General features: G+C 41.8%; 41 protein-coding genes and 2 pseudogenes (1 of these 43 running past the window's edge). 14 read left to right on the forward strand and 29 right to left on the reverse strand.

The window, feature by feature from the left end:
• The 3 genes and pseudogenes from ACKPQ5_RS00390 to ACKPQ5_RS00400 form a co-directional block, all read right to left on the reverse strand.
• Nucleotides 1-531, reverse strand: a pseudogene (locus ACKPQ5_RS00390) (hypothetical protein); the annotation flags it as partial.
• A 660-nt stretch (nt 532-1,191) separates the two neighbouring features.
• Entirely contained in the window at nt 1,192-1,953 is a 762-nt protein-coding gene (locus tag ACKPQ5_RS00395; RefSeq protein WP_407677105.1) for a M14 family metallopeptidase, read from the reverse strand.
• Nucleotides 1,954-2,222: 269 nt separating this feature from the next.
• A complete protein-coding gene (locus ACKPQ5_RS00400; RefSeq protein WP_407677106.1) occupies nt 2,223-3,008 on the reverse strand; it encodes a toxin-antitoxin system YwqK family antitoxin in 786 nt (261 codons plus the stop codon).
• A gap of 158 nt (nt 3,009-3,166) precedes the next feature.
• Between ACKPQ5_RS00400 and ACKPQ5_RS00405 the strand changes: the two genes are divergently transcribed.
• Nucleotides 3,167-3,700, forward strand: a complete 534-nt coding sequence (locus ACKPQ5_RS00405) for a hypothetical protein (protein ID WP_407677107.1) — start codon at nt 3,167-3,169, stop codon at nt 3,698-3,700.
• Between the two features lie 424 nt (nt 3,701-4,124).
• Here the strand turns inward: ACKPQ5_RS00405 and ACKPQ5_RS00410 are convergent, their stop codons facing one another.
• A complete protein-coding gene (locus tag ACKPQ5_RS00410) occupies nt 4,125-4,367 on the reverse strand; it encodes a hypothetical protein (protein WP_407677108.1) in 243 nt (80 codons plus the stop codon).
• Nucleotides 4,368-4,569: 202 nt separating this feature from the next.
• On the opposite strand from ACKPQ5_RS00410, the gene ACKPQ5_RS00415 reads away from it, so the two are divergent.
• Genes ACKPQ5_RS00415 through ACKPQ5_RS00430 form a run of 4 tightly spaced genes read left to right on the forward strand, consistent with a single transcriptional unit; the run spans nt 4,570 to nt 7,014 of the window.
• Nucleotides 4,570-5,352: a tetratricopeptide repeat protein gene (locus ACKPQ5_RS00415; RefSeq protein ID WP_407677109.1), complete on the forward strand. Its 783-nt coding sequence runs from the start codon at nt 4,570-4,572 to the stop codon at nt 5,350-5,352.
• A 30-nt stretch (nt 5,353-5,382) separates the two neighbouring features.
• The gene (locus tag ACKPQ5_RS00420) at nt 5,383-5,877 is read left to right on the forward strand and encodes a GNAT family N-acetyltransferase (protein ID WP_407677110.1); all 495 of its coding nucleotides are present in this window, start codon (nt 5,383-5,385) and stop codon (nt 5,875-5,877) included.
• A gap of 5 nt (nt 5,878-5,882) precedes the next feature.
• Nucleotides 5,883-6,371 (forward strand): NUDIX domain-containing protein, encoded by a 489-nt coding sequence (locus tag ACKPQ5_RS00425; RefSeq protein WP_407677111.1) that lies wholly within the window; start codon nt 5,883-5,885, stop codon nt 6,369-6,371.
• A gap of 31 nt (nt 6,372-6,402) precedes the next feature.
• Nucleotides 6,403-7,014: a DUF6580 family putative transport protein gene (locus tag ACKPQ5_RS00430; protein WP_407677112.1), complete on the forward strand. Its 612-nt coding sequence runs from the start codon at nt 6,403-6,405 to the stop codon at nt 7,012-7,014.
• Between the two features lie 14 nt (nt 7,015-7,028).
• Here ACKPQ5_RS00430 and rlmB read toward each other — a convergent pair whose 3' ends face one another.
• From rlmB to ACKPQ5_RS00450, 4 genes are all read right to left on the reverse strand, one after another.
• Nucleotides 7,029-7,598 (reverse strand): 23S rRNA (guanosine(2251)-2'-O)-methyltransferase RlmB, encoded by a 570-nt coding sequence (gene rlmB, locus ACKPQ5_RS00435; RefSeq protein ID WP_407677113.1) that lies wholly within the window; start codon nt 7,596-7,598, stop codon nt 7,029-7,031.
• Nucleotides 7,599-7,628: 30 nt separating this feature from the next.
• Entirely contained in the window at nt 7,629-9,326 is a 1,698-nt protein-coding gene (locus ACKPQ5_RS00440) for an NADPH-dependent assimilatory sulfite reductase hemoprotein subunit (RefSeq protein ID WP_407677114.1), read from the reverse strand.
• Between the two features lie 65 nt (nt 9,327-9,391).
• Nucleotides 9,392-10,432: a tRNA (adenosine(37)-N6)-threonylcarbamoyltransferase complex transferase subunit TsaD gene (gene tsaD / locus ACKPQ5_RS00445; RefSeq protein WP_407677115.1), complete on the reverse strand. Its 1,041-nt coding sequence runs from the start codon at nt 10,430-10,432 to the stop codon at nt 9,392-9,394.
• Entirely contained in the window at nt 10,429-11,697 is a 1,269-nt protein-coding gene (locus ACKPQ5_RS00450) for a S41 family peptidase (RefSeq protein ID WP_407677116.1), read from the reverse strand. Before ACKPQ5_RS00450 ends, tsaD begins: the two co-directional genes overlap by 4 nt.
• 35 nt (nt 11,698-11,732) lie before the next feature.
• Here ACKPQ5_RS00450 and ACKPQ5_RS00455 point away from each other — a divergent pair, with 35 nt between their 5' ends.
• On the forward strand, nt 11,733-12,710 hold the full coding sequence (locus ACKPQ5_RS00455; protein WP_407677117.1) for an SAM-dependent methyltransferase: 978 nt from the start codon (nt 11,733-11,735) through the stop codon (nt 12,708-12,710).
• A gap of 28 nt (nt 12,711-12,738) precedes the next feature.
• Here ACKPQ5_RS00455 and ACKPQ5_RS00460 read toward each other — a convergent pair whose 3' ends face one another.
• The 5 genes from ACKPQ5_RS00460 to ACKPQ5_RS00480 all read right to left on the reverse strand — a co-directional run bounded on the left by ACKPQ5_RS00460 (nt 12,739) and on the right by ACKPQ5_RS00480 (nt 17,803).
• Nucleotides 12,739-14,409, reverse strand: coding sequence for a LamG-like jellyroll fold domain-containing protein (locus ACKPQ5_RS00460; RefSeq protein WP_407677118.1), 1,671 nt, complete (start codon nt 14,407-14,409; stop codon nt 12,739-12,741).
• Nucleotides 14,406-14,936 (reverse strand): sigma-70 family RNA polymerase sigma factor, encoded by a 531-nt coding sequence (locus tag ACKPQ5_RS00465; RefSeq protein WP_407677119.1) that lies wholly within the window; start codon nt 14,934-14,936, stop codon nt 14,406-14,408. The genes ACKPQ5_RS00460 and ACKPQ5_RS00465 overlap by 4 nt, the downstream gene beginning before the upstream one ends.
• 9 nt (nt 14,937-14,945) lie before the next feature.
• Nucleotides 14,946-15,623, reverse strand: a complete 678-nt coding sequence (locus ACKPQ5_RS00470; RefSeq protein ID WP_407677120.1) for a hypothetical protein — start codon at nt 15,621-15,623, stop codon at nt 14,946-14,948.
• 165 nt (nt 15,624-15,788) lie between these two features.
• Entirely contained in the window at nt 15,789-17,255 is a 1,467-nt protein-coding gene (locus tag ACKPQ5_RS00475) for a TlpA family protein disulfide reductase (protein ID WP_407677121.1), read from the reverse strand.
• A 116-nt stretch (nt 17,256-17,371) separates the two neighbouring features.
• Nucleotides 17,372-17,803: a GNAT family N-acetyltransferase gene (locus ACKPQ5_RS00480; RefSeq protein WP_407677122.1), complete on the reverse strand. Its 432-nt coding sequence runs from the start codon at nt 17,801-17,803 to the stop codon at nt 17,372-17,374.
• Between the two features lie 274 nt (nt 17,804-18,077).
• Between ACKPQ5_RS00480 and ACKPQ5_RS00485 the strand changes: the two genes are divergently transcribed.
• On the forward strand, nt 18,078-20,933 hold the full coding sequence (locus ACKPQ5_RS00485; RefSeq protein ID WP_407677123.1) for an amidohydrolase family protein: 2,856 nt from the start codon (nt 18,078-18,080) through the stop codon (nt 20,931-20,933).
• Complete coding sequence (locus ACKPQ5_RS00490) at nt 20,930-22,222, forward strand: amidohydrolase family protein (protein WP_407677124.1); 1,293 nt, start codon at nt 20,930-20,932, stop codon at nt 22,220-22,222. Before ACKPQ5_RS00485 ends, ACKPQ5_RS00490 begins: the two co-directional genes overlap by 4 nt.
• Nucleotides 22,223-22,429: 207 nt before the next feature.
• On the opposite strand, the gene ACKPQ5_RS00495 is transcribed toward ACKPQ5_RS00490, so the two are convergent.
• The 4 genes from ACKPQ5_RS00495 to ACKPQ5_RS00510 form a co-directional block, all read right to left on the reverse strand.
• Nucleotides 22,430-24,259: a sulfatase family protein gene (locus ACKPQ5_RS00495; RefSeq protein WP_407677125.1), complete on the reverse strand. Its 1,830-nt coding sequence runs from the start codon at nt 24,257-24,259 to the stop codon at nt 22,430-22,432.
• Nucleotides 24,260-24,310: 51 nt separating this feature from the next.
• Complete coding sequence (locus ACKPQ5_RS00500; RefSeq protein ID WP_407677144.1) at nt 24,311-25,801, reverse strand: DUF1501 domain-containing protein; 1,491 nt, start codon at nt 25,799-25,801, stop codon at nt 24,311-24,313.
• A gap of 7 nt (nt 25,802-25,808) precedes the next feature.
• Nucleotides 25,809-28,619 carry a DUF1553 domain-containing protein gene (locus tag ACKPQ5_RS00505; protein ID WP_407677126.1) on the reverse strand — a complete coding sequence of 937 codons (2,811 nt, stop codon included), beginning with the start codon at nt 28,617-28,619 and terminating at the stop codon, nt 25,809-25,811.
• A gap of 80 nt (nt 28,620-28,699) precedes the next feature.
• The gene (locus ACKPQ5_RS00510; RefSeq protein WP_407677127.1) at nt 28,700-30,157 is read right to left on the reverse strand and encodes a sulfatase; all 1,458 of its coding nucleotides are present in this window, start codon (nt 30,155-30,157) and stop codon (nt 28,700-28,702) included.
• A gap of 189 nt (nt 30,158-30,346) precedes the next feature.
• Between ACKPQ5_RS00510 and ACKPQ5_RS00515 the strand changes: the two genes are divergently transcribed.
• The 4 genes from ACKPQ5_RS00515 (at nt 30,347) to ACKPQ5_RS00530 (ending at nt 34,890) form a co-directional block, all read left to right on the forward strand.
• Entirely contained in the window at nt 30,347-30,619 is a 273-nt protein-coding gene (locus ACKPQ5_RS00515) for an RNA recognition motif domain-containing protein (protein ID WP_407677128.1), read from the forward strand.
• A gap of 96 nt (nt 30,620-30,715) precedes the next feature.
• Nucleotides 30,716-31,984: a flagellin N-terminal helical domain-containing protein gene (locus ACKPQ5_RS00520; RefSeq protein WP_407677129.1), complete on the forward strand. Its 1,269-nt coding sequence runs from the start codon at nt 30,716-30,718 to the stop codon at nt 31,982-31,984.
• A gap of 81 nt (nt 31,985-32,065) precedes the next feature.
• Complete coding sequence (locus ACKPQ5_RS00525) at nt 32,066-33,481, forward strand: Glu/Leu/Phe/Val family dehydrogenase (protein ID WP_407677130.1); 1,416 nt, start codon at nt 32,066-32,068, stop codon at nt 33,479-33,481.
• A 5-nt stretch (nt 33,482-33,486) separates the two neighbouring features.
• Nucleotides 33,487-34,890, forward strand: coding sequence for an aldehyde dehydrogenase family protein (locus tag ACKPQ5_RS00530; RefSeq protein ID WP_407677131.1), 1,404 nt, complete (start codon nt 33,487-33,489; stop codon nt 34,888-34,890).
• A gap of 4 nt (nt 34,891-34,894) precedes the next feature.
• Here ACKPQ5_RS00530 and ACKPQ5_RS00535 read toward each other — a convergent pair whose 3' ends face one another.
• From ACKPQ5_RS00535 to ACKPQ5_RS00590, 12 genes and pseudogenes are all read right to left on the reverse strand, one after another.
• The gene (locus ACKPQ5_RS00535; RefSeq protein WP_407677145.1) at nt 34,895-36,322 is read right to left on the reverse strand and encodes an ABC transporter permease; all 1,428 of its coding nucleotides are present in this window, start codon (nt 36,320-36,322) and stop codon (nt 34,895-34,897) included.
• 189 nt (nt 36,323-36,511) lie between these two features.
• A pseudogene (locus tag ACKPQ5_RS00540) lies at nt 36,512-36,964 on the reverse strand (ABC transporter ATP-binding protein); the annotation flags it as partial.
• Nucleotides 36,965-36,990: 26 nt separating this feature from the next.
• Nucleotides 36,991-38,412: an efflux RND transporter periplasmic adaptor subunit gene (locus tag ACKPQ5_RS00545; protein ID WP_407677132.1), complete on the reverse strand. Its 1,422-nt coding sequence runs from the start codon at nt 38,410-38,412 to the stop codon at nt 36,991-36,993.
• Between the two features lie 78 nt (nt 38,413-38,490).
• Nucleotides 38,491-40,809, reverse strand: coding sequence for a hypothetical protein (locus ACKPQ5_RS00550; RefSeq protein WP_407677133.1), 2,319 nt, complete (start codon nt 40,807-40,809; stop codon nt 38,491-38,493).
• Nucleotides 40,810-40,843: 34 nt separating this feature from the next.
• Entirely contained in the window at nt 40,844-42,310 is a 1,467-nt protein-coding gene (locus ACKPQ5_RS00555) for a DUF1501 domain-containing protein (protein ID WP_407677134.1), read from the reverse strand.
• A 52-nt stretch (nt 42,311-42,362) separates the two neighbouring features.
• Complete coding sequence (locus ACKPQ5_RS00560; RefSeq protein WP_407677135.1) at nt 42,363-48,236, reverse strand: DUF1549 domain-containing protein; 5,874 nt, start codon at nt 48,234-48,236, stop codon at nt 42,363-42,365.
• Between the two features lie 214 nt (nt 48,237-48,450).
• The gene (locus ACKPQ5_RS00565) at nt 48,451-49,248 is read right to left on the reverse strand and encodes a PhzF family phenazine biosynthesis protein (RefSeq protein ID WP_407677136.1); all 798 of its coding nucleotides are present in this window, start codon (nt 49,246-49,248) and stop codon (nt 48,451-48,453) included.
• 230 nt (nt 49,249-49,478) lie between these two features.
• Complete coding sequence (locus ACKPQ5_RS00570) at nt 49,479-50,879, reverse strand: Gfo/Idh/MocA family protein (protein ID WP_407677137.1); 1,401 nt, start codon at nt 50,877-50,879, stop codon at nt 49,479-49,481.
• Between the two features lie 142 nt (nt 50,880-51,021).
• On the reverse strand, nt 51,022-51,522 hold the full coding sequence (locus ACKPQ5_RS00575; protein ID WP_407677138.1) for a hypothetical protein: 501 nt from the start codon (nt 51,520-51,522) through the stop codon (nt 51,022-51,024).
• A 13-nt stretch (nt 51,523-51,535) separates the two neighbouring features.
• Nucleotides 51,536-51,934 carry a hypothetical protein gene (locus ACKPQ5_RS00580; RefSeq protein ID WP_407677139.1) on the reverse strand — a complete coding sequence of 133 codons (399 nt, stop codon included), beginning with the start codon at nt 51,932-51,934 and terminating at the stop codon, nt 51,536-51,538.
• 1 nt (nt 51,935) lies between these two features.
• Nucleotides 51,936-52,550: an RNA polymerase sigma factor gene (locus ACKPQ5_RS00585; RefSeq protein ID WP_407677140.1), complete on the reverse strand. Its 615-nt coding sequence runs from the start codon at nt 52,548-52,550 to the stop codon at nt 51,936-51,938.
• 66 nt (nt 52,551-52,616) lie between these two features.
• A complete protein-coding gene (locus ACKPQ5_RS00590; RefSeq protein ID WP_407677141.1) occupies nt 52,617-54,722 on the reverse strand; it encodes an FAD-dependent oxidoreductase in 2,106 nt (701 codons plus the stop codon).
• Between the two features lie 202 nt (nt 54,723-54,924).
• Between ACKPQ5_RS00590 and ACKPQ5_RS00595 the strand changes: the two genes are divergently transcribed.
• Nucleotides 54,925-56,175 (forward strand): vanadium-dependent haloperoxidase, encoded by a 1,251-nt coding sequence (locus ACKPQ5_RS00595; RefSeq protein ID WP_407677142.1) that lies wholly within the window; start codon nt 54,925-54,927, stop codon nt 56,173-56,175.
• Nucleotides 56,176-56,192: 17 nt separating this feature from the next.
• Nucleotides 56,193-57,671, forward strand: part of the annotated coding region (locus tag ACKPQ5_RS00600; protein ID WP_407677143.1) for a dockerin type I domain-containing protein (this coding region is incomplete at its 3' end). The annotated region continues 2,060 nt past the right edge of the window; 1,479 of its 3,539 annotated nt are in view.

Below are 57,671 nucleotides of genomic sequence, written 5' to 3' on the forward strand. Positions count from 1 at the left end.
CAAAGCCCCGGCAATGCTCGTAGCATTGTAATCATACCTCAGCTTCAAGGTCTTCCCAGAAGCCGGCACCCCGCTCAGGTAGACGGCGGAAACTACACCGCTCGAGTGGGTTATATTTCCGGTTAGCGTGGCGTTGGAAGCACCCTCCGTCCAAGTTGCATTTCCATCGCTTATGGAAGCACTGCCGGTCAGCATCGGCGTATTGGATGCCGTATGGTTGAAGACTTGAGCCACACCATCCGTAGGCCCGAAGGTTTCTGTGGCATTTCGAGTCGAGGATCCGGAACTCCCGAATTGAAACGAGTAGGTTCCGTTCTTTACCTCTACAGTTCCGACATTTTCGGAATAGGTCAACTGGCCCGTCGTCTCCGCATCGTAAATCCTGAGTGTTATGGTTACATTCGCATCCGTCGGTTGGCCGTTCGAGTCGGTTAATCTGCCTTGGTAATTAATGAGCTTGGGAACGGTCGCGTATCCTACAGCCCCCAATAATTGAATCAGGACTGTAAGCAAATATAGCTTAATCTTCATGACTTAATTATAGTTGCATTAAAATATATGATCAATAAAATAATAAGTTTTATCGAACTAAATTACTTTATAATCTATCTTCAAATGCCATTCAACTGGTACTTCAGTAACAAATCCAAAGTATTCATTTATATATTTCCTATCACCAATCCATTTCCCACGAATATTGACCTCACATTCGCCTTTTCCGTTTTTTCACTCTTAGAGCAACCTAGAAAAAGGAAAGATGATATTATAATTAAATAAAGATTGAATTTCATCATCCAATTATATCCTAACAATTAGCTTCATTCCCATTATAAGATTTAACTAATTTTATATCCTCCAAGATGAGTATCGACTCATCAAACATGCCCAGCTGACGGTAGCCATTCGAGCGGGAGAGGCGGGTGCGGAGGTTCATTCCTGGATAAAAATTTCCACCATAACAACCTCCTTTTATCCTGATGAAATATCCAGTAGCATAGATCGGATTAGCAGATTTGAATCTTACGATTAAATTTCCATTTTCAGTGACTTCCCATGCTCTTGCTTCTCCTTGAATATGATTCGTAGTTTAAACCCAAAGCTTATAGACATCAATTTTGATGCTGTGAGCTTCACTCTCCATCGCTCAATGATTGGGAATCAGGACTCCTTTCGAAACGGTTTGCTTATGTCCTATTTCAAATCCGAGAAAAGCACATGTTCAATCATGGCAGACTGTGCTTGAACACGAAGCGAAAGGTCTAATTCAGATGCTGTTTCAAAGGTAAATGTACGGCATTTATGGGTAAGATAAAAATAGAGTGCTTCCGGAATTCCGTCTTTGGGTGGATTGGTGGGGCGAGGGCGAATAATTCCATTCTTTGCTTTTCTGCCATCAATCTTTCGTCTTGGATCTGCCCCAATAAAAGGGGAAGCTGCACTAATAATTGCATCCGCTCTTCCATCAGATATTCCATTTCGACTCGGCTCGTAGAGATAAACTCCTTGGCCGTCAAAATCTTCATGTAAAGTTATTACCAGTTGTAAGTTTATCTTCTTTGTCCGCGACATGATATATTCAATGAAGGGATTGCGAGGATTCTTCCAAATGCGGTTTAAGTCGATACCTTTGGCATCCCAACGTGAATTATTGATTAACCCCCAAGGGTTAAGGCATGGGTAAATTAAAAGAGGTAGTGAACTCAATCGATCCACATTTGATTCTGCCCACGCGAGTAATCCCTCGGTAGATCCACTTTCGTCACCATGAATTCCTGCAGACAGATAGAGAACGTTTTGTTCTTTAATAACTCGAGAAGTAATTTCGAAGCAGGGAAAACCGTCAATCTCGGCCACTTTTTTTATCTTAAGACCTGCGATACGGCATACAGTACGCCACCGTCGAACTAAAAATTTATAATCGTGACTACGATAATTGTTTTTATTGAAAGACATTTGTTTTATGAAAAAAATTTAAGTATTTCATACTATTATGTATTTTAACCTAGAAGCGCTACTTTGGTATGCAATACTCATTGATTGCATCGGAGCGTGTATCGTCACGCTCTTCTTTTTAGATTGGTATCATGAGAATTTCCCAAAACTTCAAAAAATATTCCCTCTGAGCAAGGGTTGGTGCATTGCCTACTTTCTTGGAGTTTTTTGGATAGGTTGCCTGCTTTACAGGATGAATATTCTCCCTTGGTAAACAATACTGGAAGGTGCTATTCCTCGGAATCGTCTTCTCCGTATTTCGTGGAAATTGATTTTCCATCCCTGAATGTTTTTCGGTAAAGAATTGAGCCATCCTCCTTGTAATATGTCCATTCTCCAAACCTCTGACCTCCTTTGTAATTTCCTTCCTGGCGCTTTTGACCATTTTCAAACCACCAAATAAGGGGGCCATCCCGCTTGTCATTCCAATGGGTATAAGTCATCCATTTTTTCCCGTTTTCAAACCACGATCTTGCATTTCCATCCTTCAGTCCGGCTTTATAATTTTCTTCCACTTTAAGATTACCATTTTCATACCAGGAACGTGCGATTCCATCCTTCTTCCCATAAGAGTATTTCGCCTCTAGCATGCTTTGGCCTGTGGGGTACCAAAAACGGGTGATTCCGTGAAATGTTCGAACATCGAGTTGTTCGCTACTTTCGGGAATGGATTCATGCGAAATACTGGTGGGGAGGACTTCGACAGAATACAATGGCATACCATTTTCTTTCCACCTACTTACTTGATTGATCTGCCCTTCGGATAAACGAAGTAAGATTTCAACCTGTGTATTTTCATATAGTTTTTTGATAAAACCATTGAGGGATTGCTCCGCATTTGGTGCGTATAAAATTCCGTTTCGAACTTGTAAATTACCCCAACTGAGGGCCTTATCAAAAATTTCTTTCTGTACTTGTGTGTTATTAAAATCTACCGCATTTGATTGATGCAAAAACCCGACAAACAGGAGGGAGGGAATTAGGTAGAATCTAATCTTTTCTTTCAATCGATTCATATCTCCAATGGAAAAGTATAGCACCCAATTGTCAATCTTTAGAAAATCCATCCTGTTCTATCCCCAATGATTGAAAGTTTGTATTTTATTATTCGCAAAGAGGTAAATTAGTTGTTAGTGTATCTATGTAAGTAAACCCGAGGCCTGACTAAAAAAACATGAATAAAAAAAAAGATACTCCCCTTGAGATTGGTGAAAAGATTATAGAACGAATTCCAAATAGAAAAAAGAAACGAATCGGGGAGGTTATATTTGTCCAGGAGGGGAAAACTAGAAAACTCGAACTCGTACAACTCAACTCCCATGACTTGTCGCCATTGAGAAAGGGAAACTTAGAGTTGAAATTCTTTCGACTTCCAGAAGACAGATGCAAAAGGTTAAATGAATGGAAGTATCTGAAAAAACGAACATTTCAAATTGGGGACATCATTAAACATTCAAGAAATGGACATGTCCGATATGGCAAAATAATCTGTTTTGTACACCCCGATGAATTATATACTGATTCAAATGAAAAAGGATATAATGGAAAAGACTTACTCGAATGTGTTTCAGTTACAGCGAGGAATGGCCTTCCACGAAAGATTGATTCCACCGGCGAAGTAAAAAGGTTCTTGGTGGGTCCTGAACGCTCTACTATATGTGAAGTTTTACCAATGGATGAAAAGGGAGGAATCCGTATCAAAGACTAGACAAAAAAAGAGAGGAACTACCGAGTGCTAGAGCAGCAAGGCAGAATCTATCTTCTTTTCATCTCCCTACAGGTAATGAACGATCAAAATTACCGGTTTACATTTTCGCACTATTCATTCCCCCATTCACTGGTACTACTGAATAAATAGATTGAATTTCGACTGCTAGTTCCACTTTTATTCTCTTACGCATTGTAATGCCCAATGAAAGATACTAAGTGCCTTTCCGATCAGAAATGAATTTAAGCAATGGGGGCGAGGTCAAAATCAGCCTGTAAACACTATTGAGGAAGGTATAATTCCAAGAAGTGGAATTGTGCAAATGCGGAAATAAAACTTACTATTAGCGGACTTGTGTCCTATTGTCCCTCGTTTCAATGCACAGAAAACGGGGTAAGACTGAGTCTAATTAATTAGGAAATATTTACCATTTACGAAGCAGTTCTTCCCAATAACTGTCCAAGCTTTCAGAATCCGGAAAGGACTTGGTAACAGATGCCTCAGCACTTTTGGCGTCATGATAGTAGAACACTATCTTATTACCTGTCTGCTCTTTCTTGAACAAATAAACTTGGCTCTTATTCACGCAAAGAGGATTCCCCTTATCATCAACGCCAGCTTTAATCACACTCAATGAGGCTTCTGACTTGTTGATTAACGCCCCCATGAAGAACGAAGCAGATAACATCACAATAATTCCCATTAACACTTTATTATTTTTGCACATAAGATTTTTCTCCTACAATTTGTATTTGATAAAACTCAATGAAAAAGAATCTTCAAAGAATGGCAAAAGAATTTCTTCTTATATGTATTCTTACTTGCACAACAGTTGATTTACGCCCTTCCTAATTACCAATCATTGGATCATGAAAATACTTACACTCACTCTAGTCCTCACTTTCACCTCTTTCCACTCACATGCGGAAAGGAAAACACTTGGCGACTGGGCACAGTTTCATCGCGAAGCAGATAACCTCAGTAAAAGTTGTAATTATGAAGATGCGGCCAAGTTGTACCAGCAGGTGGTGAAGGGCCGACTACCCTACCAAGGAAACAGGCACCGGGATGTCGGGGTAACATGGAATAACTTGGGAGTCGCACTTTATTTCCTGGGTGAGAATGAACAGGCGGGTGAAGCCTACCAAAAAGCGATCAATGTCTTATTACCTGCAATAGGAGCGAAACATCCCGATATTTTAACCGTTCAAACGAATCAGGCGTTTATAGAAGAATCGAATAATAATTTCAAGAAAGCAGAAAGAAGTTTTCGGGAATTATTACAAAAGAAACTTCCTCATGTCGGTGCAAGTCATACTGACTTGGCGGACTGCAAAGAAGGATTGGCATTGGCATTGGAGGGACAGGAAAAACATGAAGAAGCTTTAGAACAACTTCAAGACGCACTGAAAATAAGGATCGATCGATGGGGAGAGAACCATACCGATGTGGGAGCTACCTATGCTGCGATGTCTATAATTCACCTCAATGAGGGGGAATTTGAAAAAGCCAATAAATGGGACGAAAAAGCTCGGGCAATCCTTGGGAAAACAAAAGGAGCCTATCCCCCGAACCGAAATACAGTCTCCCGTTTAAAGCCACAACCTGCAGAACTAATGAAGGCAAGGAGTAAAGATTTACGGATACCCTAACCTCCTTCAATTACGAACTTAATTCCCTCTTTGAAACTAATTAATTTCCCTCCCAGTAGGACCCATGATTTGCTATCATGGATTCAGAGCGAAGAGGATCAACAATTTTGGTCTGGAAATACTTTTCAAGAAGGCTTGAATACAGAAGTTTTTTCAATTCATTTACAAAGAAAAGATTTACATTCCTTTGCATTTATTGATGAAAATGGATTGCTTAACTGCTACGGAGAAATTGTCCACTCCGTTGATAATAAGGCAGTTCTTTGCCGAGTAATAGTAAATCCAACAATCCGAAGAAGGGGGATAGGAAGAAAGTTCGTTCACAAAATAGTTGACTGGTGCGTGGCTCAAAAAAAATTCATGAGAATTACTTTAAATACTTTTGGCCATAACAAACCGGCACGAAATTGTTATCGCTCACTTGGTTTCAATGAAATCGCACTGAAGGAGAAATATCGGAGAGTCGGCCCGCATTGGAGAGATTTAGTAGTAATGGAAAAAAGCCTCAATATTGAAAGAATCTAATGACCATGCCTAACAAGATAAGCGGCGGACTGGTCTTATATGAAAAAGAGAACCAAACGACACAATTTTTAATCGCTCATCCTGGTGGTCCATTATTCAAGAATCGAGATGATGGATGGTGGAGTATTCCAAAAGGAGAACCCAATAAAGGAGAAGAAGTTTTTGATGCAGCAATACGAGAATTTGAAGAGGAAACCGGTTTAATTCCTCGTGGACCATACCTCGACCTGGGTTCCATTCTTCAAAAAAATGGCAAGCGAGTTTATGCATGGGGATTCTCAGGTAAATGGATTAAAGGAACCATTCCAAAATGTAATAAAATTACCCTAGAATTCCCCAAAGGGAGTGGGAAAAACTGGACTTTCCCGGAAATTGATCAAGCTGTTATGATGACAGAAAGGGAAGCAAAGACAAAATTATGCCCCGAACAATGCTCTTTTATCGATCGATTAATTGATGTTTTGGAAATAAAAGAAAGAGGAAGCAAGAGTTGAACCCCAAAAATAAATCGTGTAGTGTATTTAAATGACAAAACATTTACAGTCAGATTCTACCTTATTAAAGTCACCTCAATTATGGCTTGTCATTCTGATTATTGCAGTGGGATGGTCTCGATATTTACCCTTGTCCCATCCCGAGTTGTTTAACTTTACTCCAGTAATAGCTCTTTTTTTTATTTCGGGAGCGTTTTTAAAAGGGTTTTGGTCTTGGTTGGGTCCAATCACTGCGGTTTTTATTTCTGATTTGCTATTAAATCCATTTTACGGAGCGAATCTTTTTGAAACATTTACCCTGGTTACAATCATTGCCTACATAGGAATTTTTGCCTTGGGTAAATCAATTCGAAAATCACCACGGGTACTACCGCTTTTTGCGGGTGCAATCTCAAGTGCATTACTTTTTCATGGTTTAACCTGTGGGTTTGCATGGCTGATTAATCCAGCCTATGCAAAAACAGTCGCCGGTTTTTGGCAGGCTCAATTCTTTGGTGAACCTGGATATGCTCCTGCATACCTTTTCCTGCGCAACTCACTAGTTAGCACCGTACTTTTTTCCGCTGTTTTCTCTTGGCTTTTTATTAAAACTGGAGAGAAAAAAGGAAGTACCGAAGGGGCATTAAAGACCTCCAATATTTAGGTTTTTTAGGGGAACTAACTTCTTCTCTGACGAAACGCCTCAAATAAACAAACTCCGGTTGCAACAGAAACATTGAGGCATTCCACTGTGCCTCCCATTGGAATGTTAATTAAAACATCGCAGTTATCTGCCGTTAACCGTCGAATACCCGTCCCCTCTGCACCCACCACTAATGCGAGTGGGCCTTTTAGATTGGACTCAAATATTGTTATTTTCGCCTGGTCACTTGTACCCACCATTTTGATCGCTCGTTGATTAAGCTCCTTCATAAAGCGGGCCAAGTTTCGTACTCGAGCAAGAGGAAGAGCCTCAGCTGCACCCGATGCTACATGTCGAACCACATCAGTTAATCCAGCCGATCGGTCACTTGGAATTACAACGAGATTAATTCCCGCACCATCTGCTGAACGCAAACATGCACCCAAGTTCCTAGGATCTTGCACTTGATCCAAAATAAGTATGAATGGATCGTCATTTAAATTATCCAACAACTCGAGTGCTTCCTCCTCATTTAAAGTGGAAATATTCGCCTGTGGATTACCGTGTGTCTTCCTACCTAATGTCTTGGAAAACCTTCTGCCCATACGAAAATAAGATTAAGTGCAAAAAAAGTATTACTCGTGAAAGTCGGCCCCTTGGTCAGTTTCTTTCACATAACTTTTACGAATACAGAAATTCCCAAACCGTTCACCCTCTACTCGATTCTCGGCATAGTCCTCCAGTAATGGTCTCAGTTCAGCGACAATTTCTTCATGTGTAATCGCAGGCTTATACAACTTATTTAAACGAGTGCCATCCAACCCGGCTCCTAAGTAAAGATTGTACTTACCAGGTGCTTTACCAACCAGTCCGATCTCGCCAAGATAAGGACGGCCGCACCCATTGGGACAACCAGTTGAACGAATGGCAATTGATTCATCCCGAAGACCAAGACCGTCAATTATCGCATCCAATTCATCAATCAATTGGGGGAGATATCGCTCGCTTTCTGCCAATGCCAAGCTACAGGTTGGAAGTGCAGTACAGGCAATCGAATTGAGCCTTAAACCGCTTAAATCAGATGGTAAAAGAACACCATGTTTTGCTAAAATTTCATCGATCTTACCCTTCTCCTCGTTTCCAACACGGGCAATCACAAGATTTTGATTGGCAGTGAGTCTAAACTCACAGGGAATGGAAGATGCAATTTCACGAATCGCTAACTTGGGTTTGTCTCGTAGTCGACCTCCCTCAAAAAATAATCCATAAGTCCATGAACCATCAGCATCCTGATTCCATCCGTAACGATCGGTGGTAGATTCAAATAAAAAGTCTCGAGCAGGTTGTAAATCCCATCCCAGTCTTTGGTTGAGTTCTTCCTTAAACCATTCAACGCCACGATCTTCGATAGTATATTTTAAACGGGCGTGCCTTCGATCCGATCGGTCCCCAAAATCCCTTTGGATTTTAACCACCTCTTCCGCGACTTGAACTGCTTGTTCTGGGGTACAAAATCCAATTACATCTGCCAAGCGGGGAAAGGTGGTGGTTTTGCCATGAGTCATTCCCAAACCTCCCCCAACCAAGACATTGTAACCCACAATTTTACTATTCTCTGAGATGCCTACATAGCCTAAACAATTAGAAAAAACATCGACATCATTTCGAGGTGGTAACGCGACTGCTATTTTAAACTTTCGTGGAAGGTATGTTTTTCCATAAATAGGTTCCTCCACTTCTTCTCCTATCGCTGCAGTTTTTTCTCCGTCGAGCCAAATTTCGGCATACGCAGAAGTACTCGGCGTCAAATGATCGTGAATTTGCTGAGCTAAATTCAAAGCTTGCCCATGAAGTGCGGACTCAAAAGGGTTGGAGGGTGACATCACATTCCGATTCACATCACCACAGGCTGCCAATGTGTCAAGGAGGGTGTCATTAATCTCCTTCATTGTTTGCTTGAGGTTTTTCTTCACCACTCCGTATAACTGAAAAGCCTGCCTGGTCGTAATCTTGAGCGATTGATCACCAAACTTGTTACACAACTCATCAATTCCGAGCCATTGCTTGGGCGTACAAACTCCTCCGGGTACTCGGACTCTTATCATAAAAGAAAACGCCTTTTCTTTCTTTTCCTTAAGCAAAGCCGCCCTCTCGTCACGGTTATCCTGTAGATAGGTTCCGTGGAACTTGGTCAGTTGTGCATCATCCGCAGAAATGGAACCGGTGGAAGTATCTGACAAACCGTCCAATATAGTACCTCGTAAAAAATTACTTTTTTCCTTAATACCCTCGTTTTTAGAAAGCTTTTTACTTTTTTCAGGATCTGAAATCATGGATAATCAAAATAGCTTTTTTCAAGGAATAGGCAAGTGTTCTCAATTCCATTTATGTCATACAATCAAAGTGAACAGGGAAATTCATCAAGCATAAGAGCTGAATTGAAACTTAATTCTTGATTTTGATTGGGCCAAGTATTTGTAGAATCGACATTGGCTGCAAAGCAAATCATCCCCGCGTTGTCTCCAGTATGTTGAGGTGCAGCACATAGTAGTTCGGTGTCATTCTTTTTCGCCATCTTATTCATCTCGTCTCTCAAAACTTGATTATTGGCTACCCCTCCAGAAAGCCCAATACTACGAAAATTACCGCACTCCAATGCATGTCCTACCTTCCTTACTAACTGCATAATCGCTGCAGTCTGATAGGAAGCAGCAAGATCGGAATAACGTTCATGCACTTCTGATTCTGTCATCTTTTTAAGAGTGTAAAGCAAACTTGTCTTTAGACCGGAGAAACTAAATTTCATCTCATTTTTGGAGGAAAATGCTCGAGGAAAATCGTATGCCTTGATATTTCCTCCCCTTGCTTGTCTTTCCAGTTCAGCACCCCCTGGATAAGGAATTCCTAATAATTTAGCTCCCTTGTCTAGTGCTTCACCCACAGCATCATCCACCGTTTTTGCAATAATAGAAATCTCCTTATTTTCATTCAGTATAAAAAGAATAGTATTTCCTCCGGAAACCAGTAATCCCAAATGAGGCAGGTAAGGAGCAAGAGTACCCTCCCCGCTTAAACCTAAAGGTAAAAACGGAGAAAATGCATGCCCCCTTAAGTGATTAACTCCAACAACTGGAACATCCCAAAGAAGTCCCAACGATTTTGCCACGCTCATTCCAATGCCCAGGCAACCCACTAGACCGGGACCACAAGTAACCGCTATTTTCGAAACAATTGAATCTAGTTGGTGTTTTTCTTTCGCTAAGGACAACAGGGGAATAAAATTATTTAAGTGCTCTGAAACTGCAATATCTGGCACTACCCCACCGTACTCGGAATGTTGTGTAATTTGGCTATGAATCCATTCTCCTAGAATACCCTCGCTAGGTGAATACAAAGCTAACGCAGATTCATCACAAGAACTTTCGATTCCTAAAATCATTGTTTTAAAGGAGTGCCCTCGTCTCCATTTAATAGGAGGACTTCTTCTGCTTTACCCAACTGAACATCAACAATAGGAGTAAAACCAAATTGTTTTTCGAATGTTTCCCGAGTCATAATATCCTGACTATACCTTTGAATTCTAAGTTTGGTTTCATTTTCGTCAGAACAGTCGACCTTGAACTGAGGTTCAATCCCTTCCTCGTGAATAGTAGATCCGTCGGGTAGAAAATACATTGCAGTGGTTAATCGCAAACCAGATTCATCTTCCATTGGAAAGATAGTCTGCACGGAACCTTTTCCAAAAGATTGCTCTCCAATAATTGGTGCCCGGCCCAAAACTGATAAGGCACCACCAACAATTTCCGAAGCACTCGCACTTCCTTCATTCATTAACACTACCATCGGAATATCAGGGAGATTTTCTTCTGTATTTGAATGGTAGTCACGCACCTCATTTTTCTTCCTCCCCTTGATCGAAACAATTAACTGCCCTTTCGAAAGAAAACATTCTGTAATTTCGATTGCGGCAGATAAAAGCCCACCAGAATTATCTCTTAAATCTAGAATTAACCGTTTCATTCCTTTTTCCTTCAAATCTGAAATTGCTTCTTTAAATTCCGCTCCAGATCGTGAGGTAAACTGGACTAATCTGATATAGGCCGTTCCATTCTGATCAACATTCATTCCTTCGACACTAGAAATATTAATTTTTTTTCGAAGAACGGTAATTCCCCTCATCTCACCCAGTCTTGAACGAACGGTTATTCGAACCGACGTATTCTCCTCTCCCTTGATTCGCTTACTTACTTCTGCTAGTTCCCAACCTGCTAAAACTTCTTCTTCCACCTTCGTAATATATTCCCCAACAGATAATCCCGATTCTTCAGCTGGACCACCAGGAAAGACACGGGTTACAAGAACTCCCTCTTCCACCTTTCTGATCATTACCCCAATACCAACATATCGCCGGTGGGTATCATCCTTAAACGCTGTGTATTGTTTTGGTGTGTAATAACTAGAGTGACGATCTAATTCGGTAACCATTCCAGAAATTGCAATGTCTGTAAGTTGACTATAATCGGACTTATTCTTATCAACATATAATGCATTGGTTATCCGTAAAGACTCTCCAAATCGAAATAAAGCATTCCAATATTCAGAATCGAAAAATGATTGTTTCGAAGGGTCTAGCCAAACTTTGCACAATAAAAACGAAAGAACAAATGATGGAATCCCCCAAATAAAAAATTTCTTTAATCTCACTTCTATTCATTTATCCAAGCAATCATGTAAAGCCAATGACAAAGGAACAAATTACCATTTACGATATCCTGCAAGAAAAACTTAAAGATCGTATCGCCCTACCCATGGACGAATTTATTAACATTGTACTGTATGATCCTTCTTTCGGTTATTATTCTCAGATTCGTGAACGTGTGGGAAAAAGTACTAATACAGATTTTTATACTTCCAATACATTTGGAACTCTTTGGGGAGAGATGATTGTTGATGCCTGTGAAAATATTCTTCATGGCCAAGAGATTGAGAATTATACATTTGTTGAAATCGCTGCAGAGCCAAACTGCTCAATATTGAAAAACATAGAGCATCCTTTTTTATCTTCAATCACCTACAGATTGGGTGATTCTATAGAAATCCCAAGCCCTGCAATAGTATTTTCTAATGAATGGCTAGACGCTCAACCCTTCAAAAGATATCGTTATTACTCTGCAGAAAAAAGATGGAGAGAGGTTGGTGTTCAATTACTGAATGGGGAACTTAGTGAATTTATTTTGCCTGAAATTATAGATCCACCATTTCCTGATGCTAGCCCAAATGAATATACAATCGATTGGCCAACCGGGGCTGATCACTCGCTTAAACAAGTAGTTTCCGAACCGTGGAATGGACTTTTCCTCACCTTTGATTATGGATTGTCAAAAGAAAGCATTCTGTACGAAAGACCGGAAGGAACTGCGCGTGCATACTATAAGCATAAGATGAATTGTGATCTATTTTCCCGCCCCGGAGAACAAGATCTAACCTGTCATTTATGCTGGGATGAACTAATCAAATTATTAAAACAAGGTAATTTTGAAAAGGTAAGTCTTGAAAGCCAGGAATCGTTTTTCATGCATTACTCACAAAACAAGATCAAAAGCTTAATTGAGAAAACTGATAATTCCATGAATAAACAGGTCCAAAAACTAAAGGAGCTCATTCATCCCCAACACTTTGGAAGCAAGTTTCAAGCCCTGTGGGGAATTAGGAATTAAACCAAGTGTTGACTAAAGAATTACAAATCTAGGGAATTCGCGTACCCAGTGCGTTGGGCACCTCGAAAGGTCGTCCAACCTCATAGATTCTTCTGATTTGGTCTTCGTCATATACTCCCTCAAAAACACCAAATTCGTCAATACTGCCATTAAGTGCAACTCCGCCGTTCGCACCCTTTGTGGAGCTTGAATGCCCAAGCATTGCCTTGGGGAAGGTCAGGATGACTGGGTCAATTAGTTTTTCTCGACTGAATGATCTTCCATTAACATAATGAGTAATCATTTTGGCGTCGGCATTGTAAGTTGTGGCAACATGAGCCCATCGTCCTAACTTGTCTGAACGAAATGCTACAGCGGATTCATAAAAAGTGTTTCCGCCACTGTTTCGTGTGCGCAAGACAATTTTCCCATCGCCATTGACACTCCAACATACTGAACCAAGCGATTTAGGTTCACTGCATATAATTGGGGAAATGGACTGGTCAAGAGAATCAATTTTTAACCATGCCGAAAAAGTGGCCGATTTCAAATGACTGGGGAGTTGTAAACGAACACGGTCGTTTTTTCTCTTAAAAGAAAGTGCACCCTTACCCGACCAACGCCCCTCACTCCAATTACAACCCACAATTGCTCCATTTTGAACAGATGAGTTAGAAACGCTTTCATTCCTAAGAATTCGAGACCATGGGCTATGATTATCGAAAGAAAAGTAAAGTACTGTCTTCGGGTCGGAAGAAATATCATTGCTCAAATCGACCCAGGCCGAATGTCTGCGCTGGGATTCCTCCATCGAGCGAAAGGCAAGATCAGCAGCACTGATGAATGGCTCCGATGGCATTTCGACCCAGTTTGCATTCCCATAAGGATCGATAAAGATTGATTCTCCTCCGGATACTTCCCTGGTTATGTTTTCACCCGAGTCAGTCTGGCCTTCGTAAATCACATTACCTTGATAAACAAATAATTCTGTCGAGCCACCGGCATGTACGTGAAGACCAAAATCAGTTCCCAAATCGATCACTCTTCCCTTCGGCACAACTACAGTAAATCCAGTTGCAACCTGTGGTACAATAGCCCGTAATTTCCCCCTCGCCAACGAGCCTTCGTTCGGATTTTCTAAAGAAAATTCAACCGGTCCTTCCAACACAACTGTAGCCCCCTGTAAGAATTCAACCTGGGCCAATCCATTCGCTAATTTAAGGGTACTCGGTTCTAATGTATCTCCCAAGTCAGCACGAAATTGGGTCGGGTCTTCCCATCTAACTCCAACCGATTTAGTTAATACAGCAACAGTATCAACAATTACCGGTGCTCTTTCTAAGGGTGCAGCAGGGTCATCTCCCTTGCTGTTTACCAACTTAGGGGCGTCAGTAGAAAAGGAAAAGTTTTGTATTTCCTGATTAAAAAAGATTCCAAAAACAACCAAGGCAGCAATTGCAAAAAGAGGCTTCCAAAAAGAAACAATATTGGCGGGAGACTCTTCGACGGTGTCTTCAGTATCGTCACTTATTAACTCCTCTGCATAATGCCGCAAACTGGAGGACATATCCATGAATTCAATGTAATACTGCCGTACCTCCTCATTATCAGAAATCCAGTTTTCTAATCGAACAAGTTTATGCTTGGGCAAATTATTCTCGACTAGTGCATCAAGAAGGTCGTGCAATTCCAATATTTCCTTATCGCTTAAACTTGTCATGCTCTTTCTGTAGATATCTCGAATGAGACACAATCAAACAGTGTTTTACGGATACGATTAAGTGCCTTGTACGCTCCCTGTATTGTACGTCCAGATGCCTGTGCCGCAGCAGTCACATTTTTACCTGATTCATAACGAGTAAGCACCATCCTACGATCCCGATCATTCAACTTTTTTAAACAGCGAGATAATGCACCATGTCGGGTATCTAATTCTTCTTCCAATTCAAATCTGGTTTCTGAAATTACATCCAATACTTCTTGATTAAAAACAACTTTAGATGTCGCAAATTTTTTTCGAGCTGCACGAACTTTCCAATAGGCAATCTGGCAAGCCCAGGAATAAAAATTCGTTCCCGTTTCAAAACCAGAGAATTTCTCGCAAATAGTAAGGCTTGCTTCCTGCAATATATCTTCTGCATCGCTTCTAGAGGGTACCAGAGTATGAATATATGCAAATATTCGACGCTGATACTTCATCATTAATTGTACCAACTCAGATGAGCGGTCCTGCACATTATTGCTCATCGTAGAGAATTAAGCTGCTTGCTTCACCTTTCCTTTGGAAACTCGTAAAGACTTTGTTTTAGAGTCAAATTTTTCAAATTTATCCAATCCCCTGCGCTCCACTTCACGAACTGCTTTTTCGAGACTTTTAGAGGATAATTTAACCATTTTAACTTTAGGACGAGCGTTTTTAACTTTATCAGCAATGTCTATCATCTTGTAATAAATTGTGCCTCCTGGCGATTGCGAAAGTCGAGAAGTTAACTGAACATTTTGCTTTCTCCTCCGTCTTGTTCTCTTCACACTGTTCGGGGGGTGTTTTTCACTTCCTTCACTTTCATCTCGGGCAAGGTCACCGTTAGAATCTTCAATTAATCGGGAAAGAGTTGATTCATCGAGGTATTTATTACCCAAGTCATTACAAGCAAAATTTTCATCATAACCCACTTCATCGTAGGGATCAGTAATTGTCATTATTTTGTACGCAGAGCCTAAAATCCCCTTGAAATCTTTCCAGAACCATTGCACCGCTTGCTGAACCGCTTTCTTTCTACTGTTACCGTAAACGGCTTTTGTCGCAATAAAAGTTCGATTCGGTCCTAGGCGAGCCTCGATCAAATATTTTGTATCGTAAATCAGGCGGAAGTAATCGTCGTAATCAATTTTGAGCTTGATGTCATATCTTAGGAAGTCGTTGACTTTCATCATAGTATTTAATCTCCTTTTAGGCGTTAAGAATAGGGTTATTGCGATGCGTCTAGTGAATCGAACGCAATACCTAATAGGATGTTCTATGACAATTTAGACAAAAAAAGTTACTTTATTTCATAAATAAAACTAAGGCATTGAATACCAACGACATAAGTCATCAGGTTATTCTTTAGATAAAAGTTCTTTAATTTCTTTTCTTAATTGCTCACCCGTATTGGCACCGAATCCAACATGGACAAATCGTACCAATCCCTTTTGGTCAATTACCACAGTTTGAGGAATTCCCCCCACCATGTATGATTTGCCCACGGTATTTGATTTATCTAATGCAACCGTAAGTTGATTCAATTTTTTGGACTTGATAAATTGGTTTATGGTTTTCTTATTTTCTCCCTGATTCATAGCGACAAAGCGAACTTTACTTGAATCAAAAGAAGAGGTTACTTTTTGCAATATCGGCAATCCCCGAACACAAGGACCACACCAAGTTGCCCAAAAATCGAGCACAACCACTTTACCCTGATGATCTGAAAGACGAAATTTTGTTCCGTCCAGTAAAGAGGCTTCAAATGGGGGTGCGGATTCTCCAATTAATTGCTTTGGACCATCACTCTTCGCTTGTTCGAGGGGAGAATCAGATGAAGGGGGGAGAATCTGTTCTGCAAACTGATCAAGGTCACTCGGTAATACCTCCACCCGAACGAAAACATTTTTATCAACCGCTTGCGTCTTGACTCGGTTTAAAATGGGAGGTGCCTGCCCTCCCTGCTTGGCCATTGCCAACTGAGCCATTCCCAATCCTCCTTGTGCAACTGTCCAAAGTCCAAGTGCGGATTGAGTATCCTTGCAACTTACACAAATTTCCAACCCCAAAGATTTCTCCAAAAAGCTGATTGAGAATCCCAATTCCCTAATTCCTTTTACAGAATTGGCGAGACCGGCAAACAAAGGATTTTGTTGATTAGCCGCAAATTCTGGTCTCTCCCATAAGGCAGGATCAACATTGACCGCAAATGTGACCTGTCGTTTGTCAGACATTGCATCCAAACTGACAAGCGATTCATGACCGAACTTTCCCACGAGTGCTCGATTAACATTATCGGGAATGCCCACCATCAATTCCGAATAATTCTTTTCTTTTCTTATCGCTAATAACAGATCAGATGAACTCGCTTCTTCATCCATAACTTCAACAGGAATAGTCATGTATGTGGTATTTCCATTAGTCCGCTTCGTTTTCTCCACCCGATCGCGAGCTTCCTTGCCATCTTCATTCTCTAACTCTCCAAGCATGAATGCAAAAAGTTTATCCTGATTAATTTCCCCCTTAACTTTTGCTTGAAACAAAATATCTAATTCAGAACCAATCTTGGGAGAACGCCCTAATTCTTTCATCTTTGATATGCCCTCTAATCCCTCCACAGTGACTCTGAAACTCTCTAAATCATCAATTTTGAGTCCAGTCAGCTTGAGGACTTCCTGTACTTCTTTATCCGATTGGATTTCATTGATTTCTTCGGTAATCTGAGGGTATTTTTCCTCGATCAATTGGTAAAATCCACTTTGTCGTATCGAATCGATCTGCACTTGAAAGAACATCAGGAAAGAAAATAAAAATTCTGAACTCATATTGTATTAGGTTTTGGGGGGGATAAAAAAATATGCTACTGTTAATAAAGTTGATTGTTTAATAAAATACTTAAAGGCGACCTCAAAAAATATTAGTTTTGTAAAGAATATTGCAATTAGGAAGTTTTGTACCGGTAAACATTTGTTTCCCGTCCCTCAAATCCAATTGCTTGGTATAATTTGTTAGCAACTTCTCGGCTAGGACGGGAAGTTAAATCAGCACTTTTTGCACCCAGTTCTTTTGCTACATTCAAGGCATGGTTCATCAATTCTTTCCCGACTCCCTTACCCCGTGCCCTTTCATCTACAACCACATCTTCAATCCATGCTTTTGTCCCGGTAGGGATAGAAAAAACAACTAGGCTAAGCATTCCAAAAATAGTATCGCCTTCTTTTGCTACATAAAGCCGAGTACACTCCGAATTGGTAAGCTTTTGCAGAGTGCTCCCATTAATTATCTTTGCGGACTTGGAAAGTTGAGGTAAAAGACGATTCACGGCATCTAATGTCGCATCGTCAGCTTCAGTGATTTCAAATATCTTAATCATTTAATTTTTTTAAAATGTGTGTCTGTTATAAAAAAAGTATCTCTTTCCAATTGTCGATTAGTTTAACCATTCTTCAATATGAAATTTCCATTTTGTAAATGAATCAAAATTTGTTTCAATTCAGTCAATGTCTTGTGTGTGCGTTTGGCACGTTTTTTTCGTGACAACTTTTTCCAATGCTCACAGGGTAAGGATTGGTTATATTTTAATGTTCAAAAAATTCCATTTCATAATCAAATACCCAGTACCAAAATCTTACTACCAATATTTCATTATGATTTCTAGTACTCGAGCTTTCCTCTTTATCGGGTTATGTTTTTGTTTACTCAAACCGTTATATCCAAAGACCGAATACCCCTACCCTGGTGATCGTCCTAGTGGGATTACCCTGCATGCATTCGTAGGGGGAAATATTCAGGTGACCCCCGAAAAAAAAATCAAGGGAGGCACACTAATCATTCGTGATGGAAAAATCGAGGCAGTCGGAAAAAATCTAAAGATTCCCGATGGATGCAGAGAGTGGAACTGTACGAATCAAACAATCTATGCTGGTTTTATTGATCCCTACTTGCTCTCAGGCACCGAGAACCCAAAATTTCTTGAACTCAATCATGATGAGCATGTTCACGCAACCGCAGACCTTTCCTTTCATGGACTACCCTCCACCGGACAAGATCCTGGGGAAAAAGGCCCAGGTTTTGAAGTATCTGGTGTTCACCCACAAAGAAAGCTTATGGACGGACTTCAAGCAGAAGAAAAGAAATGGGGGGAATTGAGGAAATTCGGTTTCACATCCGCTCATCTTGTACCATCAGAAGGAATTTTTCGCGGAACCGGGCCATTTGTACTTCTATCAGATCAAGAACCAAATGAATTAATTCTAAAAAACGAAGTCTCTCAAATTATTGCCTTTGATCCAGTGGGGAAAAATAGTTCTCCTCCAGTTTATCCTGTTTCATTGATGGGGGTATTGTCAGTTATCCGGCAAAGTATACTGGAAACAAAATATGCAAATGAGCGGGTTCGATTCGAGATTAAAAATCAAGTGAATCTACGATTTATGCCTCATATTGGAATCCAAGCACTTTCTCGTAGTCTGGGAGAGAGAAAAAGTATGCCCATTTGGATTGAACCGGGAAGTTGCCTCATGAATGCAAAAGCAATGGAGATCGCTCAGGAATTTGAATTAAACAATCCAGTAATTATTGCAACTGGTGATGAGTGGCGAAATCCTGAAATCTCCCTTTCTCCACACCACGATTACATCCTCCCCATGATCTTTCCAACAATCCCTGACTTGCCCAATCCCGAGGATTGGGAGCAAGTTTCCCTGGATCAGTTAAGGGCATGGGATCACGCACCCAGTATGGCCCGACTTCTGAATGAAATGACTCGTACTATTTCTTTCACTACTTCGGAAACTGAACCCGGAGAATTTCATAAAAATCTTTTACAATCAATCGCCAGGGGATTGCCGGAAAACTCGGCCTTGGCCAGCCTGACCACGAACCCAGCACAAATTTGCGGAGTCGATAAAATCTGCGGAACATTGGAAGCAACAAAACTTGCCAATTTTTTTATTGTCGCAGGAGAGACCTACTTCACGGAAAATCCCAGAATTGAATCCACTTGGATTCAAGGCCGCCCTTTTTTCCATTATCCCGATAACGGGGTTACGGATTCAAATTCTACTCAAAAAATAAAAGAGCAAACGAGCAAATTAGCGCAGCATCCTTCCCAATTGAACAAACCGGTACTTCGTCCCACCTCTGTTCTTTTTTCCGGTTTTAAGCTATGGACCTGCGAAAACGAAAGTATTTTATTGGATCATGATATTTTAATTGAAAACGGAAAAATCTCGAAAATAGGACCAAAGCTGAAGAATGACATGCCCAAGGGGTGTCAAGTTATTTTGGGGAAAGGCAGGCACCTGACTCCCGGCATTATTGATTGCCACAGTCACGCCATGATCCTCGGCCGGGTCAACGAGTCTACCCTACCCTCCACCGCAATGGTTCGCATTGCAGATGTCGTCAATTCGGAGAGTGTAAATATTGAAAGACAGTTAGCAGGCGGCGTTACCATTTGTAATCTTTTGCACGGTTCGTCCAATCCAATAGGAGGGCAAAATGCAGTCATCAAGCTCAGGCTCGGCGAGTCTCCTAATAAGTTGATTTTCAAAAAAGCACCCAAGGGAATTAAATTCGCCCTCGGGGAAAATGTGAAACAAGCCAATTGGGGTGATAAGTACACCACTCGTTTTCCGCAGTCAAGAATGGGCGTGAAAATGTTTTTTCAAAACCGCTTCGGCGCCGCTATTGTTTATGAGAAAAAACTTAAAAATGCAGCCGTTAAGGGATTACCATTCAGGAGAAACCTTGAACTAGATGCGATCCTTGAAATCATTAGAGGGAAAAGGTTTATTCACTGCCATTCCTACCGTCAGGATGAAATACTCGTTTTCCTGCGTACGATGGAAGGCTTTGGCGTACGGGTGGGCAGTCTGCAGCATGTACTGGAGGGATATAAAGTCGCAGATGAAATTTCCCGCCATGGAGCGGGAGCCTCCACCTTTTCCGATTGGTGGGCTTATAAATTCGAAGTCTATGACGCGATCCCTTACGCTGGCGCAATTATGCATGAAAGGGGTTGTGTCGTCAGCTTCAATTCGGATTCTCCGGACCATGCTAGACGGCTCAATCTTGAAGCAGCGAAGGCGGTAAAATACGGCGGTCTTTCCGAAATGGAGGCACTCAAGTTCGTGACTCTCAATCCAGCAAAGCAGCTCGGTATCGATCCGTGGGTTGGCTCGCTCCAAGTGGGCAAGGACGCGGATATCGCCATCTGGTCAGGTAACCCACTCGACTACCGAAGCCGTTGCGTACAGACTTGGGTGGACGGAGTACTTTTTCATGAAATTGAAGCCTTAGCCAAACGCGATAAAAATAGAGCAGATGAAAGATTATCACTGGTTACCAAAGCTCAAAAATCACTGAAAAAGGATAATTCCATTGAGCCCTCGGAAAAAGCGAAGAGCAAGTTTTTCCATTATTCCCTTGAAAGTGCATGCGATCTATACCCCCATTCCTGCAGGTCCAATGAAAACCACGCCCACTGTCTTCATCAATGAAATCAATCGTTCTGCATCTCCACCTTTGGGCTATCCCGTTCTTTTTAATGGGAGAAACCACAACGCTTTATCGGGCAAAAAAGATTCAAGCTACCCCGTCCCAATTCTATCAACCCGGTGAAATCTTAATTGAAAATGGGAAAATCAGGGCAATTGGAAATTCAGTTAAAATCCCCAATGATTGCAAAATTATCGAATGGAGAAACTCGGAAATCTACCCCGGATTAATAAGTCCCGGTTCTTCACTTGGTCTCGCCGAGATCAACGCGCTTCGTGCTACAAGGGATCTATCTGAAGTGGGCACTCATACTCCTGCGATTGAGGGCTGGGTTGCAGTCAATCCCGATTCTGAACTAATTCCTGTTGCCCGAGCCAATGGAATCACCCACTCATTAATTATACCGATGGGAGGAATGATTTCCGGAACCTCAGGTTTACTTCAATTACACGGGTGGGGGATAGAAGAAATGGTGATTAAAAAACAGGTTGCACTTCACCTTTGGTGGCCGGGTCATGGATTATCCATCCCCCAACCAAGCCTAAAAAGTAAAACCAAGCCTAAATCAATTGCCGAGCAGGACAAAGAGAGAATAAAGAGAATTACCGAAATCAATGAGTATTTTGACCAAGCAATTGCCTATCAAAAGCTCAAACGATCCGGCGATCAAAGCTTTGTACTAATTCCTTCCTGGGAAGCAATGATTCCTATTGTGGAAGGAAAAGTACCGATCATGATTCATGCCGACGAATCAAGGCAAATCAAGGCGGCCGTTCAATGGGCACAAAAAAGAGGATATCAAATTGTTTTATCAGGAGCGCGCGATTCATGGAAACATGCTGATTGGTTAGCCGAAAACAAAATCCCGGTCATTTTTAGGCATATTTTTTCTGCCCCCCCTCATAGAAGCTCCCCGCATGATTATTATTTTAAAGCCCCTGGTATTCTTGCACGCGCCGGAGTTCCACTATCAATCGGTCTGCCATTAGGAGGATGGGCAACAGCCAACCAAAGAAACCTGCCCTACCATGCCGCTCACGGAGTAGCCCATGGTTTCAGTCGGGAAAAAGCATTAGCTTCGATTACTATCGAACCGGCAAAAGCATGCGGAATCGACCAGCGTTTGGGAACTCTTGAGAAAGGAAAAGAAGCCACTTTCATACGGACCTCTGGAGACTTACTCGATATGCGAATTTCTGTACTTGGCATGGTCATGCAGGGAGATGAAGTAAGTCTTGAAAGTCGGCATACTCGGCTCAACTTACGCTACCTAAATAGACCCAAACTTTAAATAATTATTCATTACAAAAAAAGGCATGTGGTTTGCCCAAACCACATGCCTATATTTGACATTGAAATTATGATAAGTTAATTGCCTGTAACTTTTTTCGAATGACAAATACTCATAAGCTGAGCTTAGAATGTAAGATATTTATTCTTATTTCCTTCCCTTTATTAGTAACATTCTTGCATTATTTAAAATTAATATAAAAGAAATTTAATTTTGAGAAAAATATTCTATCCTTCTATCATATTCTCCCTTAGGCGCGATAATCTTCAATAATTTTGGATTAAGTTCAAATCCATGATGATCGCGAAAGAATGTCACTGTGTTTAAAATTAACAATACTTCCACCGAAGACTCAGATACATTTGCTGTATCAATTAGACTTGGCATTGGATCAATTTTTTCAGTCAGTGCAAGAGCTTCAATCGCTCGCATCCTGAGCATTAAATTCTTGGAACTAAGCATTTTTTTTAAATGAGAAGAAAGAGGCTTCGCCTTTTGACCAAATTGTGAACACACCATAGACGCCCAGTATTTTTCCCATTCCGTTCCATTTTGAAAAATTTTAACAAGCTTGGGCATTGCTTTTTGAAATGAAAGCAGAGCAAGGTCAGCAACATCCACAAGTTTAGTAATTTCTTCGGAATGGTCCTGACCAAAAGCTAGCGGATTCTTCAAAGCACGATCAATCATGTGGCTTTCCGGATAAAAACTAAGGTCGTTGATCGCCTTTACCTTTCTTTGCAATTTCTCTCTTAATTCGGAAAGAATATCCTGCTTATCAGAATGACCGGATACATCATTCACTTCATGCGGATCTTCAGATAAGTCAAAAAGTTGCTCGGCCGGCCGGGCCTTAAAAAACTGGCTTTGTTCATCCGATAACTTCCCCCTCTTGAATAATTCACGCCATTCCTGAAAAGCAAGCATGCGATACCGATAATTATTTTGTAATCCATCAGGGTAGAAGCCCTGATAATTTCGAATATACTTCCATTTTCCTTTTCTGTATGTACGAACAAAATCATATTTTTCGTCAAAACGATCAGCATAACCAAAAGTTTCATCGCGGGCCTCCAATTCCTTAGCAGAAATTCCCCTTCCCATAAATGCCTGCCCGTCCAATCGTTTATCCACCTTTATACCGGCTAGGTTTAAAACGGTGGGTCCAAAATCGATAAAGTTTACAAAGCCATCTGTTCTCGTACCCCTTTTCAAATCGACCAAATTCTTAAAATTCTCAGGAATTCGAATCACTAAGGGAACATGTAGTCCGGACTCGTACGCATACCCTTTCCCTCTTGGCAAAACGCCACCGTGATCACCAAAATAAAAAACAAAAGTATCTTCAAGCACGCCATCCTCCTCAAGCCTCTTTAACACCCCACCGATTAACTCGTCGATCAATTCAATGCGATCATAGTAACGGGCATGAGTGTAACGAAAGGTAGGGGTGTCCGGGTGATAAGGATGCAGGTCAACTTCCCCAACTGGAGTTTTAGTCCTTTCATCTTCCATAACTTTTTTTGAGAAATGAAGCGATCCCTCATGAGACTGTGCCATTGACTGCATATAAAAGAATGGCGTGTCCTTGTTTGGTCGATTTCTCCAGCTTGCTTTATTACTCGACTCATCCCACGATTTAGTTCCATTAGATTTAAAATTATAATCCTGCTTACGGTTATTGGCACAAAAGTACCCTGAATCTCTAAGGATAGCGGACCACGGTAAAACTCCCTTTGGCAAACTGGCTAATTCCGCTTTACGGTGATATTGAAAACCTCCTCTTGGGGCTAAGATTCCCGTAGCCAGAGTTGAACGGGCTACGGAACAAACAGGTGCATTTGAAAAAGCATGATTAAAGGTGACTCCTCTTTCAGCCATTTTTTCCACATTGGGCATGCGACCGAATTTTGCCCCATAATGCTTTAGGTAATGAATAGAGTTATCTTCCGAAACTAAAAAGACAAAATTAGGTTTTTTGGCATGTGCCCAACCAACAAAAATAAGGAGCAGAAGAAAAAGAGAATATGCTTTCATGGATCCTCTTATGAGAGATTCACCTTTCAAGTCGACCGTAATACTATCAATTCATGCAATAATATCTTTGACCACATGACCGTGAATATCTGTCAGTCGAAAATCCCGTCCCTGATATCGATAAGTAAGTTTTCGGTGATCAATCCCGAGAAGGTGTAGAATTGTTGCATTCAAATCATGCACATGCATCGTATCTTGTGTCCAATGATCCATATTGGGCTTAATTACATTTCCGTCCCGATCTGTCAGGTTGTATCCGTACTGATCGGATTGTCCGTAAGTGATTCCGGGTTTCACTCCACCGCCCGCCATCCAGGTCGTAAATGCTCGGGGATGATGATCCCGGCCATAATTTTCTCTTGTCAATTTCCCCTGGCAATAATTAGTTCGTCCAAATTCCCCTCCCCACACAACTAAAGTGTCATCAAGCATGCCCAAACGTTTAAGATCCGTAATCAATGCATAACAGGCTTGGTCAATATCCTTGCATTGGGAACCGTGCTGACTGGGCAAGTTACCATGAGAATCCCAGCCTCTGTGAAAAATTTGTATATTGCGCACCCCGCGCTGAGCCATCCGTCTGGCATTCAGGCAGGAGGCGGCGAATGTACCGGCTGTCTTGGCATCCTCTCCATATAACTCAAAAACCTCGTCCGGTTCTTTACTATGATCCATCAGTTCCGGAATGGACGATTGCATACGATAAGCCATTTCGTGTTGTTTGATTCGGGAAAGAACTTCGGGGTCAGCAAAATCCTGATAGTGATTTTGGTTAAGAACAGAGAGGGCATCGAGCTGGGAACGACGATCACTTCGGGAAACTCCGGCCGGATTCTTCAGATAAAGAACGGGGTTTTCAGCCGCCCGAAAAAGAACACCCTGGTGATCGGATGGCATAAAGCCAGTGCCCCATAATCGATTAAACAGGCTTTGTTGCGGATGGTTACTCCGGGCATGCATCACCACATAATTAGGTAGATCCTCATTCATACTACCCAGTCCATAACTTAGCCATGCTCCCAAGCTCGGCCGGCCAGGGATTTGGCTACCGGTTTGGATATAAGTAATTGCTGGATCATGATTAATTGCCTCCGTAAAAGTGCCGTGCACGACACATAATTCTTTGGCCACCTTGGCAGTGTGCGGAAGCAACGAACTTACCCACACACCCCGGTCATTATTTTCCTGCTTTGTAAATTTGTACTTACTGGGAGCTAATGGAAGAGTTTTTTGACCAGAAGTCATTCCGGTAATCCGTTGACCATCCCGCACCTCCGGTGGGAGATCTTTCCCAAACTCGTCGTTTAATTTGGGCTTATAGTCCCACATATCAATATGGCTGGGCCCACCACTCATGAACAAGTAGATCACTCGCTTTGCCTTGGCCTGGTGATGCATCCCATCGAAAGATTTTTTGCCGAGCAAATCACTCCCTAATAATCCGGCCATTGCAGCTGTTCCTAAACCGAGGGCCGATCGGCCAAAAAATTTCCGCCGATTAACAGATAAGGAGTGATCGAGATGTAGGTCGCTTGGGTTCATCATTATTTTAATATAATAAAAGTGCAGGATCGCTGGCCAGCATAGTGGCCGCAACTTGAGTCCATGCGGCCACCTCTTCTGTATGAAGCTTTTGATCTACAGAAGAAAGCCCTTGCTCCATAAGTTTTAACGCATCGCTGGGATTCTTAGAATAGCGAGCCTTTGAATTTTGGAGTAATTCAGAAAGGGCATCGATTTCGATCGATTTTGGTTTTCGTGAGGTAAGTAATTCAAACAGATAATGAATCCGTGCAGTATCTTCGTCCGCATGACGAATTAAGCGTTCGGCTAATTTACGGGAAGCTTCCAATCTTTGGGTTTCGTTCAAAAGGGCCAATGATTGAAGAGAGGTACTGGTTCGGGAGCGCTGCACACAACTGGACTCCCGGCTGGGGGCATCAAAGAGGGACATCATGGGATGCGGGGATGTGCGCTTCCAATACATGTAGAGACTGCGACGATAAATACTATCATCAGTATCCATCTTGTAGTTTTTCGTATCACTGTTGGGATGGGACAAGGCGATCCACATTCCCGAAGGTTGATAAGGCTTAAATCCTTCTCCTCCAATCTTACGGTTGAGCAACCCGGAAGACCAAAGAGAAAGGTCTCGCACCACTTCAGCATCCAAGCGAAAGGAAGGCCCCCTGCCCCAGTTTTTATTCTCGGGGTCGGGAAAATCCACCCGACGGGCGGAAGATTGCCTAAAGGTCCGGCTGCTCAGAAGCTGGGCGAGTAAACGTTTGAGATTCCATCCGTTCTCCCGAAAATCCACTGCCAACCAATCCAACAATTCAGGATGAGTGGGATGTTCTCCCTGTAATCCAAACTCCTCAGGCGTACGTACCAACCCTTCCCCAAAGACCATAAGCCAAAACCGATTGACCAAAACCCTGGAGGTCAGGGGTTGCTCGTCACTGGTCATCCAATTGGCCAAGCCCAAACGATTGGAAGGACTCCCCTCTTTCATCTTGCCCAAGACGGAAAACACTCCGGGATTCAAGGCTTTGCCGATTGGCTTTGTATATTCCCCACGCTCCAAAATCTTGGTCTCCCGCCTACTTTGCTGAGGTAATTCGCGGGCAATAAGTGTGGTGGTAAGGTAATTTTTTTCGGAGTTAATTCTCTCGGCATTCAACACCTGGGCACGGGCAAGTAGATCATCCTTTGCAATTACATCTTTCTTGAGAAGTTCGATCTCGGCGATTTGCATTTCCTTTGAATAAACATCCACTAACTTCGGAAAGGTCAGCCGGTAATGCTGGTAGGATGAATTATTTTCAAATAAAATTTCTTTCTTTTGGCGACGCTTTGTAAAGCTGGGTACTTCTCCTTCTGAAATCACAGTAAAGGACTTACCATTAGTCGATCCTTCTAACTTGTAGGTTTTAGGGTCACGCCCAGGTGCATCCTCAGCTGAGGTTAGGCTTACCCCGGCAACGACTCCCAAACGGGTAATAATGGTCAACCCGCTTCCATTTCCATCCCGATTTAAATACTTGGTGCCTGGTCTGTCATCAATTGCCATTTCCGGTTTTTGGTTTCTGGGATAATTAGTGGAACTACCTCTTACCTTGTTTCCTGGCTTTCCAAGATCAGCATTGAGCAAATCGGTAAGTGAGGAAATGCTGTCATCCTTTCCGTTGTATTTTCCTGAATCCTTAACCTCTTTTAAAAATTCCGTTTCTTTCTTTAGAAAATCGTTCCATTTCTTTTTCGACACTGGATCCTTTGCCACAGTCAAATGATCGCCGTAGACATATTTGTTTCTATCCATCGATTCTTCTGCTGTGTTGTTGAAAAAAGCAAGAAACTCAAAGTATTCCTGATGAGTGATCGGGTCGTACTTGTGCGTGTGACATCGGGAACAGGTAAGCGATAAGCCAAGCAACGCAGTTCCAGTTGTTTCCACCCGGTCAAAATTGTTCTTTGCCTGCAATTCTTGACGAATTGCTCCACCCTCCCCCGATGTGGGATTCAATCGTACATAGCCAGTAGCAATTTTTTGATCCTCCGAAGGATTGGGCATCAAATCTCCTGCCAATTGGAAACGGATAAATTCATCGATGGGTTGATTGGCATTGAGAGCACGCACCACCCAATCCCGATAAGGATATATCCCCCGACGATTATCGAGGTGCAATCCATGGGTATCCCCGTAGCGTACTGCATCCAACCAGTAGCGCGAAACATGTTCACCGTAGTCAACTTTCGCAAACAAGCGGGCGAGAAAACGCTCGTAGGCATCTGGCTTATCGTCTCTTAAAAATTCATCTAACTCCTCTGGCTCAGGGGGTAAACCGTTAAGAATAAGAGAAGCACGCCTTGCCAAAGTCGCTCGGTTTGGTTCCTCGGCGAAACCAGATCCTGCTCTCTTCAGACCACGGGCAATAAAATGATCGACTGGATTGCCTGTTGGCTCCACTCGCCCTTTGGTCGGGGCAACAAAAGACCAATGTTGGGCATATTTGGCGCCCGACTTTACCCAATCCGCAATTAATTTTTTCTCCTGGGCAGACAAGGATTTCCCAAAATCCTCGGGTGGCATGGGGTCATCCTCATCAGCAATCCGAAATAAAAGTTCGCTCTCCATGAGGGCATTCGGGTCAATTGCATGGTAACCACCCAGATCTTTCTTTGCTAATTCCTCTAAATCGAGTCGAACCAAGTCTTTCTTTTTTGTGTCCGGTCCATGACAGGCAAAGCACTTGTCGGAGAGGATAGGCAGGATTTCTCGAGCAAAATCAGGCGAGTTATCTTTTCCATTAACAAGTTTAGTTAAAAAGAATGAACATAGTAAAGCAGGGAGAAACTTCATAGTAATAGCATTAGACTATAAAAATTTTAACTGTAAACAATCCCAATTAACAAAAAATATGGAAGATTGAACTACAAAGACTAGATCCCAGGAATAGGATCTTCGGGCCGCACTATTTCCCCTTCCCAAATCACATGATCTTTCTCCACGGTTAATATGCGACTCCGACTTCCCTTCGCGGGAGCTCTGTTGACTTTAGGTAAGAATTGTAAGTGCTCCTCGATAACTTTTCGGAATTTCGAGTCTTCGGCCAGATTTTTCCATTCATTTGGGTCATTGCGCATATCATACAGTTCTCGGGTTCCGTCCGCATACTGAATAAATCTCCAACCCTCTGAGCGGACTCCGTGATTACCTTGATTGTGCGTGGTAACTGCAGGGCGAATCCGGGTGGCATTCGCATCTTCTAGTTGCGGAAGTAAACTCAAACCCTCCAATTTTTCATTCTGAGGAAGATCACAAAGTTCAATCAGTGTAGGATAAATATCAAGCAACTCCACCGGTTTGCTACAAACTTGCCCAGCTTTCACCTTTGGACCGGAAAAGATAAGAGGTACCCGTGTGCTGTCATCCCAAAGCGTGTTTTTCCCGGTTATTTCTTTTTCTCCTAAATGCCACCCATGATCGGACCAAAGAACGATGATTGTGTTGTCGCGTTTCCCTGATTCTTCAAGTGCATCAATTACCCTCCCCACCTGGGAATCAATAAAACTAGTGCAGGCAAGATAAGAACGAACCAAATTTCTCCATTGGTTGGCTTCTTCTAACCAATTAAGGCGTACTTCCGGTAAATACCAATGCATGTACCACGAAAAACGAGGCGTATCTTGGCGATCATTACGAAGTATTTTGGGTAATACTGAATCATTATCAGGAAAAAGGTCAAACCACTGTTGAGTGGCATAGCAGGGTACATGAGGAAGGAAGAAACCCGTAGAAATAAAAAAAGGTTCATCTCTGTCCTTTTTCAGTTCTTCAATTGCCCAGCTCGCTACTTTATAATCCTGCTTATCTTCATCCACATGCGGAAAGACTCCCCAATCAACCAAGGGGTGATTCCCAAAAGGAGTGGTGACCAACTTTGTTTTTGGTTTTATCCCAACTCCAGATCGAACTCCAACATGATCAAATTCTTGATCACCTTTTTGTCTCCCATTAGATCCGTGATAAATCTTGCCCCCCATTGAAGTTTGATACCCGCCATATTTCTTTAAATACTGCGGTAGAGAAAAATGGTTCTTAAATTCAGGAAGGGTTCTAATCCAGGGAGCCAAGCCGTAAACGCCAGTAGAGGAAGGACGCATTCCGAACATAAGACTGGTCCGAGATGGATTACACAGCGGAGACTGGCAGTGTGCATTAGTAAATGCAGTTCCTGATTTTGCTAACTTATCAATATTAGGAGTACTGGCTAAGGGGTGACCGCCCATAAAACCAATCCAGTCATTTTGGTCATCAATGGCTAGCATTAAAACATTGGGCTTTTCTCCCAATAAGGAAACACAAACTGTAAAAAGTAGAAAGAAATAAAATTTCATCGGGATGAATCAAAATGAAACTCTATTTAAAAAGCAAGATTATGCTCGTTTTACCATTGATTTATTCACAAATCATGTCACGATGTGACCTTTATTCGTTTATTCACGGAAAGGTTAGGAAGTTTAATTTTAAATTTCCCGATCCAAAGTGTTACGAACGATCTAGGATAATTCAAAGAAAATAGTAAAATGGAAATATATGTGGGAAATCTCCCTTGGTCAATCAGTGATCAAGATTTATCGGATGCATTTGGTGCACACGGAAAAGTTGAAAAAGCTGCAATCATATCTGATCGCACTTCAGGACGTTCTAAAGGCTTCGGCTTTGTGACTATGGAAGACGCAGACGAAGCTAATAAAGCAATCGAAGCAATGAACGGTGCTGAAATGGCTGGACGAAACCTTAAAGTGAATGAGGCACGCCCTCGTGAGGAACGACCTCCTCGCCAAGACAACTGGTAATCTTTAAACAAAAAAATCCGCTTAACGCGGATTTTTTTTGGCTTATTTCAAAATTGATTAAAGGTTAATAGGATACGGTCGACTTTAAAAAGTCACATGGCTTTTCATATAAATTCAAATTCTGCTACCTCCATTTCCCGACAATATTCAAACAAAGCAATTCAAGGCACTAAAAAAAGTATACAAAGAATAAGCTCTGGTCAAAAAATTGTTTCTCCTAGTGACGACGCTGCTGGACTTGCCATCGCAGGTAAACTAGCGGGTAAAACGAAAAATCTGTTTAAACTAAAAGAAAATTTTCAGAATTCATTATCTTTCTTGCAAATTCAAAATAGTATTATTGAGAATGCAGGAAAGATGATTTCTCGAGCTAGTGAACTCAAACATCAATTTCACGATGTAACAAAAAATAGTTCTGATAAAGCAAATTACGATGAAGAATTTAGAGAAATACAATTACAATTAAGAGAACTGCAACAGCAAAAGTTTAACGGAGTTAGTTTGTTTGCGAGTGGAAATGTGAAATCATTAGCCTCATCCTCTAATCATGCAAGCATTCTAAAAGTCGATCACCTCGATCACAGCAAATCATTGGATATTCACAGAACTGGCATCTTCGATTCCTTGTTTATTGAAAAACAACCAAACGAACAAGAGGTACCATTTCCCAATATTAACGGAGATGGCAATGAAACTAAACTGACGGTCCCGTTAACTTCTCGAAATGGCTCAGTTACATGGAATATTCAATCTGGTTTTGCTGGAGACCGATTTACAATACAACAAGGCACAGACATTTTGTTAGACGATGTTTACGGAAAACTATTTTTTGGTCCAAATCCTAATATCGTATTCGGGGATGGTTTTACTGGTAATGCCAGCACTAATGATCACATATTTAATAAAGATCCAGCAACGGGCGCACCGATCCCTTTTCCATTAACTAATAATAATCCTTCTGATCAACTTACCTTTTATGTAAACAAAGGGGGCCAACCCGCAGGGGTTACAGAGTGGGAAACTGACATTAAGATAACTTATAGTTCTACTCAAATGTCATTAACAGATGGTAACATTTATTCACTGGGTGACTTTGAATTTTCTGAGTTTTCAGGGTTCTCCGATGTAATATCGAATGCAATTGCACAAAACGGATCTACGCAATCAAGGATTAATTACGAGTACGAACACATCAACACATCTCAAATTCATTTATCAAGTGCTCATAGTAAAATTAACGATGCTGACTTCGCCAAAGAATCTTTAAGACTAGCAAAATTTAACATTTTAAGCCAATCATCCGCGAAAATGATTGGACAAGCTAATCAGCTGACAAAACTTGCTATCAAAATCATGGGACAATAGCCCAAAGGCATTTTTTGGCTTATTTCAAACTCTTTTTACTTCGAGTTTGCCTGATATAAAAAATTACTTCAGGAATTCACTATGAGTATAGAGAACCCAACCACATTTCTTCAGAGTGTAGATCGCAGTTTTAACCAAGCAGCTTCTGCATTGGATTTACCCAAAGGGCTTGCCAGGCAAATTCGTACTTGTAACGCAATTTGCGAAATGAAATTTGGAGTTGAGATACAGGGTGGTTACGAAATCTTTACCGGTTGGAGAGCAACACATAGTGAGCATGTTCTACCAGCAAAAGGAGGAATCCGATACGCACCATTTGCGGACCAGCAGGAAGTGGAAGCACTCGCGGCTCTAATGACCTACAAATGCTCGATAGTAAGTGTTCCCTATGCAGGCTCGAAAGGTGCTCTCAAAATAGATCCAAAAAAATATTCGATTGAGGAACTCGAACACATAACAAGGCGATTTGCTCAGGAATTGGATAAAAGAGGGCTACTCGGACCAGGAATCAATGTACCGGCCCCCGATATGGGCACGGGGCAAAGAATGATGTCTTGGATTGCGGATGAATATCAAAAGCTTCACCCCTCTGATATAAATGCACAAGGATGCGTGACTGGAAAACCGGTTCACTTTGGAGGCGTAGAAGGCAGAATGGAAGCAACTGGCAGGGGAGTGCAATTTGGACTCCAGGAATTTTTCAGGCACCCAGATGATATAGCAAAGGCAAAATTAGATGGCTCCTTAGCTGGAAAAAAAATTATCATCCAAGGTCTGGGAAATGTTGGCTACCATGCTGCCAAATTTCTAAGGGAAGAAGACGGAGCTTTAATTATTGCGATTCTAGAACGTGATGGTGCGATTATTGATGAAAAAGGCTTGGATGTAGAAGCGGTTTCAAAGTATAAATTAGAACATGGAAAAGTAGAGGGATTCCCTGGTTCACAATTCGTTAAGAATGGAAATGACGTTCTCGAACATCCATGTGATATTCTTATACCGGCCGCAATGGAGGGAGTCATTACTCACATAAATGCACCGCGAATAAAAGCAAAAGTTGTAGCTGAAGCTGCAAATGGCCCGGTTACTTACGAAGCGGATCAAATTCTGAACGAAAAAGGAATTTTTATTATACCCGATGCCTATCTAAATGCAGGTGGAGTTACAGTATCTTATTTTGAATGGCTCAAAAATCTGTCTCATGTTCGATTTGGCCGAATGGATAGACGCTTTGTTGAGGCCCAAGGGCAAAAAATTATTGAGGCCATTGAAAGTGGAATTGGAAAATCGATTGCCGAAGCTGCTAAAAATAAATTACTCGCTGGACCTAATGAAATTGACCTCGTTCGGTCAGGATTGGACGACACCATGAGAGTTGCTTATTCACAAATAAAAGAACAGGAGCTTTCAAATAGTAAAATTAATGATCGAAGAACTGCTGCCTACGCTCTTGCCATCCGCAATATCGCGGATATCTACGAAAGCATGTATCTTTAAGGACCGTGCCAGTTCTTTTCTCGGACGCATCGAAACAGGAAATTAATCAGTCTTTATTACTTGCCGAACAAGCATTTAATAAGTTTCGAAAATTAGATGGTTTAAGCCGGGCAAAATTCCTCGAGAAAATCGGTAATGAGGTAGAAAAAAACAGTAACGATATCGTCACGATTGCCCAAAATGAAACTTGTCTAGGCAAAACACGACTGGAAATGGAATTGTCTCGTACAGTTTCAGAAATTCATACTTTTGCAAAACTTGCGAGATCTGAGGAATGGCATAACCTGCCGACTCAAAGTGTTGGTGGTAAAATTAATGCACCCCGCCTAATTACTAATAATATTCCAATCGGTCCAGTTCTTGTAATTGGAGCATGTAATTTCCCTCTCGCCATATCCGTGATCGGAACTGATACAATTTCTGCCCTTTCTGTTGGTTGCACGGTAGTAGTTAAAGCTCATCCGGCTCATCCTCAAACCTGTCAATTCCTTGCCGATATTGTCATCAAAGTAATGAAGCAATCTGAAATTCCATTAGGGACATTTCAACTTATTCATGGTCAAAATTATAAGGTGACACAAAATTTAGTAACCCATCCCAATACTTCATGCGTTGCCTTTACTGGATCGCTCCGGGGCGGAGCCAAATTGTCTAAACTTTCATCCCAACGAAAAAAACCCATTCCTTTTCATGGAGAGATGGGAAGCCTGAATCCTGTAATCGCCCTCCCCCACAAGGTTGAACAGCACCCCGAACAACTTGCATCGGATTATATCCAAGCAGTTACTCTGTTTGCGGGGCAAATGTGTACAAAACCGGGCGCCCTGTTCATTATCGATTCAAATTGCAACACACCCTTTCTTAATCAGATCAAGGAAAATGTAGAACGCCAAGAAATTCTCCCCATGCTTAATTCTGATGTTTATGAGAATTTTGAAAAAGGAGTTCATTTCCTTAAGCAAAAACTTTCTTTATTGGCCACTAATGACAATCAACTGACTAGTATTAAAAATCCAGCTTATTGTAGAATTTTCGAACTGGACTCAACTGAATTTATTCAAAACACCGACTTGAGAACTGAAGCGTTTGGGCCCGCGTCATTATTGATTAAATGTAAGGATGAGAACTCCCTATTTCAGTGCATAGATTCATGTGAAGGTAGTTTAACCGCCAGTATTCATTGTTCAAAAAAGGAGTATCCTTTGGCTCAGAGAATAACCCAAAAACTCGAATCAAAAGTGGGACGAATGGTGTGGAATGGTTTTCCTCCCGGGGTAACACCTGGACCCGCTACACATCATGGAGGTCCTTGGCCTGCCAGCACCAATTCGCGCTACACTTCCATTGGAAAAGAAGCCTACCAAAGATTTATCCGTCCTGTCTGCAGACAGGGATTCCCTGTAAACTAGTTTATTAACTCGCGTGCCTTAAGGCGTCAACTGGGCTCATTTCAGAAGCTTTTCGAGCGGGGTAAATCCCAAAAATAATACCCGTTAAAACCGCAGTTAGAAAAACGAGGGGTAATGACCAAAGTACCAATTCCGGAGTCATATTTTTCATCGAAGGAGGGAGAGATTCAAAAATGGTTGGAGTAAATTTTTCCAATAAACCAAGTCCAAAGTCATACGCTGGCTCGCAAAGAAATCCAGCGACAATACCTAATAATCCACCCAGGCCAGACAAGGCCACAGTCTCAATGAGGAACTGTAGAGTAATATCGGATTTTCTAGCACCCAATGCTCGTCGAATCCCAATCTCACGAGTTCTCTCCGTAACGGTGGCCATCATAATATTCATAATTCCAATACCCCCAACAAGTAGAGAAATTCCTGCCACAAGTCCCATTAATGCAACAAATGTAAGCCGGGCTTTTTCTGCCTGCTCCATTAATTCCAATGGAATCGCGAGTTGATAATCTTCCATGTCATGTTCTTTGGCGAAAAAATCACGAAGCATTTGGGCAACGGTCATTAATTTATTTGGATCTTCCAAAGTAACCGTGATCTTAGAAACCAAAGGCGTGCCGTCATACCCACGGAAGTAATAATCAAATACTTTATTCCAAACAGTTTGAAGGGGTAAGTATACATTATCATCAAATAATTCCTTAAAGCCCAGTTTATCAGTATCCTTCAATTCAGTCTTAGGACTCACCTCACCGACAACAGTGTACAAATTGCCCGATATATTCACAGTATTCCCAACGGAATCACCAAAGGGAAAGAGTGTTTTAGCCAAGCCTGTAGCTAAAACACAAACTTCCGCCGATTCTTGATTATCGAATTCGGATAAAAACCTACCCTTGCTTACTTCTAAATTATGTAGTTTTTGGTAGTTTGGATTACAACCTAGCAATTCAGCCCTTGTCTTTCCTTCTTTTGTAAAAACCTGACGATTATTAAGTTCACGAGTGGGATAAATCGCGGATAGGTGTGGAATTAACTCTGTAATCTTCTTTAAATCATTTGCGGTAATGCCATAGGAATAAAAATAGTTCCCTTTGCTTTTTCGCTCTGACTCAGGCGGTCGTTTTGAGGAAAGAATCAGGTTATTTGCACCGAGTGCCATAATCTCACCTTCTGCTTTTTCTGCAATTCCTTCCCCGATTGCAAGTAGCCAAACCACACTCACAACTCCGATAAAAACTCCTAAGCCAGTGAGTAAGGAACGCATTGGATGAGTCCAAATGCTCAACAGTGCGGCTTTTCCAAGATTATGCCAAAACCGGGATAGTCGTTGCCCCCAGGAAATTACCACTTTTGGTTTTGATTGAGATACGGTTGTTCTAACAGTAACTGGCTGATGGGTGCGGATATCTTCTACAATCCTTCCATCCTTCATTCGAATAATTCGACGGGCCCGGCGGGCAACTTCATCTTCATGTGTCACTAATACCACTGTTTTACCCTCCTCATTTAACTGATCCAATAAACGAAGGATTTCTTCGGTCGTCTTACTATCCAAATTTCCAGTCGGTTCATCAGCCAATAAAAAGGCGGGATTACTAGATAACGAACGGGCAATGCCAACCCGTTGTTGTTGACCGCCCGAAAGTTCCTGCGGGCGGTGATTTAAACGATCCCCCAAACCTACTCTCTCCGCAAGTTCTTTAGCTTCTGACAAACTATCGTTATCTCCCCGAAGATAAGCCCTGGGCATTCTTATATTTTCTAATACATTTAAATAAGGTATTAAATTATAGGATTGAAAAACAAATCCAATTGATTGCCCTCGTACTTGAGATAGTTCGTTATCAGATAATTGAGTGACTTCACAGCCATTCACTTCATAAAAACCTTCCGTAGCTCGGTCTAAACAACCTAATAAATTGAGTAGTGTACTTTTTCCCGACCCTGATGGTCCCATAATGGCGACATAATCCCCTGCAGGTACATTTAAATCAACTGAATCAAGGGCTTTGACCTCTTCCTCGCCCATTTGATAGATTTTGGACAGAGATCGAACCGAAAAAGCAAAGCTCATTGATTAAAATAATGCAAAAAACTTACTTAACCTGCAGTCACATCATCAGTAAACCAATGGGCATACTGTTCAATAAAAGAATCGGGATTAACCAATACTTTTTCACCTTCTTGTAATCCTTTCAGTATTACAACCCTACTCAAATTTTTAGGCCCCAGCTCCAATGTACGTAAGGCAAAGTCATCTTTACCGACAATACTGACGAAGCAGTATGCTTTTCCATTTTTAAGGAAAACTGCGGTTAATGGAATTTGTAAAGCCCGATCTATCCTTTCGGACAGGACTGATACTTTTGCTGACATACCGGATCGAATTCCATCTGGCGGGTTATCAATTAATACATGAGTCGCATACTCTTTAATGTGCGAGGTATAACGGCTCACGGAGGGAAGCGGATACTCGCTTACCGATTCAACCTCGCCAGTTAGGTCAATTCCACGCAACGCATCGATGCTGATCGAGCACGTCATTCCCTTCTTTATCTGTTCCACCCGATTTTCATTCACTTTTGCAATAACACGCATGAGTGATGCGTCCGGTAAGCGAATAATTTTTTGACGTTCTCGAACTAATTTCCCTTCTTCAATAAGAATACCATCATCCGAACCTGAATTCGAACGATTCGCATAAGTAACTGCTCCGCTTGATGGAGAATTGATAATACACTTTTTAATCTGCTCGTTAATTTCTTTCTCTCTGGCACATTCTAATTCATAAGAATTTTCTACCGACTTAAGTTTTGCTTCTGAAGTATGAATCGATGCGTTTAGATCATTCACTTTTGCTTTTTTGGAATGGACCCGAAGGACTTCCAGCTTGGTTTGAGCGAGGTCGAGTTCTTTACGTGCCTTTTCTACTGCAAATTGGTCGGCTTCTAATTGAGCTGCGGAAACATACCCCTTCACTGCTAAACGTTTACTGTATAGAAAATATTCCTCCGCTCTTCGAAGATTCTCTTTACCCACAAACTCTGAACTTTCGAGCTGTTCTTCCTCTTGCTTAAATGAACCCGATAAGTATTCGTCTAAAGACAATTCTGCTGCCTCCAAATCTGCTCGTGCTTTTACCAAGGACGCACGAGATTGATAAACCGCGATTCGCTGTTGAAGTAAGTCTTTTTGAAGTGCCGCATCATCAAGTCGGACTAAAAAATCGCCTTTCTTCACGAGAGTTCCCTCCGGAACGATTTCCAAAATACTAATCCCCGATGAACTTCTACTTCGAACCTCGCAGCGAATTTCAATATTCTCTGCACTTTCGACCTCGCCTGGCTCTGTTATTTCAAGAACAAACTCAGCCACTCGAGCCTCTTCCCAGAGGGGTTGAATGGCAAAGCTATCCTCCGACTCATCTCCGGTAATCCACCAAGCAAAAGAAAGCATTCCGGCTCCCACAAAGCCCAAGAGTGCTTTGGTCGAAATAAAACCAGCTTTTGATTTTGGAAACATAATAACAAACCTTAATAATCTACAATTAAAAATTCAGCAAGTTAGGATCAAGGAATCCATTACTTTTGATAAAGGAGGTTACGGTGATAAAACAGGTCCACCGTCTAACCATAGACCATTCTCTGCGAGTCGCATTGCTCCCAAGTCGTAAGTAAGCCTCATCCGCATCGCTTCATAGCCAATCCAAACGCTCAAAAAAGAATTACTCGCTTCCAATAAATCATTTAATGCATTTACCAAATCACGAGCAGTCGTGGCACCAAACTGAGAATTCTTTCCAGGTTGGGGAGGTTCATTCAGACGTAGACGAGCTAAGTCTACTTGTGCAATTGCACCACGAACAGCGGCACGACTCAGTTCGAAATTCAACTGATAGAGTTTAGACATTCGTGAATGTTGACGCAGTGATCGTAAAACACTGTCCTCAAAGGCTAAATATTGACGTCTCGCTTGTTGGTATTGAATTAAAGAAGCTTGGTATCGATTGCGTTCACGAACTTTCGAGAGAGGAGTGTCTAACTCTATCCCCAACTGCACCCTTCCTTCATGTGAGTTGAAATGACCCGAGTTCATTGAATCTGAGCCAAGGTCGCCGGATAAAACAAGATCTAAATCTGTACGTAAATCATCCCTAGCTAAATCCGACATTCTCCAAGTATTGACTAAGGCTGCCCGGGCATTCATCCAGTCCAACCGTTCTTTTGATGCAACCTCATGTGCATTCTTGGGATCAACTGACACCTCAATCATCACGATCGACTCGAGTCGGACTGATGCACGGGCAAGGGAAAGTTCAAGGACAACTCCGGTTAAATTATTTAAATGTTTTGCCAAAATACCTCTCTTATTCTCAGGCGGAGTTGTGGATAACGAGTTGAACCACTCATCCAAAAAATCCCATTGAACGGAAAGTTCTTCGTTTAGCCTTACGCTTGTGTTGTTTAAATCCACAACCATTTGCTCCAATACCTTATCTTGAAATGCGTTTTTCCCCATTCCTAGTTCTTTTAAATCAGAACGATTGCGTAAGTTCTCATACCATTTTTTTCGTTGAGGTAATTGAATCACGAGCGTTGCCAAATCTTTTTGTAATCCAAATAAACTTTGATCAGTAGAATCCTTCATTGCCATTATTTGTCTCCCGTAATCTTCGATTTGAACTAGTTCGAGATTTAAATCGGGATTACGAATAATTTGAAGTAATTCGTTAATTTCATCCTGTATCTTTACAAGAGTAGGGTCAGTCAGGCGAAAATGCTCGAGGTAATCATCCTCAACACGAACCATTAAATCAGGAGGGAGTCCTAAAAAAATTTTATAGCCATCCAATTTATTATCAAAAGACGACTTGGCTGCAAGAAGTCCGCTTTGGCCGTTATAAAGTGCCTGTCTTGCCTGATCAACCTGAAGTCGATTTCCAATCCTACCGGCCTCAAATGCCGATTCCAATTGGACAAGACTATCCCTTAACTTGGCCACATTTGCTTCTTGATTTCTGATTCTTTGTACCTCTTGAACCAATCCTAAATAACCGGATACAGAACTTGAAAAAGACGGGGATCGAGGAATCCCATCAGAACCAACTCCTTCCGCTGGATTACTACCAGTAATTACATCAAGAAAGAAGCCCTGTCGAAATTGCTCTAATCTACGAGCATCTGCCAATAATTGTCGTTCAGCCAAAGTAAGACTTTCCTTGTAAACCCGTTTACTCGCACCACGAAGAAGGGGTTGAGTGATAGTAAGATTAGCTAAGGAACCACCCACCCTCCCTTCTCCATTACTTAAATCAAAAGTCAGGCGATTGGCTAATGAAACAACCCAATTGGCGCCCTGCCCTGCCATCCCGCGAATTCCCACTTGAGTCCGTGATTTAATTACCACTTCATCTTCTCCCATTTCCTGGTCCGCCTCTGCTGAGACTCCCCCAAATAAATTGGGCTCTAATCGAAACCTTTCGTAGGTAACATCCAAAGCGGAAAGGTAGAGGTTTTCTTTTTGCCTTTGAAGTTCCGATGAATGCAATATCGCTAGGGACATCGCATTTTCTAAATTCAATGGAACAACCCCAACCTCATCGATTGGAAGTGAATCCTTCCATTGAATACCAACTAATAAATCAGTCGAATTACCATCCGGATAAGCACTTTTTTCCTGCACTAATTCGGTAACCTTTCTCGAATCAGGATCATCGCGAGGAGCGAATGGAAAAGGAGTACTTTGCTGGGGGTTCAATCTAGATTTATTACTTAATTCCCAATTAAAACCAGGAACATCTTTCAAAAGTTCACGGACTTCACGATCCGCACTCTCCGGTTTAATTCTGGAGCGACAAGCTACGAAACAAAAAAGTTCCAGTACTAGTAAAAAACGCAACGCGAAGAGTTGTGCTTTCATGAGCAAAAGGTAAAAACGAAACCGAGTTCTCCAATCAACTGAAAAGCTCAGTAACCGCTTGTGCTTTCACCAACTCACGCGGTTGATTCAAGTGGTTGTAGACAATCGTTTCCGGATCAATCCCAAAACCGTGATAAATCGTTGCCAATAATTCGCGGGGATGAATGGGTTTGTCCAGCGGAGCAGATCCAGTCTTATCAGACTCACCATGTACATATCCTCTTTTTATACCCGCACCGGCAATTATTCCAGTATAACAATAGGGCCAGTGGTCACGACTCCCTCCATCGTTTCCATTCCCTGATGTACTAACCCCTTTTTCTGGACTCCTGCCAAATTCTCCAACGCACACGACCATTGTTTCATCAAGCAAGCCACGCTGGTCTAAATCAGTCATTAATCCAGATAATCCGCGGTCGAGCATAGGGGCAGATTGATTTTTCATTCGTTTTGGTAAATCCTTGTGAGTATCCCAGGAGTGGTTATCCGAATTCGCAACCTTCGGCCAAATTACCTCAACAACGCGGGTTCCCGCCTCCACCAAACGACGGGCGAGGAGACAACTCTGTCCAAATGTATTACGCCCGTAAGAATCTCGAGTCGAGTCAGGTTCCTGATCCAGTGCAAATGCTTCCCTCGCACGTCCTGATGCAACTAATTCAAGTGCCCGATCATAGTGCTGGTTTAAATTGTATTTCTCTACCGCCTTGTCAATCACAGGCATGGCATCGGACATGGCATCTCTTAATTTAGCCCGTCTATTTAAACGAACTCCAAACATATCAGGTCTCATCTGTAGATCATCTACCCGAACTTTGGCCATTTTCTCCATATCCATATCATCACCCGGCGGATAAAGAGTATATGGGTCATAAGCTTTGCCCAAGAAACCAGCGGTTCCTCCTTTACCAACCACGCCGCTTTCCTGAAGAGGCCGAGGAAGCATAACAAAAGGCAGCATTGGCTCTGAAGTAGGTTTAATCCGTATAATATTAGATCCAAAATTAGGAAAGTCTTTGGGACTGGGCGGTTCAAGCTGACCAGAAGGACTAACCTTGTCTGTGGTGTACCCCGTCATCATTTGGTAGATCGCTGCCGTATGATTAAAAAGTCCTTTCGGTGTATAACTGACTGAGCGCATCATGGTGAACTTATCATTTACCTTGGCCAACTGGGGTAAAAGCTCAGTAAAATTAACCCCTGGAATCTTAGTGGAAATCGGTTTAAATATACTTCGTACATTATCAGGTGCATCTGGTTTGGGGTCCCAAAGGTCTAAATGACTGGGTCCGCCCTGTAAATATATCATGATCACACTCTTCGCTTTCCCCCAACCCGGGCCACCTCCACCCAATGGATTCGCAGATGCTTTCATTTGCAACATAGCTCCAAGGGATAAACCTAACATGCTTGAGCCTCCAACTTTTAACACATCCCTTCGACTCATCGGCAGGTGAGCATCACATAAATCTCGTCCTAATTGTCCAGGTATTCCAATCATAATATTATCCTAATTTAGTTTTTTAAAGTTTCAAAGTTGTAACTATTTCGCACTACCGGTTGAAAAGAAAGGCAGGTGTGTTAATTAAGGCCCAAGTCAAATCTTGAGCGCCGATCAGCCTTTTATTTTGCAAGTGCCCTTTGCTAAGTGAAACGGCTCTGCGTAAACGAGCAACTTCAGGTGGCAAGGGAATCGGCTTTTTTGCCTCCGTTAAAATTCCTTCCAATTTTACCAGTTGAGCATCTTTGGGCAGTGGCTTGCTTGCCTCCTTAAGCAACTTGGCAAGCAATACTCTTTCGGAATTGCTCTTTTTGAAGGCATCGGAAAGGGTTTTAAGTTGATCCGAACTACGGTTATTTTTAGCAACGGCAAAGATATCTTTCACCTCCTCTGGTAATCCATATGACACCGGAGGAGGGACATTGGTAACGGCCAATCTAAAACGGCCAAGAGAATGCTGACCACTTTGAAACTGCTGTTTTAATGTAAAAGTTAAATGAACAGGACCTTTAAATGAAACTTTTTCCTTAACCTGAAATGAGGCATAATGGACATTGCCCATTTGAGGAGAAATTGCCCACCCATTTCGACTGGGAGCCACCTTGCCATCTACGGCCGATACAACCGGGTATCCACCCTGGCTAAATGTGGCTAAAGCGTTCTCAAACGAAAGCTTAAGGGGGACTTCATTTCGATATAGCTTAAGCGAACGGATTGCTACTCCATTATCCAGTAGAAGCTGAATACCCTTTAAATCTTGAAGTGAAACAAAATCGAGCCGGTATGATTTCCAATCACTTGATTTTTGAATCTTCAAGCCTGAGGAAAGATTTTTCTGGGAATAGGATTCCGCTTTTGTTTTCCACCCTACTTGAGCAACAGCAGATTTCTTTGCCTTCGCCATCAATTCGATCGCAAAACTTCCCTTTTTACAGGAAAGATCAATTGTCAGACTGGGTTTAGGAACTTGCTCTGCTCCCGACTTATAGTAAAACCCTGATGCTCCTCCCCCATTATAAATTTTAAGAAGCACAAGATTTCGTCCTTTATTCAGGGCAAGAGTTATTTTTTCCTGATCTGGAGCTGCACCTCGTCCGATATTATTTCCCAAAACCAACTGGCCATTAAGATAAACTTTTATTCCGTCATCACTGCCCAAATTTAAAGGAATTTTTGTAGGGGCATCCGCATTAATTACTTTCATTAAATAATTAGAAGAATTTTCGGCGGAGAAAACAGTGCCATATAACACACCTTCTTTCCAATCTGTCCTGACCTTCCAATTATGTTCAATAGCACCATGCTTAAAAACCTTATTCTCATCAAAAGTATAGTCGATTTCCGGCCCCGCTTTTTCATCAAAGCCAACCCCGACAAACGGTCCAATATGATAAAAATTTCCCGATCTAACCTTTCCACTTGGAATGCTTTGGGACAAAAGAATGCTGTCGTTTGATTCTTGAAAATTTGTTTGTAATCCAGGGGACCATTTATTTCCCCCTCCCCTTGTTCCAAAGCTCCAATCACCCTTTACTTCCCAATCTTTTAAATTATGCGAGGGTTTTGAATGAACTTCGAGTTCAGTAAGAACAAAATTCCCATCCCCAGGAGAGCGTCCCGGGCCTTTCTTGGGAAGCCTTGGATCGGTCATCGCCTCCACTCGGACTCCTGTTATCGAGGATAAATTAGTTGTGGTATTCACAACATAACTACCCTTTGCACTTCGGCCACCTACGAATACGGATCCATCTTTTTGAGGCTCGAATTTGACCCCCGGCATTTGGGAAGTAACTTTCCCCATATTCAAGTTTTCCCACTTACTTATTCCGTTCGAATACTCATCTTCCCATTTAGACAATCTTGCCGGGAGTGTTTGATCAAATAAAGTGACCGCATCTTTTGCTTTTTTGATTTCCAGCTTTCGCTTTTCCGAAGCAACTTTAACCGCATTTGCAGTTTTTTTCCTGTAATCATTAATCTCAGAACTGGCCTGACTAATCGCAAGTTCTCGCTCTCTTTCTTTTGCGTTAAGCGATTCTTTGATACCCCTCTCTTCTTCTCTCAATTGTTTAATCAAACTCAGATGGTCGTTCTGCAATTGATCGTTAAATAATTGCAGGCTTTGTGCGATCTCATTCTCCGTTGCCGGACGGTTCAGTATACGAAGAAATAAGTCGTTTATTAATGTGGGGTCATCCTGTTGAGCCTTGGCCATTTTTGTGATTGCATTATTAGGGTCTGAAATCGCGTTGTTTACTGTGGGTCCACTGACAAGAGCCATAATCGGCCCCAACTGAAGCTCACCATTACGTTCGCATTCACAGGAAGTTTCTCGGGCAGGGCGGCCAAAAGTTCCCAAAAAACCATCTGGCAGCTTGATACCCACATCTGGCAGCGATGCGGCACGGGTACCGGCCGGAACTCCTGGAAACTTACTTTTGAAACCTGTTACTTGATACACCGCGTCGAGCAGAGTCTCGGCAGGTAAGCGGCGGGGGTGGGCATGAGAAAAATTGATGGTATCATCCACATTCCAGCTATTGGAACCGACCGAAAGCTGGTATGTTCTTGATTTACATAGTATTTTAATGATGTGCCTTATATTGAAATCACTCTTGATAAACTCTTTCTCTAAATAACTTAAAAGTTTTGGATTACTGGGAGGGTTTCCTGCTCGGATATCATCAATTGGTTCGATTATTCCAATCCCGAAAAGATAGCCCCAAATTCGATTCACATAACTTTTTGCAAAATAGGCATTACTGGGTGAGGTCATCCATGCCGCTAATTTTTCCCGCCTGGACATTCCAGATTTCTCTGCAAATTCGGCCGGATAAGGAAAATCGGGTGCTACCACCTCACCCGTGCGTTCATGTTTCACTTCTCCGAATTTTACATCTTTTACAAACTCATAAAGTGGTTTTCCTCTTTCAACCGCAGTCTTACCAATCTCGTTTTTCCCTGAAGCCGGATCCTTTGACAATTTAAATTGAGCAAAATGGGCGGCCATCTCGTAATACTGGTTTTGAGTCCATCTTTCAAATGGATGATCATGGCATTTATTACAGTTAAATCGAGTAGCGAGGAATAAATGGGTTGTATTCTCCATAGTATCCTCGGGGGTTCTCAAGATTTTAAAATACGATGCGGGCGGATTTTCTTTATTCGAACCCGAGGCAGTTACTACTTTTCGAACAAATTGATCATAGGGAGTATTCTTTTCCATTTCTGCCCGTATCCAAGTGCGTAAGGAAGTTGCCCCCTCTCGTCCCAAAAACTTTCCATTTACTTGCAGTAAATCGGCCCATTTATTGGTCCAGTGTTCAAGAAAGTCTTCACTCCCTACTAATTGATCGATCAATTGATCTCGTTTCAACTGGGAAACTCCTTTTTGCTTGGTAAAATCTAAAACCTGATCAAGACTCGGAGGGAGACCAGTTAAATCGAGGTAAACCCGACGAAGAAACTCAAGATCGCCGCTTATTGGCGAGGGAAGTATTTTCATCCGCTTCCACTTCTGGGCTACTAATTGATCCACCTTATTATTGTGGGAAGGTTCCTTCCATTGAAATCCCTTACGATCCCCCATGACCGTTAAGGTAGTTGCGGCATACCGGCCTTCATAACGGGCTAATATAGGTGCCTCTCCTCTACGAAGTGTCGTCATTAAACTCAATTCGTCATGCTCGCTTACTTCTCCATTTCCACTGGTAACAAATGCCTCGTGTGTAACATCCCGTATCTTACCATTGGAAAAGCTGGCTACTACTCTCATTTGCTGGGTCGAGCCAATTTCCTGAACAACTGGATCCTGAGGAAATAATTCAATCTTCTTTACTCGCACTGCATTAGTAGCAAGAGGAGCTCCATTCGCGATCCATGCTTTAATTACCTGATAGTATTTTGAATTAGAATCAACTAATTGACCGCCTTCATGTGGTACCCTGCCCGAAGCTTTTAACAGCATAAGGCTACTATCAGGCGAGGCCACGCTTACCCTTCGACAGGCCATATCATCGGTAAATGCACGAACATCATACAATGCATCGTAGCCTCGGAGAGAGAGTTTGAATCCATTCTTTCCATCTTTTGCCCCATGACAGGTCCCTGAGTTACAACCAAGCTTAGAAATAATGGGATTTACGTCTTCGATAAAATCAGGTTCCCAATTCGCTGTCATTCCAGCAACTTGAACGGGAATTGAAACTTCCCGATTTGCAAAATGGGCAACAAGCACGCCCCTCCCATCTTTCTTCGGTGAAAATAATCCTCTCTTATTCACAGTCCCGATTCCTCCTTTTACTCTCCATTTTGCCATGCGAGTAACATCCACTCTTCCTCCTCCTTGTAAGTCTGCACTTAGCAAAAGTTGGCAATAATCAATTGCCCGGGAAATGGATATAGTCTTGGGTTCGAGAATAAGGTTTTCAACCTCAGCTCCCTTTCTTAAAGACTCGGTCACCTCCAAAGACTGTTCAGATTGCTTTACTGAAAATAGTAGATTGTTCACCTGTTCGGACTTTTTCTTAATGGGAACGGGGATGAATTTTCGAAAGATTTCACCGGATGATATTTTGTGTAAACGAATTAATCCATCATATCCCCCTGATGCCAAGGTCTTACCATCAGGTGAGCAGGATAAAGAATAGATGGCAGAATTTGGTATTTGCTTCCTCCATAGTTCCTTGCCCGACTCGATCTCAAAGCAAGAAATTTCTCCCTTCCCATTCAAACTGCTTCCAGCAAAGCCAAGGTTTCCTTTTGCATTAAAACAGACTGAAAAAATTCGTCCAATTTGAGATTTATATTCACGGATTTGATTGGGATTTCCTCCACCTGCCGGTGCCGCCTTTGTCGCCTGTCTAAATAATTTTGGTTTACCATCAGCACCCCCCACCAATAACTCGGTTTTCCCAGGTCGTACCGCGATTGAATTCTGTCCTCCACTCAAAATCCCGGGTGTGTGGGTGGTTACATTACCGATAAACCTTTCTGTTTTTACATCAGTTTGCTTCACTGTTTTGTCACGGCTTACCGAAAAAATCGAATTTCCATCTTCCGAAAAAACAGTCCCCCTCACCCAGTCATCATGTCCAGACATGTAGGAAATTTGTTTTCCATCGGTGGACTGAATAACTCGAACTGATGAATCACTCCCTCCAAAACCAAGCAATGTACCATCCGGTGACCACGACACCCCGTATAACGTATCGTAAGTTACGGAGTGAGATAATTTTAATTTTTGGACCCTCCAATCCCAAACTTGGATCTCTCCCATTCTTCCCGGTTGTCCCCCTGCTAATGCCAGGTTCTTTCCATCCGGAGAAAAAGTAACCGCTTCAATCCGTTCGGACATCCCGACCAATCTTTTTACAATCGAACTCCCGTCTGATTTGTATATAATAGCCTCATGGAAACCTGACAGGGCAAGGTATTTACCATCAGGAGAATAATCGAGAGAAAGAATTAATGGCGGTATTTCATAGATAGGAAGATTTTCCATGCTGTATTTCGGCCCGGAATTGGCAGGAGAATCATCTTTCGCACCTTCCACAATCCACTGTACAATTTTTTTATATTCTGTGGGATGCAATGCCTTTGCATTTTTCCCTTTAGGCATCTCGGAAGATCCGTCTGGGTTAATCTTGATTTGATCGATCAGATAGCTAACAAAAGGCTTACCAGGAACAACTGCGGGTTTACCTGTTTCTCCGCCCTTTAATAAAGAGAGGAAATGAGTCATCAAATAATCTCCTTTCATTTTTGCAGGTTGGTGACACCCATTACAATTGGCCTGAAAAATAGGTCGAATATCATCATGAAAACTAATCTTTTTCGTTTTTTCTGCCTCGCAAAGAAAAGGAAGCAAGCAGGTACCAAAGAGGAGGAAAACCTGGATGGAGATTTTTCGAAAAGAGAAAGGCATATAATCAATACTGATCTCAATTAATCTTGAGACAAGGGACAAAGTGAGATTTCTAAAATTAAAATCCGCAATGATGCTTATAATTAAGCCATATTCTTAATCCAGAGTTGAGGCTTTCCTGTGAAATTTCTTTCAATCGTCCAATCAATTGTTACCCCAAAAGCTAACTTGAGATGAAACATATAAAATTTTCCTCTCGAAGGAAAAATGAAAACTAGATTGAGATATGCCCTCTCATAAAAGTATCTGCTTTTCCCTCCACCCATATTCCATTTTTGCTCACCCCACATTTGAATGAAGTACCGCGGGGAGATAATTGCTTTGCCCGAAGGGTATCCTTCCCAAGCTTTTTACTCCAGTAAGGAACAAGAACGCAGTGAATTGAACCGCTCACCTCGTCTTCATCCACCCCACAAGCAGGAGCAAAATAGCGCGTAACATAATCAACCTTGGGGTCGGCGGATAAGGCAGTAGCAATAATTCCACGCGCACCTGTAATTCGTTTTAAGAGAATGGGATCGGGTTGCATATCCAGCACAATTGATTCATCAGAAAATACACACAAACAATCTAGACCGATGTAAGTTTCATTCGGATAGGCTCCTAAGCCTTCAACGAGTAATGGGGAAGCAACACAGATTCGGGATGGTAACGAAGGTAGTGCCAAAGATAAGGCACCATTTTCGAGCTTAGTTACTTTTAATTCTCCGCTACTGGAAGAAAAGCATATTGATTTGGCACCCTCAGAGAAACCTTCTTCAAACAGTATATGAGAAGCCGCTAATGTCCCGTGCCCACTAAGATCGATTTCTACTAACGGAGAGAACCAACGGATTGACCATTGGTTGGGGGAATTTAAAAAAAGAAATACAGTTTCAGGTAAATGTGTTTGTGCGGCAATACTTTGTAATTCATCAGTCGACAGCCAATCCTTTAAAATACATACACCAGCGGGATTCCCAGAATAGGAATCCTTACAAAATGCATTTACTTGATAATAGGGTACATTCATTACAATTTAATTAGAAAAAAGCCAATTACTACCTTGCTTACAATTAAAACGCTCGGTTGATTTACATAGATTGAAGCAATAGGTTACAAAAGCAAATTTCATAGCCCGAACGATGCCAATTATCAGAAATTAGCTCAGATAAAATAAATTCTATACAATTGAATCTACACTACCATACATTTGCCAAGCTAAAGGCAAAGAATCTAAAGTGAGTAAAAGAAAAAAAGGTATTAAGCGGGTACAAAACCCCACTGGGAGCGATACGCTTTAGAAATCAATTGATTTGCATCTTTGCGATTAGTGGTGAGTTTTTTGGCATTCCATTTAAATTCTCCACCCACTCGCATCGCAACATTACCCAATAAAATAGCCTCGGTTAAATTCCCGGCATAGTTAAAGTTGGAGAGAGCAATTTCAGGCTTGTTTTCCCGAATTGCCTTCACCCATTCTTCTTTCATCCCCGCGTCTCCTCGACCATTTCGGGCAATCGATTGTTCGGGCAATTCAACTTCATTTTTCTTGTGCCATTTTCCGCCCTTGTATACCAACCAATCGGCTCCATAATCATTGGGAGAATACATTATCCCATCTGTGCCCACAATAAGAAGGCCACTGTTTTTAGGAGTCTGACCATGAAAAAGATCCATTGGGGGTAGATTCTTCACTCCTTTATTATCCTTCCCATTATTACCCACTTTTCCTTCATACCAATGGAATTTGATTGGCCCACGCTTTTCAGTCTTGGGGAAATATAGATTAATACTGGCCCAGGAAGGATAAGTCTCATCATTAATAGGACCCGTGTTTACTGACTCCGCCTTAGTCGGCTGGGTAAGTTCGCATCCCATAAAAGCGAGGTTGGTGGTATGACAAGCCATATCACCTAACGCACCAGTGCCATAATCGTACCATCCTCGCCATTTAAATGGTGCATAACAGGAGTGGTAGGGTCTCATCGGTGCAGGTCCAACAAATGAATCCCAATCGACATGACTCGGTACATCCTCAGCCTCACTTGGGCGAGCTGTAATTGTTGGAGCTTGTGGCCAAACAGGACGATTTGTCCACGCATGTATATCTTTCACCTTCCCTAATCCTCCGGCACGAATGTATTCCGCTCCTTGACGAAGGCCATTCTCTGCAGTTCCTTGATTTCCCATCTGCGTGCAAATTCCCTTTGCATTTGCTAGGGTGGTCATTTGACGAGCTTCCCAAACAGTGTGTGTCATCGGTTTTTGCACATACACATTGATCCCCTTTTGCATTGCCATCATTGCTGCAGGTGCGTGGGTATGATCTGGTGTACTGACTGTAAGTGCATCAATCTTATCTCCATACTGGCTTAGTAATTCTCGATAATCAGAAAATTTGACCGCATCTGGATGCTTTCTTAACGCTACATCCAACCTGCGGGAATCGATATCACAGGCAGCCACGACATCGCCATGAACCGCTGCATGATCAAAATCACTCTTCCCCTTTCCCCCCACTCCGATCCCCGCAACTTGCAGCTTACTATTTGCACCGAAAACTCTTGACGGGAAAAAGTTAAAAGCAAACGCAGTAGACGCGGCTGCCCCCAGAAATGTGCGTCGTGAATAGTGGTAGGTTTTTTGGTAGCTCTTAGTCATGGTAAAAAAAGAATAATATTAAATTTTTCAAAATAAAATAAACTTCAAGCACACCCTGCAAGGCAAAAACACTGGATTGAAGAATTTTCTCAATAGAGAAAACAAACCTATTCACATTTAAACCATAGTATAGAGGACTACACTAATGTTCTGCCTTGATAGTATTAAAATACTGAGTCCGGTCGGCCAAGCACAGTTTGTAAAATTTCCTCATTTCTTCCTTTCGCTTTACTGGCTCCAGGGTTTGCCAATATTTACCAAGGATATTTTGTCGATGACGAAGCATTTTGAGTTCTTTCGTTCTGACCTCAGGCTTTAAATTCCTTAGACTCCTAAGTCGATGTTTAATCTCTTTTTTTCGCTCCAGGCTCATACCCTCAACTCGTTCAATCGTTTGTCTTAAAATCCTGAGCTTTTCAGGAGGTGCATCCAACAACGAACGAAGCAAATCGACTTGATTGGCACCTGGAAATAACGGAACTCCTCGAGAGGTCTTCTTGGACTGATTTTCATCCAAAAAGTGTTTCCTTATTTCTGATTTCTGCATCCGCGAATTATCCCGCTTTTTATCGTCGCTTCCAAAAGTTATATTCAATGAAAAGAACAGAGTAAAAAGAATGAAATGAGGAATAATATTTTTCATTGAGATTATTATATTAGGAATCTAACAACACCAGCAAATCATAGGTTTGTTCACTCAAAAAACTTTCAGGAACATTCAATTCTTCTGGAATTGCCATGAGATCTTCAATTATTATTTTCTCCGAATCATTTAAGTAAGATGGTAAGGAGTTAGGCTCTAGGGCAACGTTTTCTTGATTATCAACTGTAACTTCTAAATCGAGTAAAGGGATGATAAATAATAATGCACAAAATGCTACTCCAATTGAGGCAAAAGGAATGAAATAATGAACCCCTCGACTTACTGATTTATTTTCTAAGTCGAGTTTCTCAATATCAACAAGAAGTGATTCAGTGAATCCTTCATTCAATGATGCACTTTCATTCGAAAGGAAATCCTCAATTACCTTTTCAGGATCATTCTTATTTTTCATCTTATTTTCTATATTCTTGAAGAGTTTTCCTTAAATGAGTGCGTGCCCGATGAATCCAAGTTTTAACACTTGATTCGGACACTTTCATAATATCTGCGATTTCCATATAACTAAGCTCCCTTTGTACGCGCAGTAATAATGCGGTTGAATAGTATTCGGGTATCTCCTTCATGGCAAAATTAAGTATTTCATTCCATTCTTGTGCCTCATTGGTTGGCTGCACGATTTGGCCTTGGATTAATTCATCCGAATAACTCGAAATTTGCTGACGGTTTGATTTCTTTATTTCATCGATTAGTAAATTTCTTGCAATCGTGAAAAGGTAGGTGGAAAATTTTGCCTTCGGTTGGTATCGAGAAGCTGATTGGTATACCCGAATAAAAACTTTCTGAGTCAAATCCTCCGCGTCTGCCTTGTTTTGAAGTGAACGATCAAAAAAGCGAAAGAGTCCATCCTTCCATCGAGTAATTATTTTCTCCATTGCAACAGGACATTTTTCCCCAACTTCTTTCATCAGCAACTGGTCGTCGCTCAGTAAACAATTCTCACGATCTTGATTCTCACTCATTTCAAGTAGAGTGCCATGAGACAATAAAGGATTGGGTACGCTTTGCATGTGTTCTGTCCTTAAAAACGAACGAACAAAAGAAAAGTTTCAAAATAATGTTATTTCAATTGATTACTAATCAAGCGGGATAATATGAGCAGCGTCCACAATTACATAACCCTCGGTATCCTCATTAAAAACTTTCAGGTCATATTTCTCACCCTTTTTAAAAACAAAAGAACCCAATGAATGCCATAAATTATCTGTACTTCCCTCTTTTCTCTGATCTACGACAACAGAAGATAACTTTTTTTCATCCTTAATTTCATATCTAACTTTTCCTGCTCGGTTTCCTGAAGCTACATACGAAACCATTATTTCGTGCCGGCCTTCTTTTGGTGCCTTAAACGGAAAACAAGCTGATCGCATCCCCTTCCCTCCATTTCCATCATGGAAATAAGAATAGCCCACAAAAGGACGGAGTGATGTACTTTCGACCCACTCCCCCTCGAAACTTAAATTTGCACCGTCCACTACCAGACCGCTCATTTGGGAGGGATCGATCCCCCGCCCAAAAGCAACTCGGTTTGATTTTTCCAATTCAATCACTTGTCCATCGTCCACCAATCGAGTTTTCAACTTGTCGTAGGAGATATCCTGAACGGGAATTTCCTCCTCGATCGCAAGAACGGCTGCGGTCGCTGCAGACTGGCCTAAAATCATAAAGACCGGTTCCATCCGAATTGAACCAAATGCGATATGGGAGGAAGAGATACAAACCGGAACCAACAAATTACTGCACTCATCAGCCTTTGGAATAATAGAACCATAGGAAATTTGATACGGCCCGCCTGGATGAACCTGTACATCGCCCTCATTTTGAACATACGACAGGCCGTTTTCATCTTTGGCTACATAGCGCTGAACATGATGGGAATCCATGGTGTAAGACCCCATTCCAATCGAACGGGGGGTATCTGACTTTCCGCGTAGATTTAATTCAGTAATTACGAAATTACTAACCATGCGCCTCGCTTCTCGTACATAAATCTGGTGCGGCCAGTGACCGTTCGATTCAAATTCGTCCTTCGCCAACCCCCAGGTGTTCATTTTTTTACGAATATCTTCGGGTACGCGAGGATCATTACATAAAAAATAAAAGTAGCCTTTTTGATACCTTTCATGCTCGAGGATGATTTCCGCCCGCTCCTGATAACCCGCTTCTGGGTATAGATAATTCATTCCGATATTATCTGTGCTGAATGGACCATGGTTATTCGTATCTGTCTTGGCATTTGGAACCGGATCAAACTTCCCAAATACATGAGTGGAACCCTGAATCAATGTCCGCAGTAAGAGTTCGTACTGTGTGGGGTCGTACTGGTCAGGCCTTGGAAATGGAATTCGATTCTCCTCCACTTGAGTTAAACACAAACGAAAGTTATAAGCCTGCATTTTAAAATCTCCCTGTCCATCTTTGCCAGGAGACTGCGAACTAATTCGAGCTAATAAGCCACTGCTTGGATCCCCTTCAATGATAAAGGGATCAATTTTCGCCTTGAATTGATGGGATCGCGCATTCTTAGTCTGCACACCACTTAACGATTCACCATAAACTGAGTTCGCTTCTCGTCCCACGAAATAACTAACTCCTGCAGAGGCCATAAGGTCTCCCTCATAAGTACAATCAAGAAAAGCGGATCCATTGTATGTATTTCCAGAAAGGGTAGAAATTGAGATAATTTCTCCCCCCTTTCTTTGAACGCCATTTTCTCGGTCCAACCTTTCCTCTCGGTAGACCTCTAATTCATATTCCTTTACCCATGATTCAAAAATCAATTCAGCAACATGGGGTTCAAAGATCCACATCGTCCTGCGGTCACCATCAATTGCAGGTGCACCCTGCCCTCGATTGCCATACTCGTCCATTTTTTGCCATTTCCACGAATCAACACTCTGGTAGTGCCTCCATACTCGATGATAGAAATCACGTGCGATCCCCCCAATTGCCTCTTTCTTTCCACTATCCGTCCATCCTAAACCACTACTTGATAGACCCCCTAAATACTGATCAGGAGAAACCACCACCACTGACTTTCCCATTTTCTTAACCTGTACCGCAGCGCTAATTGCGGCCGAGGTACCCCCATAAATCACGACATCATGAGTGAAAGACTTTTCTGCAAAAGCAAAAAAAGAATGCAGTAAAAGGAATGAGATTAAAAATACTGTACGAATCATAAGGAAGGGACTTATATTCCTATTTGATTAGAATGAATCGAAAATGTTCAATCACAAAGGAATTTTGTGAATAAAATCTTTAATTCAGTTATTTCTTGTGAACAAGCTAGAAAAAAGTAATAGGTACACCTATATACACTAAAAAATTCACTTAACTTTTTACATTCGATGTCTTATTAAGCGATGTTACCGAACTTTTAAAATGAAAAAAATATTCTATGTTTTTCTATTATGTTTAAACATTATTTCACTACTAGGAAAACCGACCGATTTCATTGAGTGGAGATCAGAGTTCTTGAAGGCAGTTCGCGAAGAATCTCTTTCACCAAATCTAATGGTTAGAAATTTGGCGATTTTCTCAATCTCAGTTCATGACGCGGTAAATAGTCTTGAAAAAAAATATCATCCTTATTTAAAGTTCCATAATCATGATCTCAACGCATGGGATTTAAATTCGGTGATTGCAGGATGTGGTAGCTATATTGGAAAGAACCTTCACCCCGCAAGAGCTGCAAATTTTGAAAAACTTGCATATTTCACACGGAAAGAAAATTCTGACCTCAAACATAAATCCTTTTTATTCGGACAAAAAGTAGCTAGGTTTTTTTTACAACATAGGAAAAATGATGGGGCAAGTACTACTGTAACCTATGTTCCAAGAACTAGTCCCGGTTTATGGAGAAGAACTCCGAGCTTTTTTCGTCCACCTGAACAACCTCATTGGAGAAAAGTAAAAACATTTGCCGTTAAGTCATTAGATGAATTCATGCCGCCACCTCCTCCTAATCCCACAGATAAACTATTTTTAGATTCCTTGAGAGAAGTAAAAATTTTAGGGAGTAAAGACAGTCAAATTCGATCGGCTGAACAAACTTTTATCGCCCAATTTTGGAAAGACTTCAGTTATACTCAAACTCCACCGGGTCATTGGAATGATATTGCGGCAGAAGTATGTAAGGCAGAGAAGTATAGCTTACTGGATGAAGCTAGAATTTTTGCAATGCTGAACATTGCACTCGCGGATAGCGGTATCATCGCCTGGGAGTGTAAGTACCGTTACCATATGTGGAGACCAATACATGCTATCCGTCTTGCTGATCAATTTCCTCAGTCTACAAAGTATGTAAACAAACAATGGGAGTCACTGCTAGAAAGCCCGGCACATCCAGAATATGTATCCGCACATAGTTTTTTTTCAGGAACCGCCGCTGTCATTCTCTCCAAGATTTATGGCAGTGATAAATATAAATTTAGAGTTCAAAGCGATCAATTTCCAAATCAGAAAAGGGAATTCAATAGTTTCTCCTCCTGTGCTGAAGAAATAGCATTGAGCAGACTATATGGTGGAATTCACTACAGATTTTCAAACGATAGGGGAATTGAAAATGGGAAAAAGTTAGGTTTATATTTTTATAATCACACTTTACAACCCTTGACACAATTTAAAAAATAACATCTAAAATTTACATTATGCGCGTTTTACTATATGTTTTTATTTCCTTTTTATTGATTTTTAAATTGTTTTCGAACACCCAACGGATTGTTGGAGATATGAACGGAGATGGAATTGTAAACTTAGTTGATACCATCAAAATGGTGAATCATATCCATGGAACAGGTTTTACAACCGAACTTGAGACTTTGAAATGGCAGGCAGATATTAATGGAGATGGTCTCGTTAATTCTTTTGATGTGGAAAGTTCCTTAGAGTTTGTCTTTAAACGCGAATCAATCAAGTCACTCCCTTTTGCAGGAATTATTAATACATTTCCTTACGCAGGGGAAGGTGATATCTCGCTCACGAGAGAATTTGTTATTCACTTCAATATGCCCCTCGCCCAGGGTACTGTGCTAACTAATGACGCGTTCTTTGCCTACTCCGGCGATAGCTTGCAAGTGACTTCACCTAGACTTTCTTCGGACCGTATGAAGGCTACACTTTTCTTGAACGGTTTTCGCTGGCCGTCCAACTCGAAAGTAACCGTTACCCTTAACGGGGGAGGATTAACTGATTTTATAGGTAGAGGCATTGATGTCGATGGAGACGGCGTGGAGGGTGGAATTAAAACTTGGACTTTTTCGACTCTAGGTGTTGAAGCAAGTGACCCCTCCACTATTGTAGAAGGTCAAGTTTTTGACTCCGATAATTCGAATGGTGAAAAACCTTTACCAGGAGTTCTCATTACTGTCGTAGGAAATGAGGAGGCCATGAGCGTCTTTACCGATTCAAATGGAAGTTTCCAGTTAACCTCCGCACCCATCGGAAGGTTTTTTGTTATGGTCGATGGTCGCTTAGTGGGTGCACCTAATGGAGAAACTTTAGTGCAAGGCTCATGGCGCAATCGCGACTACTACACCTTCGTGGGGAAGGCCTGGGAAGCCGTGCCAGGGAAAAAAGTGAAAGCCACCAAGTACGGAAAGTTTGCAGAAAACGGCACCTATATACCAGATCCCAGAGATGGAAAAATATTCTTACCGTTAGTAAAAAAAGGTGCCCTCAAGCCGGTCGATGCCACAAAGCAAACAAATATTTCCTTTGCATCGGGATATCTGGATGGAAATGATTCGAACCTTATGTCCATGCTGGCTGCTACTTCTATTACCATCCCTCCAGGCTCGTTACAATCAGACGATGGTACAACTGGTGGAAGTGTGGGCATGGCTCCCGTTGCTCCTGATCGTTTGCCCGAACCTTTGCCCGAAAGTTTAAAAATGCCTTTAGTCATTACCATTCAAACAGATGGCCCTTCCAATTTTGACATCCCTGTACCCGCACGCTTTCCCAATGTCGACAACCTCCCTCCGGGTGCAAAATCTGCCTTATGGAGTTTTGACCACGATACTGGAGTGTGGGAAATCTCTGGACCGATGACAGTAAGTGCCGATGGTAAATTCCTTGAAACTGACCCCGGCGTGGGAATTCGACAACCTGGATGGCATGGATCTTCT

The organism is Candidatus Seribacter sulfatis (assembly GCF_964187635.1).
GTDB classification, from domain to species: domain Bacteria; phylum Verrucomicrobiota; class Verrucomicrobiia; order Opitutales; family Seribacteraceae; genus Seribacter; species Seribacter sulfatis.

Bases quoted from the DNA above. Each gene is read 5' to 3' on its own strand.
- ACKPQ5_RS00395 (WP_407677105.1), bottom strand. From the start codon at position 1,953: ATGTCTTTCAATAAAAACAATTATCGTAGTCACGATTATAAATTTTTA.
- ACKPQ5_RS00400 (WP_407677106.1), bottom strand. From the start codon at position 3,008: ATGAATCGATTGAAAGAAAAGATTAGATTCTACCTAATTCCCTCCCTC.
- ACKPQ5_RS00405 (WP_407677107.1), top strand. From the start codon at position 3,167: ATGAATAAAAAAAAAGATACTCCCCTTGAGATTGGTGAAAAGATTATA.
- ACKPQ5_RS00410 (WP_407677108.1), bottom strand. From the start codon at position 4,367: ATGGGGGCGTTAATCAACAAGTCAGAAGCCTCATTGAGTGTGATTAAA.
- ACKPQ5_RS00415 (WP_407677109.1), top strand. From the start codon at position 4,570: ATGAAAATACTTACACTCACTCTAGTCCTCACTTTCACCTCTTTCCAC.
- ACKPQ5_RS00425 (WP_407677111.1), top strand. From the start codon at position 5,883: ATGCCTAACAAGATAAGCGGCGGACTGGTCTTATATGAAAAAGAGAAC.
- ACKPQ5_RS00430 (WP_407677112.1), top strand. From the start codon at position 6,403: ATGACAAAACATTTACAGTCAGATTCTACCTTATTAAAGTCACCTCAA.
- rlmB (WP_407677113.1), bottom strand. From the start codon at position 7,598: ATGGGCAGAAGGTTTTCCAAGACATTAGGTAGGAAGACACACGGTAAT.
- ACKPQ5_RS00440 (WP_407677114.1), bottom strand. From the start codon at position 9,326: ATGATTTCAGATCCTGAAAAAAGTAAAAAGCTTTCTAAAAACGAGGGT.
- tsaD (WP_407677115.1), bottom strand. From the start codon at position 10,432: ATGATTTTAGGAATCGAAAGTTCTTGTGATGAATCTGCGTTAGCTTTG.
- ACKPQ5_RS00455 (WP_407677117.1), top strand. From the start codon at position 11,733: ATGACAAAGGAACAAATTACCATTTACGATATCCTGCAAGAAAAACTT.
- ACKPQ5_RS00460 (WP_407677118.1), bottom strand. From the start codon at position 14,409: ATGACAAGTTTAAGCGATAAGGAAATATTGGAATTGCACGACCTTCTT.
- ACKPQ5_RS00465 (WP_407677119.1), bottom strand. From the start codon at position 14,936: ATGAGCAATAATGTGCAGGACCGCTCATCTGAGTTGGTACAATTAATG.
- ACKPQ5_RS00470 (WP_407677120.1), bottom strand. From the start codon at position 15,623: ATGATGAAAGTCAACGACTTCCTAAGATATGACATCAAGCTCAAAATT.
- ACKPQ5_RS00475 (WP_407677121.1), bottom strand. From the start codon at position 17,255: ATGAGTTCAGAATTTTTATTTTCTTTCCTGATGTTCTTTCAAGTGCAG.
- ACKPQ5_RS00480 (WP_407677122.1), bottom strand. From the start codon at position 17,803: ATGATTAAGATATTTGAAATCACTGAAGCTGACGATGCGACATTAGAT.
- ACKPQ5_RS00485 (WP_407677123.1), top strand. From the start codon at position 18,078: ATGATTTCTAGTACTCGAGCTTTCCTCTTTATCGGGTTATGTTTTTGT.
- ACKPQ5_RS00490 (WP_407677124.1), top strand. From the start codon at position 20,930: ATGAAATCAATCGTTCTGCATCTCCACCTTTGGGCTATCCCGTTCTTT.
- ACKPQ5_RS00495 (WP_407677125.1), bottom strand. From the start codon at position 24,259: ATGAAAGCATATTCTCTTTTTCTTCTGCTCCTTATTTTTGTTGGTTGG.
- ACKPQ5_RS00500 (WP_407677144.1), bottom strand. From the start codon at position 25,801: ATGAACCCAAGCGACCTACATCTCGATCACTCCTTATCTGTTAATCGG.
- ACKPQ5_RS00505 (WP_407677126.1), bottom strand. From the start codon at position 28,619: ATGAAGTTTCTCCCTGCTTTACTATGTTCATTCTTTTTAACTAAACTT.
- ACKPQ5_RS00510 (WP_407677127.1), bottom strand. From the start codon at position 30,157: ATGAAATTTTATTTCTTTCTACTTTTTACAGTTTGTGTTTCCTTATTG.
- ACKPQ5_RS00515 (WP_407677128.1), top strand. From the start codon at position 30,347: ATGGAAATATATGTGGGAAATCTCCCTTGGTCAATCAGTGATCAAGAT.
- ACKPQ5_RS00520 (WP_407677129.1), top strand. From the start codon at position 30,716: ATGGCTTTTCATATAAATTCAAATTCTGCTACCTCCATTTCCCGACAA.
- ACKPQ5_RS00525 (WP_407677130.1), top strand. From the start codon at position 32,066: ATGAGTATAGAGAACCCAACCACATTTCTTCAGAGTGTAGATCGCAGT.
- ACKPQ5_RS00535 (WP_407677145.1), bottom strand. From the start codon at position 36,322: ATGAAGGATGGAAGGATTGTAGAAGATATCCGCACCCATCAGCCAGTT.
- ACKPQ5_RS00545 (WP_407677132.1), bottom strand. From the start codon at position 38,412: ATGTTTCCAAAATCAAAAGCTGGTTTTATTTCGACCAAAGCACTCTTG.
- ACKPQ5_RS00550 (WP_407677133.1), bottom strand. From the start codon at position 40,809: ATGAAAGCACAACTCTTCGCGTTGCGTTTTTTACTAGTACTGGAACTT.
- ACKPQ5_RS00555 (WP_407677134.1), bottom strand. From the start codon at position 42,310: ATGATTGGAATACCTGGACAATTAGGACGAGATTTATGTGATGCTCAC.
- ACKPQ5_RS00560 (WP_407677135.1), bottom strand. From the start codon at position 48,236: ATGCCTTTCTCTTTTCGAAAAATCTCCATCCAGGTTTTCCTCCTCTTT.
- ACKPQ5_RS00565 (WP_407677136.1), bottom strand. From the start codon at position 49,248: ATGAATGTACCCTATTATCAAGTAAATGCATTTTGTAAGGATTCCTAT.
- ACKPQ5_RS00570 (WP_407677137.1), bottom strand. From the start codon at position 50,879: ATGACTAAGAGCTACCAAAAAACCTACCACTATTCACGACGCACATTT.
- ACKPQ5_RS00575 (WP_407677138.1), bottom strand. From the start codon at position 51,522: ATGAAAAATATTATTCCTCATTTCATTCTTTTTACTCTGTTCTTTTCA.
- ACKPQ5_RS00580 (WP_407677139.1), bottom strand. From the start codon at position 51,934: ATGAAAAATAAGAATGATCCTGAAAAGGTAATTGAGGATTTCCTTTCG.
- ACKPQ5_RS00585 (WP_407677140.1), bottom strand. From the start codon at position 52,550: ATGCAAAGCGTACCCAATCCTTTATTGTCTCATGGCACTCTACTTGAA.
- ACKPQ5_RS00590 (WP_407677141.1), bottom strand. From the start codon at position 54,722: ATGATTCGTACAGTATTTTTAATCTCATTCCTTTTACTGCATTCTTTT.
- ACKPQ5_RS00595 (WP_407677142.1), top strand. From the start codon at position 54,925: ATGAAAAAAATATTCTATGTTTTTCTATTATGTTTAAACATTATTTCA.